The following is a 54509-nucleotide window of genomic DNA, read 5'->3' as shown; positions in this document are numbered from 1 at the left end:
TGGTTTCGATCCGGCTTTCGGCGATCAGCGCGCGCAGGCTGTCCAGCGCCGGGCGGGGATCGTCCTGGAACTCGGGCGCGAAACGGGCCTGCCGGTTGATCCGGGCGCGGCCGTCGCGGCAGTCCCAGACCAGGTCGGGCTTCATGCCGACAATGGAATAGCGGCCCCGCACCTCGCCCCCGGTCACCGATTCCAGCATGAAGCTTTGCGGTGCGGCCTCGGCCAGCTTCAGCATCAGGCTGACCGGCGTGTCCAGATCGGCGGCCAGCCGGATCGTGACCAGCTGGTTGCGCCCGGCGGCCCATTCCGCCTCGAAGGCGGCAAAGTCGGGGGTCAGCTGCATCACTGGACCTGGGCGTTGATGGCGTTGATCGCCTGCGTGTTCAGCTGCACCTGCGCCTCGCGCTGCGCGTGGCGGGCGTAATAGTCGAACAGGTCGGCCTGCAGCGACTGCACCAGCCGGGCGCGCACGCCCTCGAGGATCTGGGCGGCGTCCTCGCCGGTCAGGTCGGCCTCGTTGATCCGGTCCAGCCGGACGACGAAGACCCGGTTGCCGGCATCGACCACCTCGGCCTCGGCGGGCTCGGCCAGTTCGAAGGCCTGCGACAGTAGCTCGGGCGGCAAGCCGTCCATCCAGTCGTTGCGCGAGAGCCCCTCCTCGGAGGTCCAGTCCAAGGCCGTGGGCGCCGGGGCAGTGCCCGGGGTTGCGGCATCGGTGGTCCCGGCATCCGGGGTTGCGGTATCCGGGATCTCGGCCCCGGGGGCGGTTTCCGACACGGCGGTCAGGCGCTGGTCGGCGGCCAGGGCCAGCAGCTGACGCTGCAGCTCGGCGGCGCGCCAGTCGGCCAGCACCGCGTCGCGCACCTCGTCGAAGGGGCGCAGCGTCGGCGGCACCACCTCGTCCAGACGCAGGGCGAAGACGCCGCCATCGGCCAGTTCGACCAGCTGCGGGAAATCGGTGGTCGAGACCAGCGCCGCGCGCTCGACGAAGCCTTCATAGCCCGCGATGCTGCCCTCCTCGGGGACGGATTCGGCGGACCAGTCGATCTGGCCCAGTTCCAGTTCCGTCTGCTCGGCCAGATCCTCCAACGTGGCGCCGCCGGCCAGAAGATCCTCGTAATCGGGGGCGCGGTCGCGGATCAGGCGCGCCGCGGCGGACAGGGCCGCCTCGCCGCGCAGCCCCTCGCGCGCCTCGTCAAAGGGAATGTCGACGGGATCGAGGATCGCGTTGACGGAGAACAGCGCCGGGCCCAGATCGGTCGGCAACGGACCCACCACGCCCGGCTGCTCCAGCGCGAAGACGGCCTCGGCGGCGGCTCCCAGCTGCGCCTCGGTCATCTCGCCCAGATCGACATCCTCCAGGGTCAGGCCGCGCTGCAGCACATAGGCCTCGAAGGGCTGGGTTCCGGCGTCGATCGCCGCGCGGGCGGCCTGCGCCTCGGCCTCGTCGGGAAAGACGAGGCGGCTGACCATGCGCCGGGCGGGACGCTGGAACTGGTCGACGTTCTCGTCATAGACGGCGCGCAGCGCGTCCTCGTCCAGCGCCACCTCGGAGGACAGCATGTCGGGCGTCACCCAGGCATAGGTGATCGCGCGGGCCTCGGGTGCGGTGAAGCGGTCGCCATTGGCCTCGTGCCAGGCCTGCAGGGTGGCCTCGTCGGGCTCGGCCACGGGGCTGGGCAGGTCGGCCTCGGTCAGTTCGCGCCAGCTGAAGTCGCGGGTCTCCAGCAGCCATCCTGCGGTCTGGGCGACCATCGGCGCGGGCGGCACGACGCCCCCCGCCACGGCGCGCTGCAGGATCAGCCGGGCCGAATCCTCGCGCACGCTGGCCTCGAACTCGGCCTCGGTCAGGTTCTCGCGGCGCAGGATCTCGGCATAGGCGGTGCGGTCGAAGCTGCCGTTCGGGCCCTGGAAGGCGCCGGCCTGCAGGATGGTCTGCGCCACCTGCTCGTCGCCCACCGACACGCCGATGCGGCGGGCCTGCTCGCCCAGGGCGGCGCCGGCGATCAGCTGCGCCTGCACGGCCTGCGGCACGCCCATCTGCTGGGCCTGCTGCATGGTCATCGGCTGGCCGGTCTGCTGGGACAGGTCGCGCATCTGCGATTGCAGCGCGCGGGCGTAATCGTCGGCGGTGATCCGGGTTTCCCCGACCGAGCCCACCTCGGAGGTGCCGCCCGAAAAGCTGGTGACGCCGAAGCCCCCCAGCCCCAGCACCATCAGACCCATCAGGATCCAGACGACGGTCGATTTGCCCTTGGTTCGCAGCTGTGACATGGCGCGGCCTTCCTCGTGGTCGTGTCGTGGCCGTCTCTAGAACGCCCGGGGGCGCGCCACAAGTGGATCAGGGCGCCAGCGCCGTCAGCCGCCCGGCCAGTTCCGCGATGCCGGGCCTGTCCACATTGGCAAAGGCCAGCCGCAGGTGCCGCGCACCCACAGGGTCGCCCTGCGGCGTGAACATCGTGCCGGGCAGCGCCAGCACGCCGATCTGCCCGACCATGCGCCGCGCCAGATCGGCCGAGCTTTCCTCGAACGGATGCTCGACCCAGGCAAAATAGGCGCCCGTGCTTTTCAGCCGCCAGCCCGGCAGGGCGATCAGCGCGGCCCGCGTCGCGGCGCGGCGCGACAGGATCTCGGCCCGCTCGGCGGCCAGCCAGTCCTGCAGGTTCTCCATCCCCCAGAGCGCGCCGATCTGGCCCAGCTGCGAGGGAGAGATGGCGACCGTGTCGAGGAACTTCTCGACCTGCGCCATCCGGCCCGTGCCCGCGACCATCGCGCCGACCCGGTGCCCCGTCAGCCGGTAGGCCTTGGAAAAGCTGTAGAGCTGGATCAGCGTGCGGTCCCAGTCCGGGCGGGCCAGCAGGTCATGGGGCGCCCCCTCGCGGCTGTCGAAGTCGCGATAGGTCTCGTCCACGACCAGCGCCAGCCCCTGCCCCTGCGCCAGATCATAGAACCGCCCCACCAGGCCCGCCGGATATTCCGCCCCCGAGGGGTTGTTGGGCGTGACCAGCACGATGGCCTTGGTCGCGGGCGTGATCAGCGCGCGCGCCTGCTCGGGATCGGGCAGCAGGTCCGGCCCGCAGGGCAAGGGCACCGCCTGCACGCCCGCCATGTCCAGCCACATCTTGTGGTTGAAGTACCAGGGCGTCGGCAGGATCACCTGATCGCCCGGCCCGGCCAGCGTCGCCATCGCCGCGCAGAAGGCCTGGTTGCACCCCTGCGTGATCGCCACGCGCCCCGCATCGACCGCGCCGCCATAGGCGCCTGAGAACTGCGCCGCCACCACCGCCCGCAGATCGCCGTTGCCCAGCACGGGGCCATAGAGATGCGCCTCGGGCCGGTGCAGCGCGGCCTCCGCGATGGCGCGGCGCAGCCCCTCGGGCGGGGGATCGACGGGCGCGGCCTGGCTCACGTTGATCAGGGGGCGCTCGGGCGGGAAGGTCACGCCCTCCAGCCAGCGGCGGGCCTCCATGACCGGCGGGGCGAAGGTGGCGGTGAAGGCGGGGTTCAGGGGATGCATGTCAGTTCCGTTCCAGTCGGCGAAGGTCGGTCAGATCGGGCGGCAGCGACAGGTCCAGCGCCGGGGCCGGCAGGGCGGGCGCGGGCGGCAGCGCAGGCAGCGGCGCGCTGTCGGGCGCCACGGCCGGCAGGGTCGGCGCGGGTTCGGGTGTGGCCGCGTCGATGGCGATCCGGGGCAGCGCGTCCCGGCCCGGCCCCGGATCGGGACGCGGGGCGGCGCGGGTGCCGTCGACCCGGGCGGCGGGCGCGGCGCCGGGCAGGGTCAGCAGGGGTGCGGCATCGGCGTCGCGCGGCGGAGAGGGGGCGGGCATGCGGCCATCGCCCGCGATCTCGGGGCGGATATTGTCGCCGGTGACGGCCACCGGCGCGGGCTCGGTCCGGGGCGCGGGCACGGCCACCGGCTCGCTGGAGGCGCGGGGGCTGGCCGCCGTCGGCGCGGGCAGGCGCGGCGCGATGTCGCCACCGCGCCCGAATTCAGATCCCGCCGGCAGGCCCACCGACAGGGGATCGCGCGTCTCGACCGCCTCGGAGGCCACCCCCAGGGCGGGATTGGCGACCGGCAGCGGCGCCAGCAGCGACAGCCCGGCCAGCACCACGGCGCCCAGCATCCCGCCATGAACCAGCCCCGTCAGAAATCCCCGTGCCATCCGCCTGTCCCGTCATGCGCGCGAATGATCCGGCCCGGTCTTGACCCTTGGTCGCGCTTTGCCCCATCTATAGCGAACGCCGCGGCGGGGGGGAACCGCCCCCGTCCCCTGCCCCTCATCCCTGCCCCAAGGTGCGCGCCCATGATCCTTCTGATCGACAATTACGACAGCTTCACCTGGAACCTGGTCCATTACCTGGGCGAGGCCGGGGCCGAGGTGACCGTGCGCCGCAACGACCAGCTGACCGTGGACGAGGCGCTGGCCATGAACCCCGAGGGCATCGTCATCTCTCCGGGCCCCTGCGATCCGGCGCAGGCGGGGATCTGCCTCGACCTGATCCGGGCGGCGGCCGAACGGGCCGTGCCGCTTTTCGGCGTGTGCCTGGGCCATCAGGCCATCGGCCAGGCCTTCGGCGGCCAGGTCGTGCGCGCGACCCGCATCCTGCACGGCAAGGTCGATGCGATCCGCCATGACGGCACCGGGGTCTTCGCGGACCTGCCCTCACCCCTGAACGCCACGCGCTATCACTCGCTGACGGTCGCGCCGGAAAGCCTGCCCAATTGCCTGCGCGTCACCGCGACCTCGGATGACGGCACGATCATGGGGCTGATGCATGCCGACCTGCCGATCGAGGGCGTGCAGTTCCACCCCGAATCCATCGCGTCCGAACATGGGCACGAGATGATCCGGAATTTCCTGACCCGCTGCGCGCCGCGCAAGGATGCCGCATGACCGACATCCGCCCCCTGATCGGCATTGCCGCCACCCGCCCCCTGACCGGCCCCGAGGCCGAGGCGGCGTTCTCGGCCCTCTTCGACGGCGCCGCCACCCCGGCGCAGATCGGCGGCCTGCTGATGGCGCTGCGCGTGCGTGGCGAGACGGTGGCCGAGATCGCCGCCGCCGCCCGCGCCATGCGCGCGCGGATGACCCGCGTGACCGCGCCGCAGGGCGCGATGGACATCGTGGGCACCGGCGGCGACGGCAAGGGCACGCTGAACATCTCGACCGCGACGGCCTTCGTGGTGGCGGGCGCGGGCGTGGCGGTGGCCAAGCATGGCAACCGCAACCTGTCGTCGAAATCGGGCGCGGCGGATGCGCTGACGCAGATGGGCATCAACGTCATGGGCGGGCCAGCGGTCGCGCAAGCCGCGCTGGACGGCGCGGGCATCTGCTTCATGATGGCGCCGATGCACCACCCGGCGATGCGCCATGTGGGCCCGCCCCGTGCCGAACTGGGCACGCGCACCGTCTTCAACCTGCTGGGCCCGCTGACCAACCCGGCCTCGGTCCGCCGCCAGCTGACCGGCGCCTTCGACGCGCAATGGATCCGCCCCATGGCCGAGGTGCTGCGCGATCTGGGATCGGACGCCGCATGGCTGGTCCATGGCGGCGACGGCACGGACGAGCTGTCCATCGCCGCCCCCAGCCAGGTGGCCCAGCTGAAGGACGGCCGGATCACCGAATTCACCATCACCCCCGAGGATGCGGGCCTGCCCCGCCATCCGTTCGAGGCGATCATCGGCGGCGAGCCCGCGCAGAATGCCGCGGCCTTCCGCGCGCTTCTGGACGGCACGCCCGGCGCCTATCGCGACGCGGTCCTGCTGAACGCCGCCGCGGCACTGCTGATCGCGGGCCGCGCCGCCGATCTGCGCGAGGGTGCGGCGCTGGCCGCCACTGCCATCGACAGCGGCGCCGCCAAGGCAAGGCTGGAGGCCCTGGCCCGGATCACCGGCGCCCCCCCGGCATGATCCCGCCCGAGGCATGGGCCCATCTGCCCTTCTTCACCGAGGTCTGGCCCGCGCTGCGCGACCGGTTGCCGCCGGACTTCCTGCCCGGCCCCGACCGCCTCTTCGCCGCGCTTGAGGCCACAGCCCCGCAGGACACGCGCGTGGTGATCCTGGGCCAGGATCCCTATCCCACGCCCGGCCATGCCAACGGCCTGGCCTTCTCGGTCACGCACCAGACCCCGCTGCCCCGTTCACTGAAGAACATCTTCACCGAATTGCGCGACGACATCGGCGCCACCCCCGCCACCGGCGATCTGTCCACCTGGGCCCGCCAAGGCGTGCTGCTTCTGAACAGCGCGCTCAGCGTGCTGCCGGGCCGGGCGGGAGCCCATGCCCGTTGGGGCTGGGACCGCCTGGCCCGCGAGGCGGTGACCGAGGCGCAGCGCCACCAGCCGCTGGCCTTCCTCCTCTGGGGCGCCCATGCCCAGAAGACGCTGAGGGACCTGCCCCGCCCGCAGGACCTGGTGATCGCCACCGCCCATCCATCGCCACTCTCGGCCCGGCGCGGCTTCTTCGGCTCGCGCCCCTTCAGCCGCATCAACGACTGGCTGACCGCCCACGACGCCCGACCCGTCGACTGGACCGGCTAGCCTCTTCTTCACGGAAATATCCCGGGGGGAGTCCGCAGGACGGGGGGCAGCGCCCCCCTTCCCCCGCCGGTCCCCCTTCCCCCGCCGGGCCCGGGGCGCTACAATCCCGCCATGGACATCCTCGAGACAATCAAGACCTACAAGCTGGACGAGATCGCCGCCGCCAAGGCTGTCCGTCCCCTGTCCGCGCTGGAGGCCGAGGCCCGCGAGGCCCCCGCGCCGCGCGGCTTTGCCCGGGCGCTCGACCGCGCCGCGGCCACCGGCCCCGCGCTCATCGCCGAGATCAAGAAGGCCAGCCCGTCGAAGGGCCTCATCCGTCCCGATTTCGACCCGCCCGCGCTGGCCCGCGCCTATCAGCAGGGTGGCGCCGCCTGCCTGTCGGTGCTAACCGACGGCCCCAGCTTCCAGGGCGCGCCCGAATTCCTGAGGGCCGCCCGCGCGGCCTGCGACCTGCCGGCGCTGCGCAAGGACTTCCTCCACGACACCTATCAGGTGACCGAGGCGCGGGCCTGGGGCGCCGACTGCATCCTGATCATCATGGCCTCGGTCGACGATGCCTTGGCCCGCGACCTCGAGGATGCGGCGATCCACTGGGGCATGGACGTGCTGATCGAGGTGCATGACGCCCCCGAGCTGGACCGCGCCCTGCGCCTGAAATCCCCGCTGATCGGCATCAACAACCGCAACCTGCGGACGTTCGAGGTGACGCTGGACGTGACCCGCGATCTGGCCCCGCGCATCCCCGCCGACCGGCAGCTGGTCTGCGAAAGCGGCCTCTTCACCCCCGCCGACCTGGGCGCGATGATGCAGGTCGGCGCGCGGCGCTTCCTCATCGGCGAAAGCCTGATGCGGCAGGACGACGTGGCGGCGGCGACCCGCGCCATCCTGGACGTGACCCCATGACGCTGACCCATTTCGATGCCTCGGGGCAGGCGCATATGGTCGATGTCTCGGCCAAGACCGAAACCACGCGCGAGGCGGTGGCCACCGGCTGCGTGATCATGTCCGAGGCCACCCTGGCGCTGGCAGAGGGCGGTGCCGCCAAGGGCGACGTGCTGGGCGTCGCGCGGCTGGCGGGCATCATGGGCGCCAAGCGCACCGCCGATCTGATCCCGCTCTGCCACCCGCTGCCCATCGCCAAGGTCGCGCTCGACCTGGTCCCCGACCCCGACCTGCCCGGCATCCGCGTCACCGCCACCGTGCGCACCACCGGCCGCACCGGGGTCGAGATGGAGGCGCTGACCGCCGTCACCGTGGCCTGCCTGACCATCTATGACATGCTCAAGGCCGCCGAGAAATCCATGCGGATCGAGGGCGTCCACCTGCTGCGCAAGGAGGGCGGCAAGTCCGGCCTCTACGAGGCCCACCCGTGATCAGCGTCGACGAGGCCCTGGCCCGCGTCCTGGCGCTTGCCTCCGCCCCGCGCCTTGAGACCGTGGCCCTGGCCGAGGCGCAGGGCCGCGCGCTGCTGGAATCCGCTGTCTCGCGCCTGACGCAGCCGCCCTTCGACGCCTCGGCCATGGACGGCTATGCCCTGCGCGCCGCCGATCTGGGCGACACGCTGGAGGTGATCGGAGCCAGCGCCGCGGGCCACCCCTGGGACGGCACCCCCCGTCCCGGCACCGCCATCCGCATCTTCACCGGCGCCCCGGTGCCTGCGGGCTACGACCATGTCGAGCTGCAGGAGAACATCGCGCGCGACAGCGACCGCATCAGCGTCACCACCCGCTCGCGCGGCAGCAACATCCGCCCGCGCGGCAACGATTTCGCCGAAGGCGACCGGATGGAACCCGGCTGCCGCCTGACGGCGGCCCGGATCGGCCTGCTGGCGGCGATGAACGTCGCCCATGTCGGCGTCGCCAGGCGCCCCCGCGTGGCGATTCTGGCGGGTGGGGATGAACTCGTACCCCCCGGCACTGACCCGGCGCCGGGCCAGATCATCAGCTCGAACGATCTGGCGATCGCCGCCCTGGTCCGCGACGCGGGCGGCGAGGCGCTGATCCTGCCCCTGGCCCGAGACACCGAGGCCAGCCTGCGCGCCGGCTTCGCCGCCGCCGAAGGGGCCGATCTGCTGGTGACGATCGGCGGCGCCTCGGTCGGCGATCACGATCTGATTGGCCGGATCGCCGCGGATCACGGCGTCGAGCAGGCCTTCTACAAGGTCGCGCTGCGCCCGGGCAAGCCGCTGATGGCCGGGCGCATGAACAAGGCGGCCATGCTGGGCCTTCCGGGAAATCCCGTCTCGGCAATGACTTGCGCGATCCTCTTCATGCAACCTCTCATCCGCGCCATGTTGGGGCTGGAGGCTGTCCCGCCCCTGCAGCAGGCCCGCCTGACCTGCGACCTGCCGGCCGAGGGGCCGCGCCAGCACTACCTGCGCGCCCGCCTGACGCCCGGCGACGGCCTGCCCGGCATCGCACCCTTCGACGATCAGGATTCCGCGCGTCTGGCGCTGATGGCCGAGGCCGACGCGCTGCTGGTCCGCCCCCCTCCGACCCCCCGCGCCGCGCCGGTGATCTGATGACCTTCATTCCGCTTCCGCACTGAGAATTAACCGGATTTTTACGATCTGTCCGTCAGATGATTGACGGGATTCGGCGCATCGGTTAGAACATAGACGGAACACATGGAAGAGGCGAAGGTCATGCTGACAAAAAAGCAGATTCAACTGCTGGAGTTCATTCAGAAGCGCATGATGCGCGACGGCGTGCCGCCCTCGTTCGACGAGATGAAGGATGCGCTGGACCTGCGCTCGAAATCGGGCATCCACCGTCTGGTGACGGCCTTGGAGGAACGCGGCTTCATCCGCCGCCTTCCCCACCGCGCCCGCGCGCTGGAGGTGGTGCGCCTGCCCGATGCGCTGGCCCATCTGAGCGGTCTTGTCCAGCCGGAGGAGGCGCGCGCGCCCTTCACCCCCCGCCTCATCGCCAATACCCGCCCGGCGCGTCCGCGCGGGGCCATGTCGGTGGCCGACAGCCCCGCCGTGCAACTGCCCCTGATGGGCCGGATCGCCGCCGGTGTGCCGATCGAGGCGATCTCGCAGGTCGCGCATCACATCTCGGTGCCCGGCACGATGCTGACGGGCCGCGAGCATCACTACGCGCTGGAGGTCACCGGCGATTCGATGATCGAGGCCGGGATCAACGACGGCGACGTGGTGGTGATTCGCGAACAGGACACGGCCGAGACGGGCGACATCATCGTGGCGCTGGTCGACAATCAGGAGGCCACCTTGAAGCGCTATCGCCGCAAGGGCACGATGATCGCGCTGGAGGCGGCCAACCCCTCCTACGAGACCCGCGTGCTGCCGGGCGACCGCGTCCGCATTCAGGGCCGTCTGGTCGGGTTGATCCGCACCTACTGATGGCGAAGGGCATGGCGGAGGACGCCGTGCCTTGCGATCACCGGATCCGCATCAGATCTGCATGAAGCCCTGCCCGGCGCGGCCCAGCAGCTCCTGCGCCAGATCGTCGCCCATGGCGGCGCCGTCGGTGGCCAGCCCCTCGCGCCGGCCCGCCACGATCTCGCTGCCATCGGGGCGCAGGATCTCGCCGCGCAGGATCATCCGGTCGCCGGACAGTTCCGCCAGACCAGCGATGGGCGTCTGGCAGGACCCATCCAGCCGGGCGAGGAAGGCCCGCTCGGCCTCAATGCGCAAGCCGGTCTCGGCGTGATGAATGGGCGTCAGCAATTGAGCCGCCATGTCGTCATCCCGGCGCCGTTCGACACCGATTGCCCCCTGCGCCACGGCGGGCAGCATCTCGTCGGGGTCGATAGGCCCTCTGGCGACATGGCCCATGTCCATGCGGTTGAGGCCGGCTTGGGCCAAGAAGGTCGCGATCGCCACGCCGTCCTCCAGCTTCTTCAGCCGCGTCTGTACGTTGCCGCGGAACTCGACCAGCTGCAGGTCGGGGCGGCGATGCGCCAGCTGCGCCCGTCGCCGCAGGCTGGAGGATCCGACCACCGCCCCTTGGGGCAAGTCCGCGATGGAGGCGACCGCAAGGCTGACGAAGGCGTCACGCACATCCTCGCGCGGCAGATAGCAGTCGATGACCAGCCCGTCGGGCTGCAGCGTGGGCATGTCCTTCATGGAATGAACAGCCAGATCGATGGCGCCCTCGGTCAGCGCCTCCTCGATCTCGCGGGTGAACAGGCCCTTGCCGCCGATCTCCTTCAGGGGTCGGTCGGTGATGCGGTCGCCCGTGGTGCGGATCACGACGATCTCGAAGGCGTCGGCGGGCAGGTCATGCGCGGCCATCAGCCGGTCGCGCGTCTCATGCGCCTGCGCCAGGGCCAGGATCGAGCCGCGCGTGCCGATCCGGAGGAGGCGGGAGGGGGTGGGCATCTGTGTCATGGGCCCGGGCATAGCCGGGGGGGCCGCGCTTGACAACGCCTGTCGCCTCGCCTTCAAGGGGCGGCAGGAGGCCTCATGACCAAACTTCTGCTGCGCGCCCTCGGCGGCGAGACTCTGCCCACCCCGCCGATCTGGATGATGCGCCAGGCCGGGCGCTATCTGCCGGAGTACCGGGCGACGCGCGCGCAGGCGGGCGATTTCCTGTCGCTGTGCTACAATCCCGAACTGGCGGCCGAGGTCACGCTGCAGCCGCTGCGGCGCTTCGGCTTCGACGCGGCGATCCTGTTCGCCGACATCCTGTTGATCCCGCAGGCCCTGGGCGCGGATCTGTGGTTCGTGACCGGCGAAGGGCCGCGCCTGTCCACCGTCACCTCGGCCGCCGATCTGGCGCAGCTGCGTCCGGCTGACCAGATCGACGCGACCCTGTCCCCGATCTACGAGACGGTGCGGATCCTGTCGGGCGAATTGCCGCGCGAGACCACGCTGATCGGCTTTGCCGGTGCGCCCTGGACGGTCGCGACCTACATGGTCGCGGGCCGGGGGACCAAGGATCAGGGCCCGGCACATCTGCTGAAGGACCAGGACCGGGCGACCTTCGCGGCGCTGATCGACCTGATCACCGAGGCGACCATCCATTACCTGTCGCGCCAGATCGAGGCCGGGGCCGAGGTCGTCAAGCTGTTTGACAGCTGGGCCGGCAGCCTGAAGGGCCGCGATTTCGACGACTTCTCGCTGGCGCCGATCGCGCGCATCATCGCGGCGTTGAAGGCCCGCCATCCCGGCTTGCCGGTCATCGCCTTCCCGCGCGAGGCGGGGCCGCGCTATGTGGGCTTTGCCAAGGCCACCGGGGCGGATTGCCTGGCGCTGGACAATTCGGTCTCGGCCGAATGGGCGGCGGCGGAACTTCAGGTTGACGGTTGCGTGCAGGGCAACCTGGACCCGCGGCACATGGTCACGGGCGGGCCCGAACTTGTTGCCGAGGCGCAGCGGATCACCCGCAGCCTGCGCGGCGGGCCGCATGTTTTCAACTTGGGCCATGGCATCACCCCGGATGCCGATCCCGACAATGTCGCCCGGATGATCGACGCGGTGCGCAGCGCCTAGCGCGCCACGGCACCGGGATAGCCGTTGCGCCGCAGGTCGTTCAACGCGACGATCAGCGCGCGACGGTCCGCGAAGGGCCCGGCCATGATCAGGCGCAGGGGCGAGGCGTCACCCTTGACGCGGCCCTGCCCCACCGAATAGCCGCGGGCAGCCAGAGCCTGACGGGCCGTCGCCGCGCCTGCCTCGTCCGAAAAGGCTCCGATCAGGACATAGCGCGCCGAGGCGGGGATCATCTCCGGTCCGTCTGATGGCGGGTCCGCCGCAGTTGCGGCTGCGGCCTTGACGGGTGGCGCTGCGGGCGTGGGGCGCGGCTGGACTGCCGGGCGGGCGACCCTTGCGGGCGCGGCCGCCGGCGGGCGGCGATTCGCCCGCGACCTGCACCGTTCCGATCGTCAGCGGGGCCACGCGCATGCCGGGGCAGAGGCCCAGGGACAGGCCCTGCCGCGTCCCCTCGGGGTCAGGGCGATAGCCGAGCCGTGCGCAGAGGTCGGCCGAGCCCGCCAGCCCCGACGCCTCGCGCAGTGCGGGCGCCAGGGTCATCGCATCCTCGACGGCGGTCTGCATCGGGTCGGGGCGGCGCGACGGCGCAGGGTCCGACCGGACCTCGGCGGGGCGGGGATCGGCGGTCCATTCGCCGGGGCGCAGGTCGCGCGACAGCTGCTCCATCAGCAGGGTCTCGACATCGGGCGGGGCTTCTTCGGTCAGCGGCAGCACACGGTCGGCGCCCGGATCGGTGCGGCGCGCGCCAAGGCTGGGGGGAAAGCCGCAGACCGCCCGCCCCTGCCCGTCGATCCGCGCCGTCCAACCGCCATCCTCGCGGGTGAAGACGCAGCCCGAAGCGTCGATATACTGCCCGCCCGCGAAGCCGTCGGGCGGCGGCGGGCTGGGGGCCGCCTGCGCCGCCCCGCCCATCATCACAGCCACCACCCAAGCGTGAGCGTTCATCCGCACCCCCTGTCCTGCCCCAACGGTTAGCGCAGAACCCTGAAGGGCCGGTTAACGCGGCCCTATTTCGTGCCGAACATCCGGTCGCCCGCGTCGCCCAGGCCCGGCACGATATAGCCGTGATCGTCCAGCCGTTCGTCCAGCGCGGCGGTGAAGATCGGCACGTCGGGATGGGCCTGCCGCATGCGCTCGACCCCTTCGGGGGCGGCCAGAAGGCACAGAAAGCGGATGTTCTTGGCGCCGCGGTCCTTCAGCATGTCGATGGCCGCGACCGAGGAATTGCCGGTGGCCAGCATCGGATCGACGACGATGGTCATGCGCGCATCCAGTTCGCGCGGCACCTTGCAGTAGTATTCGACGGGCTTCAGCGTCTCGGGGTCGCGATAGAGGCCCACGAAGCCCACCCGCGCACCGGGGATCAGCTCGAGGATGCCGTCCAGCAACCCGTTCCCGGCCCGCAGGATCGAGATCAGGGCCAGCTTCTTGCCCTCCAGCGTGGGGGCGTCCATCTCGCACATCGGGGTCTCGATGCGGATGGTGGTCAGCTCCAGCTCGCGCGTGACCTCGTAGGCCAAGAGCAGGCTGATCTCGCGCAGGAGGCGGCGAAAGCCGGCGGTGGACACGTCCTTCTGGCGCATGATCGACAGCTTGTGGCTGACAAGGGGGTGATCGACGACGGTCAGATGGGGCATCAGGAGAATTCCTTTTTCAGGCGGTCACGGGTGGCGGTGTCGCAGAAGGCGGCCTCGGCGGCCCACAGATTGATCTGCCGGAACTCGGTATCGCCCCAGTCAAAGGTCGAGGCAAGCCGGTCGTATTCGGCCCGCAGCGTGGTGTGGAAGAAGGGCGGATCGTCGGTCGACACCGTGACCCGCACCCCCGCATCGGCCAGCCGCGCGATGGGATGGGCGTCCCACGAGGGATAGACGCCAAGCGCGATGTTCGAGCCGGGGCAGACCTCCAGCGTGATGTTCCGCTCGACCAGATCGCGGACCAGGGCCCGATCCTCGATGGCGCGGACGCCGTGGCCGATGCGGGTGCAGCCCAGATCCAGCGCCTGCCGGACGCTGTCGGGGCCCAGCCATTCGCCCGCGTGGCAGGTCAGCCCCAGCCCGGCCTCGGCCGCGCAGTCGAAGCTCCAGGCGAAATCGGTGGCCTTGTGGACCTGCTCGGCGCCGCCCATGCCGAAGCCGGTGATCCAGCCGCCGGCGGTCTCGGCCGCGCAGATCGCGCTGCGCCGGGCGCGGTCGGGGTCGAAATGGCGGATCGCGGTGACGATGCCGCGGCTGTCGATGCCGTCGGCGCGGGCGGCGTCCGCCACCTCGGTCATCGCGGCCAGATGGTCGCGCCAGGCAGGCAGGTCCGCGCCGCCGCAGAACTCGGGCGAGACGAACAGCTCGACGTAGATCACGCCTTCCTCGGCGCAGCGTTCCAGGACCTCGGCCAGCAGGCGGGCATAGTCGCGGGGGCCTTGCAGCACGCGGGTGGCGCCTTCGTAGCAGCGCAGGAAGCCCGCAAAATCGTCATAGGCATAGGCGCCGCGATCGTCGAAGACGCCGTCCAGCGTCAGGCGCTTCTCGCCCGCCAGGCTGCGGATGAAATCGGGGGGCGCCGCGCCCTCCAGATGCAGGTGCAGTTCGATTTTCTTCACAGGAAGCTGGCTCCGTGTCGGGGGGCGGGAAGGCCCAGATGGGACAGGACCGATGCCCCTATATCGCTGAAGCTCACAAGGCCCACGCCGCGGCAGCCCGCGCCGTGCCCCAGCACCGGCACCCGTTCGCGGGTGTGGTCGGTGCCGTGCCAGCCGGGATCGTTGCCGTGATCGGCGGTGAAGATCGCCAGATCGCCGGGGGCCAGCGTCGCTAGAAAGCGCCCCGCCACCGCGTCGAACCATTCCAGCTGCCGGGCATAGCCCGCGATGTCGCGCCGGTGGCCATAGAGCGCGTCGAATTCGACGAAATTGGCGAAGGTCAGGCTGCCGGGCTCGGCCGTCCCGCCAAGGCGGATCAGATGATCGGCCAGATCGGCGTCCGATCCCCCCTTGTGCAGATGGGTGATGCCGCGAAGGCTGAAGATGTCGCCGATCTTGCCGATCCCGTGGGTCACGCGCCCGGCTCCCTGCGCGATGTCCAAGATCGTGTCGCCCGGCGGGGCGATGGCGAAATCGCGGCGATGCGCGGTGCGGTGAAAGTTTCCCGGCGCCCCGGTGAAGGGTCGCGCGATGACCCGGCCCACGCGCATCTGGTGCAGCATCGGCGCCAGATCGCGGCAGAGGGCGAGCAGCCGGTCGCGGCCGAAGGCGTCCTCGTGCGCGGCGATCTGCAGCACGCTGTCGGCCGAGGTGTAGCAGATGGGCCAGCCGGTCCGCAAATGCTCGGCCCCGAAGGCCTCGATCACCTCGGTGCCCGAGGCGTGGCAGTCGCCGAGGATCCCCTCGGTCCCCGCCAGCGCGCGGATCCGCGCGGTCACGGCGGCCGGAAAGGCGGGCCGCGTGTCGGGAAAATAGGTCCAGTCCCACGGCACGGGCACGCCCGCCATCTCCCAATGGCCCGAAGGGGTGTCCTTGCCGCGAGAGATCTCGGTCGCCGCGCCCCACAGGCCCTGAGGCGCGGCCACGAGGCCCGGTGCCTCGGCCCCCGAGGCAAGGCGCAGCGCCGCCCCCAGGCCCAGGCCGTCCAGCACCGGCAGGTGCAGCGGATGGGCCGCCGCGATATGGGCCAGCGTGTTGGCGCCGGTATCGGGGCGGCCCTCGTTGAAATACGCGCCCGCGTCGGGCGCCCCGCCGATCCCCAGGCTGTCCATCACGATCAGGAAGGCGCGGCTCATCGGGTGATCCGGTCGCGGATCAGCGGGCCGGGGGCGCCCTCGCCCAGGGTATAGGCGGCCTGCACGGCGGCGATGGCGACCTCGGCCCCCAGATCGTCGGCGGCATGGACCATCGCCAGCGGCCGGTCGGGGCCGACCGGCTCGCCCAGCTTGACCAGACCGTCCAGCCCGACGCCGTGGTCGATCGCCTCGCCCGCGCGCACCCGCCCGCCGCCAAGCGCCAGCACGGCATGGCCAAGCGCCGTCACGTCGATGCGCCCGACCCGGCCCTCGGGGGTGGGCACAGGGCGGATGACGGGGGCACGGGGCAGATGCGCCTCGGGACGTTCCATCAGGTCGCGCGGCCCGCCCATCGCGGCGACCATGCGGCCGAAGACCTCGGCGGCGGCCCCGCCATCCAGCACCGCCTCCAGCCCGTCCGTGGGCTGGCCCGCCAGGGACAGGCATTCGGCGGCCAGCGCCAGGGTCAGCTCGCGCAGCGCCCCGGGGGCGCCCTGCAGGGTGCGGATCGCCTCCATCACCTCCAGCGCGTTGCCGGCGCTGCGGGCCAATGGCTGGTCCATGTCGGTGATCAGCGCGGTCGTGGGGCAGCCCGCACCATTCGCCGTCTCGACCAGCGCCTGCGCCAGCCGCCCGGCGCTGTCGGGCTTCTTCAGGATCGCGCCCGAGCCCGCCTTGACGTCCAGCACCAGCGCATCCAGCCCCGCCGCCAGCTTCTTGGACAGGATCGAGGCCGTGATCAGGTCGATCGATTCGACCGTGCCCGTTTCGTCGCGGATCGCGTAGAGGCGCCGGTCCGCAGGCGCCACGTCGCCGGTGGCCGAGACGATGGCGCAGCCGACCTGCCGCACGATGCGGCGGAAGGCGTCCTCGGGCTGGTCGCACAGATAGCCGGGGATCGCCTCCAGCTTGTCCAGCGTGCCGCCGGTATGGCCCAGACCCCGGCCCGAGATCATCGGCACGAAGACCCCCCGCGCGGCCAGCAGCGGCGCCAGCACCAGGCTGACGGTGTCCCCGATGCCCCCGGTCGAATGCTTGTCCACCACCGGGCCCGACAGATCCCATTGCAGCACATGGCCCGAATCGCGCATGGCCCGGGTCAGGGCCACGCGGCCCGCCGGTCCCACGCCCTTGGTCAGCACGGCCATGGCGAAGGCGCCCGCCTGCGCGTCGCTGACCGACCCGTCGGCCAGCCCCTGCGCGATCAGCGCCGCCCCCGGCCCGTCAAGCCCGCGCCCGTCGCGGATGGCCGAGATCACGGGGCGCGGATCGGTCATGTGCGCGCCATGTGGCCCGCATCGAAGCGCCCCGGCAGCAGATCGCCCACCGTGGTGTGCATCTGGGCCCCGTCGGTCGTGGCCAGCAGCACCGGCACGTCGGCATCCGCGAACTCGGCCAGTTTCTGCCGGCAGCCGCCGCAGGGGGGCACCGGGCTGGGGCTGTCGGCGATGACCGCCACCTCGGTCAGGCGCGTCTCGCCGGCGGCCACCATGGCGGCGATGGCGCCGGCCTCGGCGCAGGTGCCCTCGGGATAGGCGACGTTTTCCACGTTGCAGCCGCGATAGATGGTGCCCGAGGCGCCGCGGATCGCCGCGCCGACCTTGAAGCGGGAATAGGGCACATAGGCCCGTTCGCGCACCTCGCGCGCCGCCTGCAGAAGTGACATGATCCGTCCCCTTGTCCCGTGATCCCGGCGGCCAATCTGCGCCCGCGCCGCGCAAGGCGCAAGGCCGCGCATGGCCGGGCACAAGCGCGCTGTTCGTCCAGCGGAATTTGGTTTAACGGTAAACCAATTCTGAAACCGGAGGCGCAGAGATGGAAGACCGCAGGCAGGACAGCGCGCGACAGGCGGCCCTGGATTATCACGAGTTCCCGCGACCGGGAAAGCTGGAGATCCGGGCCACCAAGCCCATGGCCAACGGCCGCGATCTGGCGCGCGCCTATTCGCCGGGCGTCGCCGAAGCCTGCCTCGAGATCAAGGCCGACCCGCAGACCGCCGCGCGCTATACCACCAAGGGCAACCTGGTGGGCGTGGTCACCAACGGCACCGCCGTGCTGGGCCTAGGCAATATCGGCGCGCTGGCCTCCAAGCCGGTGATGGAGGGCAAGGCGGTGCTCTTCAAGAAATTCGCCAACATCGACTGCTTCGACATCGAGCTGGACGAGCCCGATCCGCACAAGTTGGCCGAGATCGTCTGCGCACTGGAACCGACCTTCGGCGCCATCAACCTGGAAGACATCAAGGCCCCCGACTGCTTCATCGTGGAACGCATCTGCCGCGAGCGGATGAACATCCCGGTCTTTCACGACGACCAGCACGGCACCGCCATCGTCGTGGGCGCCGCGGCGACCAATGCGCTGCGCATCGCGGGCAAGGCGTTCGAGGACATCCGCATCGTCTCGACCGGCGGAGGGGCGGCGGGGATCGCCTGCCTCGACATGCTGCTGAAGCTGGGCGTGAAGCGCGAGAATGTCTGGCTGTGTGACATCCACGGGCTGGTCCACGAGGGCCGCGAGGTCGACATGAACCCGCAGAAGGCCGCCTATGCCCAGGCCTCGGACAAGCGGGCGCTGGCCGAGGTGATCGACGGCGCCGACCTGTTCCTGGGCCTGTCCGGCCCCGGCGTGCTGACGCCCGAGATGGTGGGCCGCATGGCCCCGCGCCCGATCATCTTCGCCCTGGCCAACCCCAATCCCGAGATCGACCCCGAGGCCGCGCGCGCCGTGGCCCCCGATGCGATCATCGCCACCGGGCGCAGCGACTTTCCCAACCAGGTCAACAACGTCCTGTGCTTTCCCTTCATCTTCCGCGGCGCGCTGGACGTGGGCGCCACGACCATCAACGACGAGATGAAGATCGCCTGCATCGAGGGCATCGCAGCCCTGGCCCGCGCCACCACCGCCGCCGAGGCCGCCACCGCCTATCGCGGCGAGACGCTGACCTTCGGCGCCGACTACCTGATCCCCAAGCCCTTCGATCCGCGCCTGATGGGCGTGGTCAGCAGCGCCGTGGCCCGCGCCGCGATGGAGACGGGCGTGGCCACGCGCCCCCTGCCCGACCTGACCGCCTACAAGCAGAAGCTGGACGATTCGGTCTTCCGCTCGGGGCTGATCATGCGCCCGGTCTTCGAGGCCGCCGCGACCGTCACCCGCCGCATCGTCTTTGCCGAGGGCGAGGACGAGCGCGTGCTGCGTGCCGCCAATGCCATGCTGGAGGAAACCACCGACGTGCCGATCCTGATCGGCCGCCCGGAGGTCATCGCCATGCGCGCCGAACGCGCGGGCCTGCCGATCCGGCCCGAGCGCGACTTCCAGATCGTGAACCCCGAGAACGACCCCCGCTATCGCGACTACTGGGAGACGTATCACGGGCTGATGGCGCGGCGCGGCGTGACGCCCGACATCGCGCGGGCGATCATGCGCACCAACACCACCGCCATCGGCGCCGTGATGGTCCATCGCGGCGAAGCCGACAGCCTGATCTGCGGCACCTTCGGGCAGTACAGCTGGCATCTGCAATATGTCCGCCAGATCCTGGCCCGCGACGGGCTGGAGCCGGTGGCCGCCCTGTCGATGATCATCCTGGAGGACGGTCCGCTGTTCATCGCGGACACCCAGTGCCACAACGACCCCACCCCCCAGCAGGTGATGGAGACGGTGATGGGGGCCGCGCGCCATGTCCGCCGCTTCGGCCTGCCGCCAAAGATCGCGCTCTGCAGCCATTCGCAGTTCGGCAATACCGACAGCTATTCGGGCCGCAAGATGCGCGACGCGCTGGCCATGCTGGACGCCCGCAGCCCCGACTTCACCTATGACGGCGAGATGCATGTCGATGCCGCGTTGGACCCCGAGCTGCGCGAGCGGATCTTCCCCGGATCGCGGCTGGAGGGCGTGGCCAACGTGCTGGTCTTCGCGGGCACCGACGCCGCCTCGGGCGTGCGGAACGCGCTCAAGATGCGGGCGGGCGGGCTGGAGGTCGGGCCGATCCTGATGGGCATGGGCAACCGCGCCCATATCGTCACGCCGTCCATCACCACGCGCGGCCTGCTGAATATGAGCGTGCTGGCCGGCACCCCGGTCACGCATTACGGCTGATTCGCCTCAGGCCCGCCCCGGGGTTTGCAGAATCCGGGGCGGCGCAAGCCGGGGTTTGCAGCATCATCCGCTTTGCAAACCCTGCCGCCCGCCTGCCGGGCAATCCGCCGCGCACGACCCTCTGCTGCCGCTAACACTGTTGCGCGACAGCCCCCTTCCTGCGACAGCATCTGTCAATCTCAGGGAGGGGAAACCATGTCTTATCAGGACCTTTACGCGCGCTGGAAGGCCGATCCGGAGGCGTTCTGGATGCAGGCGGCCGATGCGGTCGACTGGACCGCGCCCCCGAGCCGCGCCTTCTTCGATCAGGGCCCGGCCGGGGAGTGGTTCGCGGACGGCATGGTCAACACCTGCTGGAACGCCGTCGACCGCCATGTCGCGGCGGGCCATGGCGACCGGCTGGCGGTAATCCACGACAGCCCGATGACGCACAGCGTCTCGCGCCTGACCTATGCCCAGCTGCAGGACCAGGTGGCGCGGCTGGCGGGCGTGCTGGCCGCGCGCGGCATCGGCAAGGGCGACCGCGTCATCATCTACATGCCGATGATCCCCGAGGCGCTGCAGGCGATGCTGGCCTGCGCCCGGATCGGCGCGATCCATTCGGTCGTCTTCGGCGGCTTTGCCGCCCACGAGCTGGCCGTGCGCATCGACGATGCCCGCCCCCGCGCGATCATTGCCGCCAGCTGCGGGCTGGAGCCGGGCCGCGTCGTTCCCTACAAGCCCCTGATGGACCGCGCCATCGCCGAGGCCGCCCACAAGCCCGATTTCACCATCGTCTTCCAGCGCCCCGATTGCGTGGCCGAGATGGTGGCGGGCCGCGATCTGGACTGGACCGAGGCCGTGGCGGCCGCCGATCCGGTGGACTGCGTCCCGGTCGAGGGCAACCACCCGGCCTATATCCTCTATACCTCGGGCACGACCGGCCAGCCCAAGGGCGTGGTGCGCCACACCGCCGGCCACTTGGTCGCCCTGGCCTGGAGCGTGCCGCATATCTACGACATCGGCCCGGGCGAGGTCTTCTGGGTGGCCTCGGACGTGGGCTGGGTCGTGGGGCACAGCTATATCGTCTATGGCCCGCTGATCGCCGGGGCGACGACCGTGGTCTTCGAGGGCAAGCCCGTGGGCACCCCCGATGCCGGGACCTTCTGGCGGGTGGTCGCGGACCACAAGGTGAAGAGCTTCTTCACCGCCCCCACCGCCATCCGCGCCGTCAAGCGCGACGACCCCGAGGGCAAGCTGGTGGGCCAGTACGACCTGTCCAGCCTCAAGGCGATGTTCCTGGCGGGAGAGCGCGCCGATCCCGACACCGTCACCTGGGCCGAGGAGCGGCTGAAGGTGCCGGTGATCGACCACTGGTGGCAGACCGAGACGGGCTGGGCCATCGCCGCCAACCCCCTTGGCGTGGGCCTGATGCCCATCCGCAAGGGCAGCCCGACCCTGCCCATGCCCGGCTATGACGTGCAGGTGCTGGACGAGGGCGGCCATCCGGTGGCCCCCGGCACGCTTGGCGCCATCGCCATCAGGCTGCCCCTGCCGCCGGGCACGCTGCCGACGCTGTGGAATGCCGAAGACCGGTTCCGCCGCGCCTATCTGGACCATTTCCCCGGCTTCTACGAGACCGGCGATGCGGGCTATGTCGACGAGGACGGCTATGTCTGGATCATGGCGCGCACCGACGACGTGATCAACGTCGCGGGCCACCGCCTGTCCACCGGCGGCATGGAGGAGGTGCTGGCCGCCCATCCCGCCGTCGCGGAATGCGCGGTGATCGGGGTGGCGGATGCGCTGAAGGGCCAGGCGCCGCTTGGCCTTCTGTGCCTCAAGAAGGGGGTCGAGACCGACCCGGCCCAGATCACCGCCGAGGTCGTGCGCATGGTCCGCGACCGCATCGGCCCGGTCGCGGCCTTCAAGACCGCCTGCGTCGTGGACCGCCTGCCCAAGACCCGCTCGGGCAAGATCCTGCGCGCCACGATGGCCAAGATCGCGGATGGCTGCGAGGTCGTGGCCCCCGCGACGATCGACGATCCGGCGATCCTGGACGAGATCCGCGCGGCCTTGGCGGGCGTGGGCTATCCGGTGCGGGCCTAGCAAGAGAGGGGGGGGCGCTGCCCCCCGTCCTGCGGACTCCCCCCGGGATATTTTCGTGAAGAAGAAAGGGCTAGGAGACGTCGGCGCCGAGGCGGGTCATCAGGGGCACGAAGTCGGGAAAGGACGTGGTGATCGGCCCGGCATCGTCGATGGTGACGGGGCGTTCGGTCGCCAGCCCCAGGATCAGGAAGGACATGGCGATGCGGTGGTCCAGATGGGTGACCGCGTGGCCCCCGCCCGGGACGCCGGCCTGGCCGTGGACGGTCATGCTGTCAGGGGTGTCCTCGACGCGCACGCCATTGGCGCGCAGGCCCACGGCCATCGCGTCGATGCGGTCGCTTTCCTTCACGCGCAGCTCGGCCACGCCGTTCATCACCGTGGGACCGGTCGCGAAGGCCGCGATCACCGACAGGATCGGGAATTCGTCGATCATGCTGGCGGCGCGGGCGGCGGGGACGGTCACGCCCGTCAGCGGGCCGTGGCGGACGACCAGGTCGGCCACCGGCTCTCCGCCCTCGTCGCGGGGGTTCTCATAGGTGATGTCGGCGCCCATCTCGCGCAGCGTGGCATAGAGCCCGTCGCGCGTCGGGTTGCGGCTGACGCCGGGGACCCGGATGTTCGATCCCGGCACGATCAGCGCCGCCGCCACCGGAAAGGCCGCGCTGGAGGGATCGCGGGGAACCGCCACCGGCTGCGGGCGCAGCTCGGGGCGGCCGGTCAGGGTGACCTTGTGCCCCTCGGGCACCGCTTCGGTGCGGATCTGCGCGCCGAAGCCCGCCAGCATGCGCTCGGAATGGTCGCGCGTGGGCTCGGGCTCGATCACCACCGTGTCGCCGGGGACGTTGAGGCCCGCCAGCAGGATCGCGGACTTGATCTGCGCGCTGGCGACGGGGGTGTGGTAGGTCACCGGGACCGGATCGGTCGCGCCTTGAACCGTGATCGGCAGGCGGCCGCCCTCGCGCGCTGTGATCCGGGCGCCGAACTGCGCCAGCGGATCGGTCACCCGCGCCATCGGGCGGCGCGACAGGCTGGCATCACCCGTGAAGGTCGCGGTGACGGGGGTCGTGGCCATCGCCCCCATGATCAGCCGCACGCCGGTGCCGGAATTGCCGCAATCGATGACGCCCTCGGGGCTGCGGAACCCGCCCACGCCCACGCCATGCACCGACCAGTCGCCGGGGCCGTGCTGGACCACCTGCGCGCCGAAGGCCTGCATGGCGCGCGCCGTGTCCAGCACGTCCTGGCCCTCCAGCAGGCCGGTGATCCGCGTCTCTCCGACGGCCATGGCGCCCAGGATCAGGGCGCGGTGGCTGATGGACTTGTCGCCCGGCACCAGCGCCTCGCCCGACAGCGGGGCGGCGCGACGCGCGGTCATCGGACGGGGATCTGCGGAATGCGACATGGGTGGACCTTCCAGGTTGTGCGGGGTCTTCTAGCCCGGCGGCCCCGGTCCTGCCACCATGATCTTGAGCATGGGCCCGCCCCGCCCTAGAAGGGGCGATCATCAAAGGAGATCCCGATGCAGGACCTGGACCGGCTGCGCGCCCTGGGCGACCCCGACCGTGCCGCCCGCGCCAGCGCCCGCCACAAGCGCGGCCGCGAGACCCTGGGCGTGCCCCCCGCGCAGATCGAGGCGCTGGCCGCAGAATGGCGCGCGGCCTTGGACATCGAGGCGCGCGTGTCGCTGGCCCGCACGTTCTGGGACAGCGACATCCACGAGGCGCGCCTGACCGCCGCCCGGCTGCTGGTGCAGGCGCGGATGCGCCCCGATGACGGGGCCTGGGACGCGATCCTGGACTGGGCGCCCCAGATCGACGGGCAGGAGATCGGCGACGGGCTGATGTCGGCGGCCGCGCGCCGCCTGGTCGCGGACCCTTCGCGGCTGGACCGGATCGCGCCCTGGGCCGGCAGCCGCAACCCCTGGCTGCGGCGCGGGCTGCTGGTGGCGACCGGCCCCTGGGCCAAGATGAACAACCCCAAGCCGCAGGACCTCGAGATCCGCGAGACGGTGCTGGCCTGGGCACTGACGCTGTCGACCGACCGCAACGGCGCGGTGCGTCAGGCAGCCCAGGCCTGGATCCGCGATCTGGCCAAGCACGATCCCGACCGCGCCGCCCTGTGGCAGCAGGCACACGAGGACCGTGTCGCCGCCCAGGCCGAGGCCCGCGCGGCGGCGGAGGATGAGGCCGAGATGGAGCCCGAGGATCTTGACGATGCCGACGCGACCCCGGCATCGGAGGGTCATCCGGACACCGGGTCCGAGGCGACCGCCTCGCCCGATCCGGACACCGCCCCCGACACCGACCCCGAGGCCCCGGACCTCACCCCCGATCAGGAGCGGTAGACCTCCAGCGTCGGCAGGTCGGTCAGCGACACGCCCAAAAGCTGCAGCGCGGGCAGCGAGACCTGGCTGCCGCTGCCGCCGCCGGTCAGGGGGATCAGCTCGACCTGGGCCGATTTCCCGGTCGCGGGGTTCACGATGCGGCCCTGCGCGCGTTCCTGCACCAGGGGCGTCTTGATCCAGAACCCGCCCTCGGACGGATTGCCAAGCGATCCGACCGTGGTGCCAAGCCGCGTCTCGGCGCTGGCCGGGGCCTGGGCCGCGGCGGCGCGCTGTTCGGGCGTGGTCGTATCCAGCTGCGCGGGCGTGGCGCGCGCGACGGGCCGGGGGCTGGGCGCGCGGGTGACGGCGGTGGCGGCCGAGACCTGCGCCTCGGTCGCCTGCGGGGCCGAGGGACGGTCGGTCAGCGCAGCCATCTGGGTGCAGCCCGCCAGGGTCAGGGCAAGCCCCAGGGCGGCGGCAAGGGGGGTCGGACGCATCGAAATCTCCTTCGTTCCGGTCTTGGCGCAGCTTAGACACGGGGTCCGTCCAAGGTCCACCGCCCGCCGCGCCGAATGCCCCGCTTGTGAGCAGCCCGCCGCCACCCTAGATTGGGGGGATGGACATGCACCCCCCCCTGCCCGCGCTGATCGACCCCTTCGCCCGACCCATCACCTATCTGCGGGTCTCGGTCACGGACCGCTGCGATTTCCGCTGCGTCTACTGCATGGCCGAACACATGCAGTTCCTGCCCAAGGCCGACCTGCTGACGCTGGAGGAGCTGGACCGCCTCTGCACCGCCTTCATCGGGCTGGGCGTGCGCAAGCTGCGCATCACCGGGGGCGAGCCGCTGGTCCGTCGCGGCATCATGGGGTTCTTCCGGCAGGTCGCGCGCCATCTGGGCACGGGCCTGGACGAGCTGACGCTGACCACCAATGGCAGCCAGCTGGCCCGCCACGCGGCGGAGCTGGCCGAGATCGGGGTCCGGCGCGTGAACGTGTCTCTGGACACGCTGGACCCGGACAAGTTCGCGGCGATCACCCGGTGGGGCCGCCTGCCGCAGGTGCTGGAGGGGATCCGTGCCGCCACCGCCGCGGGCCTGCGCGTCAAGATCAACGCCGTCGCGCTGAAGGGCGTCAACGACAGCGAGCTGTTCGACCTGGTCCGCTGGTGCGGTGACGAGGGCCATGACCTGACCTTCATCGAGGTCATGCCGATGGGCGAGATGGGCGAGGAGAACCGCCTCGATCAGTACTGGCCCCTGTCCGACCTGCGCGCGCAACTGGCCGAACGCTTCACCCTGATCGACCTGGCCGAGCGCACGGGCGGCCCCGCCCGCTATGTCAGGCTGGCCGAGACGGGCCAGAAGATCGGCTTCATCACGCCGCTGACCCACAACTTCTGCGAAAGCTGCAACCGCGTCCGCGTCACCTGCACCGGAGAGCTGTTCATGTGCCTGGGCCAAGAGGACAATGCCGACCTGCGCGCGCCCCTGCGCGCCAGCCCCGACGACGCGGCCTTGGAGCAGACCATCCGCGCCGCCATCGCCCGCAAGCCCAAGGGCCATGACTTCGACTATTCGCGCCAGAGGATCGACGGCCAGATGACCCGCCACATGAGCCATACCGGCGGCTAGGACGCTCTCTCGCTCCCGGCGACGGGCCTCCAGATATCCTCGGGGGGGGCCGGCCGGAGCGCCACCGGTCCGAGCACCGGCCGGAGCGCCACCGGTCCGAGCACCGGCCGGAGCGCCACCGGTCCGAGCACCGGCCGGCGACAGGGCGAAGCGCCCCCGGCTAGCGACGGGATGAAGCGCCCTCGGCCGGCCGCAAGAGGAAGCGCCCCCGATCCTCGCGCGGCGCTACTCGGCGGCCGCCTCCGCTGCCCGCGCCTCGGCCTCCAGGACCTCGGCGCGCTTCTCGACCAGCTCGACGATGTGATCGACCATCTGGTCGTTGGACAGCTTGTGGCTCTGCTTGCCGGCCATGTAGACCATGCCCGAGCCCGCGCCGCCGCCGGTGAAGCCCAGATCGGTCATCAGCGCCTCGCCGGGGCCGTTCACCACGCAGCCGATGATCGACAGGCTCATCGGCGTCTTGATGTGCTCCAGCCGCTGCTCCAGCGCCTCGACCGTTCGGATCACGTCGAAGCCCTGGCGCGCGCAGGACGGGCAGCTGATGATCTGCACGCCGCGCGTCCGCAGGCCAAGCGATTTCAGGATCTCGAAACCGACCTTGACCTCCTGCACGGGATCGGCGGACAGGCTGACGCGGATCGTGTCGCCGATCCCCGCCCAGAGCAGGTTGCCCAGGCCCACGGCGGATTTCACCGTGCCGCCGACGAAGCCGCCGGCCTCGGTGATGCCCAGATGGATCGGCGCATCGGTGATCTCGGCCAACTGCGCATAGGCGGCCGCCGACAGGAACACGTCGCTGGCCTTCACGCTGATCTTGAACTCGTGGAAATCGTTGTCCTGCAGGATCTTGATGTGATCCATGCCGGATTCGACCATCGCATCCGGGCAGGGCTCGCCGTATTTCTCCAGCAGATGGCGCTCCAGCGACCCCGCATTGACGCCGATGCGGATCGAGCAGCCGTTGTCCTTGGCGGCCCGGATCACCTCGCGCACGCGGGCCACGTCGCCGATATTGCCCGGGTTGATGCGCAGGCAGGCGGCGCCCGCCTCGGCCGCCTCGATGGCGCGCTTGTAGTGGAAATGAATGTCCGCCACGATCGGCACCGGGCTTTCGCGGCAGATCTCGCGCAGCGCCGCGGTGGTCTCCTGGTCCGGTGCGCTGATGCGCACGATGTCGGCCCCCGCCTCGGCGCAGGCGATGACCTGATCCAGCGTGGCGCGCACGTCATGGCCGTTGGTGTTGGTCATGGTCTGCACGCTGATGGGCGCATCGCCGCCCACCGGCACATTGCCCACCATGATCTGGCGCGAGATGCGGCGCGGGATGTTGCGCCAGGGACGGATCGGGTTCAGCGACATGGGCAGCCTCCGGGGGTTCGCCCCTCAGATAAGGCATCGCAGGCCCGCCGACAACCGCCCGCCTCAGCGCCCGCTCGCCTCAGACACCGATCGCCTCCAGCACCGCCTCCAGGCAGTCGCGCGGCAGCATCAGCAGCACCTGCCCCTCGATCTGCAGGGCGACCGGACCCAAGGCGCGGTTCGAGGTCCCGACCCGCCCGCCCGGCGCAAGGTCGATCCCGTCGATGGGCCATTCCAGCCCCCGGCTGCGCCCCCGCGCCGGTCCCATGGGAAAGAGCGACACCCGCGTCCCCGCGCGCAACGGCAGCTTCAGCCGCGGGGGACAGGCCAGAACCACGTCATCGGGCGCCAGCATCACCACCAAGGGCGCGCCCGGCTGCACCAAGGCCGTCAGCGCCGCCAGCGTGTGATCCAGACGCAAGCCCGCAAAGCCCACCGCGACGATCAGCGGTGCGGCGATCCGATCCAGGCATTTGGTGAAATCCGTGCTGTCCTGCTCGGCCACCTCCAGCAGCCGCCCCGCAGGCACCAGGTCCCGCGCAGCATCCGACAGGCTGTCCAGATCCCCGATCACCCAGTCCGGCCGCCGCCCCAGGGACAGGGCACGATCCGCCCCCCCATCCGCCGCGACCAGCAGCGGCGCCACGGCCAGCGCCTGATCCAGATCGACCGCAGCGACCGCCCCGCCACCGATCACCGTCACCCCGCGCGGATCACGGACAGGACGGACGCCCGGTCCCGTCACCCCTTGCCGACGCCCAGGAAGACCCGCTTGAAGGGCAGCGCCCACAGTACCCCCAAGCCGACATAGATCATGAGCTCGATCCAGATCGGCTGGCGCCCGAAGCGCCCGTCCAGCCAGTTCATCAGCGTGACCGCCGCCATCACGTAAAGCGGCAACGCCACGACCAGGATGAAGATCGACCACCTCTTGCGGGCCTTCAGCTGCATGACGGGACGTCCTTTCATCTTGGCAGAAATATCCCCAGGGGGTCCGGGGGACAGGATGTCCCCCGGCGGCCGCGGGACGCAAGGGGACGCAGGGTCGCAAGCCGGCGTCAGTCGGCGAAGGGATCCGTGACCAGGATCGTGTCGTCGCGCTCGGGGCTGGTCGACAGCATGGCCACGGGGCAGCGGATCAGCTCCTCCACGCGGCGGACATACTTGATCGCGGCGGCAGGCAGCTCGGCCCAGCTGCGCGCGCCGGCGGTCGAGTCCTGCCAGCCCTCCATCTCCTCATAGATCGGGGTCACCTTGGCCTGCAGCGCGGCGGCGGTGGGCAGATAGTCGTACTGCACGCCGTCGATCTCGTAGCCGGTGCAGATCTTCAGCGTCTCGAACCCGTCCAGCACATCCAGCTTGGTCAGGGCGATGCCGTTCACGCCCGAAATCGCGCAGGTCTGGCGCACCAGCACCGCGTCGAACCAGCCGCAGCGGCGCTTGCGGCCCGTGACGGTGCCGAACTCGTGGCCGCGCTCGCCAAGCCGCTGGCCGTCCGCATCGGCCAGCTCGGTCGGGAACGGGCCCTCGCCCACGCGGGTGGTATAGGCCTTGACGATGCCCAGCACGAAGCCGATGGCACCCGGCCCCACGCCCGTCCCCGAGGCGGCGGCCCCCGAGGTCGTGGTCGACGAGGTCACATAGGGATAGGTGCCGAAATCGATGTCCAGCAGCGACCCCTGGGCGCCCTCGAACAGGATGCGCTTTCCGGCCTTGCGCGCGTCGCCCATGATCTTCCAGACGGGCTGGGCATAGGGCAGCAGCTTGGGCGCGATCTCCATCAGCCGGGCCTTGAGGTCGGCGCGGTCGATGGGCGTGGCGCCCAGGCCCATGCGCAGCGCGTCGTGATGGGCCAGCAGGCGGTCGAGGCGCGACTCCAGCGTCTCCTCGTCGCCCAGATCGGCGACGCGGATGGTGCGGCGGCCGACCTTGTCCTCGTAGGCGGGGCCGATGCCGCGCCCGGTGGTGCCGATCTTGGCCTTGCCGGCGGCGTCCTCGCGCAGCTTGTCCAGATCCTGGTGCAGCGGCAGGATCAGCGGCGTGTTCTCCGCGATCATCAGGTTCTCGGTCGAGATGGCGACCCCCTGCCCGGCCAGCCGGTCGATTTCCGAGAACAGCGCCCAAGGGTCCAGCACGACACCATTGCCGATCACCGCCAGCTTGCCCGGCCGCACGATGCCCGAGGGCAGCAGCGACAGCTTGAACACCGTCTCGCCGATGACCAGCGTATGGCCGGCATTGTGACCACCCTGGAACCGCGCGATCACATCCGCCCGTTCCGAGAGCCAGTCGACGATCTTGCCCTTGCCCTCGTCGCCCCACTGGGCCCCGACAACCACCACATTGGCCATGACCGATCCTTTTCGCTGTCCGAAAACTTTTTCGTCCCGCGTCTAGCGCATCGCCCGGCGCGGGGAAAGGCGCGATTTCCCAAGGAGGGCGGGACCTTGCCAGGGGGCGAGAGGCCGGGGGCGCTTCGCCCCCCGGACCCCCCGAGGATATTTATGCCAAGATGAAAGGTGGGAGTGCGACGCCCCGTCTCAGTAATGCGGGGGGCGCTGGTCGGCGAGCGCGACCTGGCCGGGGGCGTCGGCCTGGCGGTCGGCCTCGGCCTGCAGCAGCAGGTCCAGGCGGCGGGACAGCCGGGCCAGGTCGCGGTCCTGACGGACGATGACCTCGGACAGGTCCTCGGTCAGGCGGGCCAGATGGGCCAGCGCCTCTTCCAGCTGCAGAAGCCGGTCCTGCGCGCCGGGCGCTGCGGGCTGCTTGTCCATGTCGTCACCTTCCGTTAGAGCGGCGCCTGAATATGGGCCCGAAAAGGCGACCGATACCATGGCAAAAGACAAGAAGCAGCCCCGCCCCAAGGCCGAGACGCCCAAGGGGTTCCGCGATTACTTCGGCAGCGACGTGACCGAGCGCAAGCGCATGCTGGACCGCATCGCCGAGGTCTATCACCGCCACGGCTTCGATCCGCTGGAGACCAGCGCCGTCGAGACGGTCGAGGCTCTGGGCAAGTTCCTGCCCGACGTGGACCGCCCCAATGCCGGCGTCTTCGCCTGGCAGGAGGAGGCCGTACCGGGCGGCGGCACGGCGGGCGACTGGCTGGCCCTGCGCTACGACCTGACCGCGCCCCTGGCCCGGGTCGCCGCGCAGTACCGCAACGACCTGCCCAGCCCCTATCGCCGCTATGCGATGGGGCCGGTCTGGCGCAACGAGAAGCCCGGTCCGGGGCGGTTCCGGCAGTTCTATCAATGCGATGCGGATACGGTCGGCTCGGGGTCGGTCGCGGCGGATGCCGAGATCTGCGCGATGCTGGCCGATGCGCTGGAGGCCGTGGGCATCGCGCGCGGCGACTATCTGGTGCGGATCAACAACCGCAAGGTCCTGAACGGGGTGCTGGAGGCCGCGCTGGTCGACTTTGATCAGCTGAACGCCGAGCCCGGGACAATGCTTGATGCAATGAGGCAGGGTTTGCAGGTCAATAACCAAGGTAAGGCATTGGCTATCTCTGACGCAGTCCTGCGCACGATCGACAAGTTCGACAAGGTGGGCCGCGACGGCGTGCTGGCCCTGCTGACCACGGGGCGGCGCGACGAGAGCGGCGCGCAGATCGAGGGGGTTGGCCTTTCCGAGGCGCAGGCCGCGCCGGTGCTGGCCTTCCTGACCTCGAAGGGCGCGGACAATGCCGCGACGCTGGACAAGCTGCGCGCCGCCGTGGGCGCCTCGCAGACGGGCGCCGAGGGGGTGGACGAACTGGCGCAGATGGCGGGCCTTCTGTCCGCGATGGGCGTGGCCGAGGACCGGGCCGTGATCGACCCGTCGGTCGTGCGGGGCCTGGGATACTATACCGGGCCGGTCTTCGAGGCCGAGCTGACCTTTGTGATCCTGGACGAGAAGGGCCGCAGGCGGCAGTTCGGCTCGGTCGCGGGCGGCGGGCGCTATGACGGGCTGGTCGAGCGCTTCACCGGCCAGAAGGTCCCGGCCACCGGCGTCAGCATCGGGGTGGACCGCCTGCTGGCCGCCCTGCGCGCCAAGGGGCTGGCCGGGGACGAGGCGGCGGGTCCGGTCGTCGTGACGGTCATGGACCGCGACCGCATGGCCGACTATCAGGCGATGGCGGCGGATCTGCGTGCCGCCGGGATCCGGGCCGAGGTCTATCTGGGCAACCCCAAGAACTTCGGCAACCAGCTGAAATATGCCGACAGGCGCGGCGCCCCGGTGGCGATCATCCAAGGGCAGGACGAGGCCGCGCGCGGCGTCGTGCAGGTCAAGGACCTGATCCTGGGCGCGAGGATCGCGGCAGACGCCACACTGGACGAATGGAAATCCCAGCCCGCCCAGACCGAGGTGACGCGCACCGATCTGGTGGCCGAAGTGCGGCGGATTCTGGGATGATCACCAAGCGCGACAAGCGGGATGTCGGCCAGCGCCTGCTGGCCCGCTTTCGGGCGGCCGGCGCCGAGGAGGTCGCCCCCGACATCCTGCTGCCCGCCGAGAGCCTGCTGGACCTCTATGGCGAGGACCTGCGCGCGCGCGCCTATGTCACCGCCGACCCGATCCGGGGCGAGATGATGCTGCGCCCGGATTTCACCGTGCCGGTGGTGCAGGCGCATATGCAGACGGGCGCCGAGCCCGCGCGCTACTGCTATCTGGGCGAGGTCTTCCGCAAGCAGGACATGGGCGACACCCGCCCCGAGACGCCGCGCGACCACGAATACCTGCAATGCGGGTTCGAGCTGTTCAGCCGCGATCCCGCCGCCGATGCCGAGGTCTTCGCGCTGTTCCACGAGGCGCTGGCGCCCCTGGACCTGCGGGCCGAGACGGGCGACATGGGGCTGCTGTTGGATGCCGTGGCGGGGCTGCCGCTGACGCAGGCGCGGGCCGCGGCGCTGTCCCATCACATCTGGCGCCCGGGCCGTTTCGCGCGGCTGCTGGGGCGGTTCTCCAGACCAGCCGTGGCGCGGGCGTTTCCGGACAGCACCGCGTCCTGGGCCGGGATGCGGTCCGAGGACGAGATGATCCGCCGCATCGCGCGCCTGCAGGCCGATGCCGCCGTGCCGCCGTTGTCCCCGGTCTGGACCGAGCGGCTGGAGCGGCTGTTCGCGCTGCGTGCGCCCGCCCCGGACGCGCTGCCGGTGCTGGCGGACCTGGCCCGCGACATGCCCGCCATCACCCCCGCGGTGGACCGCATCCGCGCGCGGATGGACGCGATCGCGGCGCGGGGGATCGATCTGGGCGCGGTGATCTTTGATGCCAGCCACGGCCGCACCACGCTGGAATATTACGACGGCTTCACCTTCACCTTCCATGCCGACCGTTCCCTGCCCGGGCGCGCGACATGGCCGCCCGTCGCCTCGGGCGGGCGCTATGACGCGCTGACCCGGGTGCTGGGTCGGGGACGCGAGATCCCCGCCGTGGGCGGCATCATCCGCCCCGGACTGGTCGCCGAACTGGAGGCTTCCGCATGATCCGCCTTGGGGTGCCGTCCAAGGGGCGGCTGATGGAGCAGACGTTTGACTGGTTCGCCGCGCGCGGCGTGCGCCTGTCGCGCGCCGGCTCCGACCGCGAATATGCGGGCCGGGTCGAGGGCGCGGAGGGCGTGCAGCTGGTCCTGCTGTCGGCCGGAGAGATCCCGCGCGAGCTGGCGGCGGGCCGGATCGAGCTGGGCGTCACCGGCACCGATCTGGTGCGCGAGAAGCTGGCCGGCTGGTCCTCGGACCTGGTCGAGCTGGCGCCGATGGGCTTCGGGCATGCCGACCTGATCCTGGCGGTGCCCGACTGCTGGCGCGACTGCCGCGACCTGGACGATTTCGCCGCCGTCGCCCGCGATTTCCGCGCCCAGCACGGGTTCCGCCTGCGCATCGCCACCAAGTACCATCGGCTGGTGCGCGCGCATCTGGCCGCGCACGAGGTCGCCGACTACCAGCTGGTCGACAGCCAGGGCGCGACCGAGGGCACGGTCGCCAACCAGACCGCCGAGGCGATCGCCGACATCACCTCGTCGGGCGAGACGCTGCGGGCCAACAACCTGCGCATCCTGGACGAACCGCCGATCCTGCGCTCGCAGGCGACGCTGTTCGCGGCCCGCACGGCCCTGGGTTCGGATCTGGACGCCTTCGCCGCGATCCTGGGCCTTCAGTCGGGGGGCGTGTCGGGCCGGGGGTGATCGTCCCACCGGTCCGACAGCACCCGTTCGCCGTCGCCCTTGGGATCCTCGAACTGGCGGTTCCTCAGCGCCCAGAGAAAGGCGCCCAGGCCCGCCGCCCCCAGGGCCAGCGAAACGGGAATCAGGATGACCAGGATCTCCATCAGCGGGCCTTTCCGTTCAGGCGGAGCGCGTTCAGCGTCACGGTGATCGAGCTGACCGACATGGCCAGCGCCGCCAGCAGGGGCGTCGCCATCCCCAGCAGCGCGATGGGCACCGCGATCACGTTGTAGCCGATCGAGATGGCGAAATTCTCGCGGATGCGTCGCGTGGCCAGGCGCGCGATGACCAGCGCCTCGGCCACCGGGGCCAGGGTGCGGCCGGTCAGCACCATGTCGCTGGCCACCCGCGCCGCATCCAGCGCGCTGGCCGGAGAGATCGAGGCATGCGCCCGCGCCAGCGCCGCCGTGTCGTTCAGCCCGTCGCCCACCATCAGCACGCGGGCGCCCGCATCGGACAGCCGGGCGATGGCGTCGGCCTTGCCGGTGGGGTCGATCCCCGACCGCCAGTCGTCGATGCCCAACTCTGCCGCCAGCGCCGCCACCGGCGCCGCGCGGTCGCCCGACAGCAGGATGACCCGCAGCCCGTCGGCCCGTAGCCGCGCGATGCACGCCTCGGCACCGGGGCGCAGGCGGTCGGAAAAGTCCAGCCGCAGCGGCGGCTGATCCCCCACCGCCAGCCAGCTGGACAGGGTCGCGCTGTCCGCCTGCGGATCCAGCCCCAGCCAGTCGGCGCGGCCGAGGCGCAACGCCTGCCCCTGCCAGATGGCGCTGACGCCCTGCCCCGGATGCTCGCGCAGATCCGTGACGGTGGCGGGCAGCGTGCCCTCCAGCCCCTCGGCCAGCGCCCGGGACAGGGGGTGGGACGATCCCTGCGCCAGCGCCAGGGCAGGGGCGCGCAGATCCTCGGGGATCCGGGTCAGCAGCAGCGGCTGGCCCAGGGTCAGCGTGCCGGTCTTGTCGAAGACCACGGTGTCGACCTCGGCCAGGCGCTCCAGCGCGGTGCCGTCCTTGATCAGCAGCCCGCGCCGGAACAGCCGCCCCGAGGCCGAGGTCACCACCGCCGGCACCGCCAGCCCAAGCGCGCAGGGGCAGGTGATGATCAGCACCGCCGCCGCCACGTTCACGGCCAGCCGCAGGTCGCCCGTGCCCCAGAACCAGCCCAGGAAGCTGCCGAAGGCCAGCAGATGGACCACCGGCGAATAGGCCCCGGCAGCGCGTTCGGCCAGCGAGGTATAGCGGCCCCGCGCGGTCTCGGCCGCCTCCACCAGCGCGGTCAGCCGCGCCAGAGAACTGTCCTGCCCCGCCGCCGTGACCCGCAGGTCCAGCGGGCCGGTCAGGTTCACCTCGCCCGCCTGCAGGGCCATGCCGGGGCCCGCCGGGACGGGCAGCGTCTCGCCCGTCAGCAGGGCGCGGTCGATCTCGCTGCGCCCCTGGGCGATGATCCCGTCGGCGGGGATGCGCCCGCCGGGCCGCACGCGGATCAGATCGCCCGGGCGCAGGTCGGCCACCGCCACCGGCTTTTCCACCATCCCCGAGATCAGGATCGCGCGCGGCACCTCCAGCGCGGTCAGCTCGGCCGCGGCGGACCGGGCGATGGCGCGGGTGCGGTGGTCCAGATAGCGCCCGATCAGCAGGAAGAAGCACAGCATCACCGCCGCGTCGAAATAGGCGTGATGGCCCGATTGCGTCGTCTCGAACACGCTGATCGCGCTGGCCAGGATCAGCGCCAGAGAGATCGGCACGTCCATGCCCAAGCGCCGCGCCTTGATCGAGGTCCAGGCGCTGGCGAAGAAGGGCTGGCCCGCGAAGGCCACGGTCGGCAGGGCGATGGCGCCGCTGATCCAGTGGAACAGGTCGCGGGTCGCGGCCTCGGCCCCCGACCAGACCGCGACCGACAGGATCATCACGTTCATCATCGCGAAACCCGCGATGCCGATCCGCATCAGCAGGTCGCGCCCCGCCCGGTCGGCGGTGGCCCCGGCCAGCGCGTCGGGGTCCAGCTCGTGCGCCTGATGGCCCGCGCGGGCCAGCACCGGGATCAGGTCCGGTGCGGTCAGGCCGGGCGCCTCGACGGTCACGCGGCGCAGCGTCAGGTTCACCCGGGCGGCCCGCACGCCCGGATGGGCCATCAGCGCGCCCTCGACCGAGGTGATGCACAGCGCGCAATGCGCATCGGGCAGCGACAGGACCAGCCGGGCGGGATGCGCGGCCTCGGCCCGGTCGGCCAGGCGCTGCGCCAGCGGGGCGGCATCGCAGGCGGGGCAGGCCCCGAGCCGGGGCTGGTGGCCGGCGGCGGACAGATCGGCCATGACCTCAGTTCCCCACGTAGAGGGGCAGGCGCAGGCGCACCTGGGTGCCGTCCGCGGCTTGGGCGGTCAGGTCGGCGTTCCAGTTGCCCGGCGCCAGCCGCGCCTCGGCCTGCCAGCGGCCCGCGGCCTCGGCCTGCAGGCGGGGATGCTGGTCGGCCTGCTGGTGGGTCGGTCGGCGCAGCACCAGGCCCAGGGCCTTGGGCCGGACCCCCTGCCCCTGCGCATCCTGCAGGGTCAGCAGCAGCCGGCCGTCGTCGATCGACAGGGCGGCGGTCCAGCCCAAGGCCATCTGGGCCGCGCGCTCGGCCTCGAACTGCTGGGACGAGATATATGCGCTGCGCGTCTCCAGCCCCGGGAAGCTGCGCACGGCATTGACCGCCATGACCAGGTTGACGCCGATGATCAGGGCAAAGGCCCCGACGGTGACGGCCAGCACATGGCGGCCGGTGAGTTCGCGGGTCATTGGGCGTCCCTTCCGTGAAAGACGGTGGCGATCCGTGCCCGGGCCGCGCTGCCGGGATCCCGGGCGGTCAGGGTGACGGGGCTGGCGCCGGTGCCCGCCAGCGGGCTGCCCGGTGCGGCGGTCAGATAGACCCGGCGCGTCAGCGTCTGGTCGGGGGGAACGGTGACGGCGCCGTCCGTCTCGCCCTCGACGCCCAGGGCGATGGTGCCGGGCGCCTCGACGCCGATCTGATAGCGGACCGGCTCGTGCTGCTTGTTGCGCAGGCGCAGCTCATAGGCGTTGCGGACGGACCCGTCCGACAGGGTGACGAATTGCGGGTTGCGCACCGGCGTCACGCTGAGGTCAATCTGCGACCGCAGGATCAGCGCCGCCGCCAGCAGCACGCCGATCCCCGACCACAGCGTCGCATAGACCAGGGTGCGCGGGCGCAGCACATGGCGCCAGGTGCTGCGGGGCGCGGTGCCCGCGCGCTCGGCCGTCTCGTCGGAGAGGGCCAGATAGCCGATCAGCCCGCGCGGGCGCCCGGTGCGGTCCATCATCTGGTCGCAGGCGTCGATGCACAGCGCGCAGGTGATGCATTCCAGCTGCTGGCCGTCGCGGATGTCGATGCCCGTGGGGCAGACCGACACGCAGGCCAGGCAGTCGATGCAGTCGCCAGCCCCCTCGCCCTTGCCGCGCGGCTCGCCGCGCCAGTCGCGATAGGCGACGGTCAGCGTGTCCTCGTCCATCATCGCGGCCTGGATGCGCGGCCAGGGGCAGGCATAGATGCAGATCTGCTCGCGGGCGAAGCCGCCGAAGACGAAGGTCGTCGCGGTCAGGATGGCGATGGTCAGCCACGCGACGGGCGGCGCCGACAGGGTCGCCAGATCGCGCGCCAGCGTCGGGGCGTCGGTGAAGTAGAAGACCCAGGCCCCGCCGGTCAGCGCCGCGATCACCAGCCAGGTCGTCCACTTGACGGCCCGCAGCCCGGCCTTGTGCAGGGACCAGCCCTGACGGTGCAGGCGGATGCGGGCATTGCGGTCGCCCTCGATCCAGCGCTCGACCAGCAGGAACAGGTCGGTCCAGACGGTCTGCGGGCAGGTATAGCCGCACCAGACCCGCCCGAGCGCCGAGGTGAACAGGAACAGCCCCAGCCCTGCCATGACCAGAAGGCCGGCGACGATGTAGAATTCGTGCGGCCAGATCTCGATGCCGAAGAAGAAGAAGCGCCGATGCGCCAGATCGACCAGCACGGCCTGATCGGGCATGGCCGCGCCCCGGTCCCATCGCAGCCAGGGGGTGATGTAGTAGATGGCCAGCGTGACCGCCATCACCGCCCATTTCAGGCTGCGGTACCGGCCGCTGACGCGCTTGGGAAAGATCGGTTCTCGGGCGGCGTAGAGGCTGGGAGGGTCCAGCGGGGGGGCGGTCATCGGGGGACTCCTGTTGCGCGTCCCGATGTCTAGCCCTGCGCCCGCCGCCCGTCCTTGACCTGCATCAATCCCCGCCTAGAGCAGCACCGCCACCGAGACCGCCGCGATCAGCGCCCCGGCGCCCAGCTGCATCGCCCCGGGCAGCCAGCGCGCGGTCTGCGCCCAGGGGCCCGTCTGCGGCAGCAGCGCGAAGCTGCCCCGCCGCGCCCAGACCGCCAGCCCCGCGACGGCCAGCGTGACCGTGGCGGTGCCCAGGCCCATGGCGAAGGTCCCCAGGATGCCGGTGCCGAAGATTCCCATCCGCCAGGTCAGGATCAGCAGGAACAGGGCCCCGGTGCAGGGACGCGCGGCGATGGAGGCCACGACCAGCAGCCCGTCGCGCAGGGACCGCGTCTCGGCCAGCTGCCGGGGCGTCGGGCCATGCGCATGGCCGCAGCCGCAGGCCGGGCCGTGGTCGTGGTGATGGTCGTGGCCATGCCCGTGGTCGTGGTCGTGGCCCCGCGCCGGTTCCCGTGCGGCCTCATGCCGCAGCATCCTCCAGCCGCGCAGGGCCAGCCACGCCCCGACCAGCGCGACCAGCACGGTGCTGATCCGCGCCATATGCGCCTCGGACAGGTCGGTCAGCGCTTCGCGCCCCAGATCCAGGATCGTGATGCCGCCCCAGACCAGCGCCACCGCCACGCCCGCCTGCGCCAGCGAGGATGCCAGCGACAGCCCCGCCAGCCGGGCCAGCGGCACCTGCGTGCCAAAGCCGTAGCTGCCGATGACCAGCTTGCCATGCCCCGGCCCCACCGCGTGAAAGACCCCGTAGCCGAAGCAGACCCAGACCAGCGAGGCCGTCGCGCCCGGATCGCCCGCCCGCAGCGCCCGCAGCGCGCCCGCCATCAGGTCCTGCGCCGCGCGCTGCTGCAGGGCGGCCCACCGCTCCAGCCCGGTCAGCCCGCCCGACAGCCACAGGGCCATGACGACCAGCCCGGTCCCCAGACCGACCAGTGCCAGCGCGCGCCACGGGCCTCGGATCATGGCGCGGTCCCGCAGCTAAGGCGGACCTCGTCCGCGCCCGCCGCGCCGATGTCGACGATCAGCATCTCGGCGGTCATCGCCCCGTCGGTGTCCTCCAGCCCCTCGGCCACCGCGCGGGCATAGGCGTCGGCGGCGGCGAAGGGATCGCCCACGCGCTGATCGACCGCGCAGTCGGCGCCCCGGATCACGGGCGGCGCGGGAATGGCGAACTGCACGTAATATTCCGGATCGTAGACACGCAGCCGCAGGGGCTGCGCGCCATCCAAGGGCTGGGCCAGCGGCCGCACATGGGCCGAGATCAGCCGCCCCTCCTCGTAGCGTGTCGGCAGATGGCGCGGCGCCTGCAGCGCGACGGGGGCTCCGTCGACGTCCAGAAACAGACGCCCGTCGAACCCCTCCTCCCAATCGGCATCGAAGCCCTGCAGGGCGGCCTGTTCGTCGGGGGTCAGGATACCGTCGCCATCGGGGTCGAGGCCCAGATCCTCGATGATCAGCAGCGAATAGAAATCGTCATAGGCCCATTCGACGGTCACCTGCGTCAGCGCCCCGGCCGGGTCGTAGTCTAGCGCCAGCCCGGCGTCGATGAAGACATGCGGATGGGCCAGCGCCGCGCCGGGCAGCGCCGACAGCAGGGCGGCGGTCAAAATCTTGGCAGGCAGGATCTTGGTGGGCAGGGTCATCGCGGACATGGGCGGCACCTTGGCAATCTTGGCCCGTCCAGTTACCCCCGTCGCCGCGGGCTTGCAAATCACCGCCGCGCCAGAGGTCGCAGGGGCGGAACCCCCGCGCCGGGGCAGCGGTTGCGCCCCGCGCGGCACGGACGGGATGAGACGATGGGCATGGGACGACGGATCGGGCTGGCCTTGGGGATCGCCGTGGCGGGGCTGGCGATGGCCGGTTGCGGCCGTGCCGTCGACGCGAGGGCCAGCGCGCGCGAGGCCGGGTTCGAGGCGCAGTTCCCCCCCACCGGCCAGCTGCTGGACGTGGGAGGCACCACCGTCCACGCCCATGTCGCGGGCGCGGGGCCCGACTTGGTCCTGCTGCACGGGGCCAGCGGCAATACCCGCGATTTCACCTTTGATCTGGTGGACCGGCTGTCGGACCGCTACCGCGTCATCGCCTTCGACCGGCCCGGCCTCGGCTGGACCGATCCCATCGGCGCGCAGACCGCCAATCCCATCGCGCAGGCCGAGTTGCTGCGCGCCGCTGCAGACCAGCTGGGCGTGCGCGACCCGATCGTGCTGGGCCACAGCTATGGCGGCGCCGTGGCGCTGGCCTGGGCGCAGCGGGCGCCCTCGGACACGGCGGCGCTGGTGATCGTCTCGGGGGCGACGATGCCGTGGCCGGGCGATCTGACGGGCTGGTACGCCTTCATCGGCACGCCCTTGGGCGACCGGGTGGGTCCGCCCCTGCTGACCGCGCTGGCGCCCCTGGCGCTTGGCGATGCGATCATGGAGGGGATCTTCGCCCCCCAGCCCGTGCCGCCGGGCTATGCCGAGTATATCGGCGTGGGGCTGGCCGTGCGGCGCGGCAACTATCGCGCGAATGCGGCGCAGATCAGCGGGCTGCGCCCCTATCTGCGCGTCATGGCGCCCGAATATCCGCGCCTGACCCTGCCGGTCGAGATCCTGCATGGCGACCGCGACGAGATCGTGCCCGCCTTCGTCCATGCCGAGCCGCTGGCCCGCGCCCTGCCCGATGCGGCGCTGACCATCCTGCCCGGCCAGGGCCACATGCCCCAGCACGGCGACCCGCAGGCCATCGTCGACGCCATCGACCGCGCCGCCGCACGCGCGGGCCTGCGCCCGGGGGTCCCGCGCTGACGACCCAAGCTGAGGGGTTGCGCATCGCGCCCCCGCGCCGCAGGCTGCACAAAACGAGGAAATCCCCATGCTGATCCTTCACGGCGTCACCCGTTCCCGCGCCTCGCGCGTCATCTGGCTGTGTCACGAGCTGGACCTGCCCTTCCGGCAGGTGCCGGTGATCCAGGCCTATCGGCTGGCCGATGCCGAGGCCGAGGACGCGCCCCTGAACACCCGCAGCCTCGATTTCCTGGCGCTGTCGCCCGCGGGCGCGATCCCGGTGATCGAGGACGAGGGGCTGGTCCTGACGGAATCGCTGGCCTGCACGCTGCATCTGGCGCGCAAGCATGGCGGCCCCACCGGCCCCCAGGACTATGCCGAGGATGCGCTGATGGGCCAGTGGTCGTTCTATGGCGCCACCGCGATCGAGCCCGACGCCCTGACCGTGCTCTACCTGCACGACCGCACGCTGTCGGAACCCGAGGATGCGGGGCTGGTGGCCGAGGCCGCCGAACGGCTGGTCCGCCCCCTGAAGGTGCTGGAGGATCATCTGGCCACCCATGCCTATCTGATCGGCGGGCGCTTCACCGTGGCCGACCTGAACATGGCCGAGATCGTGCGCTATGCCCAGAACTACGGCCCGCTGATGGAACCCTTCCCCGCGATCCGAGCCTGGCTGTCGGCCTGTCAGGATCGCCCGGCCTTCCAGGCGATGTGGGCCGCGCGCCTAGCCGAGCCCGAATAGCAGGCGCGACCCATGGGGGCTGGGCGCCCGGGGGCCACAACCCCTTGCCGCCCGCCCCCGCCGCATGAGATAAGCGCCGCGATCCTTATCAGCGAGCGACCCCCGATGGCCGACGACCTTCTTTCCGGCAACGCCGCCAGCGACGCCTATTCCGCATCCTCGATCGAGGTGCTGGAGGGGCTGGAGCCCGTCCGCAAGCGCCCCGGCATGTATATCGGCGGCACCGACGAACGCGCGCTGCACCATCTGGTGGCCGAGATCCTGGACAACTCGATGGACGAGGCGGTGGCGGGCCATGCCAGCCGCATCGAGGTCGAGCTGCTGGCCGATTACAGCGTCGTGGTGCGCGACAACGGCCGCGGCATCCCCGTCGACCCGCATCCCAAGTTCCCCGGCAAATCCGCGCTGGAGGTGATCCTGTGCACGCTGCATGCGGGGGGCAAGTTCTCGGGCGACACCTACCAGACCTCGGGCGGGTTGCACGGGGTCGGCGCCTCGGTCGTCAACGCGCTGTCGGATCTGATGGTCGTGCAGGTCGCGCGCAACAAGGAACTCTACGAGCAGCGCTTCTCGCGCGGCATCCCGCAGGGGCCGGTGGCGAAGATCGGCGCGGCGCCTAACCGGCGCGGCACCACGGTGACCTTCCATGCCGACGAGGAGATCTTCGGCCATCACCGCTTCAAGCCCGCGCGGCTGATCAAGATGGTCAAGTCCAAGGCCTATCTGTTCTCGGGCGTCGAGATCCGCTGGAAGTCCGAGATCGACGATGGCGAGACCCCGCGCGAGGCCACGTTCCGCTTTCCCGGCGGTCTGGCCGATTATCTGGCCGAGGTCCTGGCGGGTGCCAGCACCTATTCCGACCGCCCCTTCGCGGGCGGCGTCGATTTCCGCGAGAAGTTCGGCGTGCCGGGCAAGGTCGATTGGGCGATCACCTGGACCCCCGCCCGCGACGGCTTCATCCAGTCCTATTGCAATACCGTCCCCACCCCCGAGGGCGGCACGCACGAGCTGGGCTTCTGGACCGCCATCCTCAAGGGCGTGCGCGCCTATGGCGAGCGGGTGAACAACAAGAAGGCCGCGCAGATCACCCGCGAGGATCTGGGCGTGGGCGGCTGCGCGCTGGTCAGCTGCTTCATCCGCGAGCCCGAATTCGTGGGCCAGACCAAGGACCGGCTGGCCACGACCGAGGCCGCGCGGCTGGTCGAGGGCGCGGTGCGCGACCATTTCGACAACTGGCTGGCCGCCGACACGAAATCGGCGGGCGCGATCCTGGATTTCCTGATCCTGCGCGCCGAGGAACGCCTCAAGCGTCGTCAGGAAAAGGAGACCGCCCGCAAGACCGCCACCAAGAAGCTGCGCCTTCCCGGCAAGCTGGTCGATTGCAGCGCCACCAACCGCGAGGGGACCGAGCTGTTCATCGTCGAGGGCGACTCGGCCGGCGGCAGCGCCAAGATGGCCCGCGACCGCACCAACCAGGCGCTGCTGCCGCTGCGCGGCAAGATCCTGAACGTGCTGGGCGCGGCGTCCTCCAAGATGGGCGCCAACCAGGAGATCAACGATCTCTGCCAGGCGCTTGGCGTCAGCATGGGCACGCGCTTCAACGTGGACGACCTGCGTTATGACAAGATCATCATCATGACGGACGCCGATGTCGACGGCGCGCATATCGCGTCGCTGCTGATGACCTTCTTCTTCACCCAGATGCGCCCGATGATCGACAAGGGGCATCTGTACCTGGCCTGCCCGCCGCTCTACCGCCTGACGCAGGGCGCGCACCGCATCTACGTCTCGGACGATGCCGAGAAGGAAAGGATGATGCTGAAGGGCCTGGGCGGGCGCGGCAAGATCGACGTGCAGCGCTTCAAGGGTCTGGGCGAGATGGACGCCAAGGACCTCAAGGACACGACGATGAACCCCAGGACGCGCAAGCTGATCCGGGTCAGCATCGACGACGACGAGGGCGGCGAGACCGGCGACCTGGTCGAGCGCCTGATGGGCAAGAAGCCCGAGCTGCGCTATGAATACATCCAGGAAAACGCGCGCTTCGTGGAAGAGCTGGACGTCTGATCCGGATGCCCGCCACGCTTGGCCTGTACCTGCTGGCGGCCTTGGCCGAGATCGCGGGCTGCTTTGCCTTCTGGGCCTGGCTGCGGCTTGGCCGCTCGGTGCTGTGGCTGGTGCCGGGGATCGCGGCGCTGGCGTTGTTCGCCTGGCTGCTGACGCGGGTCGAGGCGGATTTCGCGGGCCGCGCCTATGCGGCCTATGGCGGGATCTATGTCGCGGCCTCGGTGGGCTGGCTGTGGATGACCGAGGGGCAGATGCCCACGCGCCTCGATCTGCTGGGCGCGGGGCTGTGCATCGCGGGGACGCTGGTGATCGTGGCGGGCGCGCGGGCCTGAGGCGCGGCGCCCGGACCGCCGGCGCCTAGATCCATTTCGCCAAGGGCGGCAGGCTCATCAGCACGGCATCGGCATTGTGGCCAGTTTCCAGGCCGAACTTGGTGCCCCGGTCGTAGACGAGGTTGTATTCGGCATAGAGGCCGCGGTGGATCAGCTGGGTGTCGCGGTCGGCCTCGGTGAAGGCTTGGGTCATGCGCGCCTCGGCCAAGGGCAGGAAGGCGGGCAGGAAGGCCTCGCCCACGGCGCGGGTGAAGGCGAAGTCGGCCTGCCAGTCGCCGGTGTTCAGGTCGTCATAGAAGATCCCGCCCACGCCCCGCGCGCGGCCGCGATGGGGGATGAAGAAATACTCGTCCGCCCAGGCCTTGAAGCGGTCGTAGTAATCGGCGCCGTGGGGCGCGCAGGCGTCCTGCAGGGTGTCGTGGAAATGCGCGGTGTCCTTTGGGTATTCCAGGCAGGGGTTCAGGTCGGTGCCGCCGCCGAACCACCAGGCGCCGGGCGTCCAGAACATGCGCGTGTTCATGTGGACCGCCGGGGCATGGGGGTTCTGCATATGCGCCACCAAGCTGACGCCCGAGGCCCAGAAGCGCGGATCCTCGGCCATGCCCGCCACGCCGCGCGCGGCCATGGCGGCCTGGGCGCGGGGCGCGAGGGTGCCGTGGACCTGCGACCAGTTCACGCCGACCTTCTCGAAGACCCGGCCGCCGCGCATGACCGACATCAGCCCGCCGCCGCCGTCATTCTCGCGGGTGGTGGGGGTGACCTCGAACCGGCCCGGGGCGGCGGGGCCTGCGGCGCGGTCCTCCAGCGCCTCGAAGGCCGCCACGATGCGGTCGCGCAGGGTGTGGAACCAGGTCGCGGCGTCGTGGCGTTGGTCGTCCATGGCATCGGTCATCGGTGATCCGCCTCATTCGTGATTTGCAAACCCGCTTGCGTCGGCGCTAGCATCGCCCGACCCCTTAAAGAGAGCCGTCATGCGCCGCAACACCGCCCTTGCCATCTGCCTGGCCCTGCCCTTGGCGCTGGCCGCCTGCGGCACCCCCCAGGAACGCTGCATCGACCGCAATACCAGCGAGTACCGGACGATCAGCGCGCTTCTGGCCGAGGTCGAGGGGAACCTGGCCCGCGGCTATTCGTGGCAGGAGCGGCAGGTGGTCCGCACCCGGTTCGAGCAGTGCCGCCGCGTCTATCGCGACCGGAACGGCCAGCAGCACGTGTCGACCTATGGCTGCTGGCGCGACTATGTGGACAGCGAACGGTACCGGGTGCCGATCGATCCGGCCGCGGAGACGCGCAAGCGCGACGGGCTGGAGGCGCGGCAGGCGGCCCTGACGCGCGGGGCGCGGGCGGCGGTCTCGGCCTGCCGGGAGGCGTTTCCCGAGGAGGCGTAGCTTGGTCCGGGGGCGTCGCAGGGGGCGGTGCCCCCCATCGCGTGCCGCGATGTCCCCCGGGATATTTTTGCCAAGATGAAGGGTGGGGTCAGAGGATCTGGGCGGTGACCGGGTCGGCCAGGCTGCGGCCGCCGTCGACGGTGACGATCTGGCCGGTCACGAAGCGGGCGCCGTCGCTGCAGAGGTAATGTACCGTCTCGGCCAGCTCGTCGGCGGCCGCGATGCGGCCCAGGGGCGTGCCCGCGATGATCAGGGCGCGGGTGTCGGGATTGTCCTTCAGCGCGCATTGCAACTCGTGCGACATGACGCTGCTGAAGCTGACGCCGTTCACGCGGATGCGGTGCGGGGCCAGCGCCAGGGCCAGGCCGCGCGTCGCCTGTTCCTGCGCGGCGCAGGCGATGGAATAGCCCAGCATCGAGGGGACCGGGCGCCGCGCCGCCAAGGTCGAGATGTTGACGATCGCGCCGGTCTGGCTGGCAGTGCCCTCGCCCTCGGCCTGACGGATCATGCGCTTGGCCACCATCTGCGACAGACGCAGCCCGGCCAGCATGTTCTGGCGCAGCATCTCCTCGAGCGCATCCATGTCGGTGTCCAGGGGATCGCTGCCCCGGACGAAGCGATGCGCGTTGACCAGGATGTCGACCCGGTCGAAGGCGTCCAGCGTCGCCGAGAGCAGATTCGCCATGGCCAGCTTTTCGGCCATGTTGCCCACGAAGCGGCGCACCTGCGTCTGGCCGTCCTCGTAATCCGAGACGACCGAGTTCAGCGCCGCCTCGTCGCCATCGGCGAACATGACCGAGGCGCCGCGGTCTGCCAGGTGCCGGGCGATGGCCAGCCCCACGCCGCGCGCGGCGCCGGTCACGATGGCGGTCTTGCCTTGGATCGAGAGGGTCATCGCCGCCCCGCCTTGCGGGTCGTGGCACTGCCCTTGCCGGCGGCGCTGGCCTCGATCACCTTGAAGCGGGTGTCACCGGCGATCTCGTGGACCTGGCCGAAATGCTGGGCCAGCACCTGCTCGTAGGGCAGGTGGCGGTTGGCGACCATCCACAGCTTGCCCGCCCCGGTCAGCAGCCGCGCGGCGGTGGCGATGAAGGCGGCGCCGAGGCGCGGGTCTGCCTCGCGCCCCGCGTGGAAGGGCGGGTTCATGATGACGCCGTTCACCGGCTCCTTCAGCGTGAAGTCGCGGGCGTCGGCCCAGTGGAAGCGCGCGCGCGGGTCCGTGACATTCCGCCGCGCCGAGGTCAGGGCGGCGTGGTCGGCCTCGACCAGATGCAGCTCGGTGACGCCCGCGCGCGCCAGGGCCTGCGCCGACAGCCAGCCCCAGCCCGCGCCCAGATCGACGATCCGCGTGGGCAGCTTGGGCGGCAGGTGATCGGCCAGCATCCGCGAGCCGGGATCCACATGGTCGGCCGAGAAGACCCCGGGCAGCGTCACGAAGCCGGGCGCGACCTCGCGGGCGCGGGCCTGCCACGCCTCGGGCAGGCCCTCGGGCGGCAGCGTCAGGCGGAAGATCTTGCCATGCGCCTTGCTGATGACATCGGTCACCGGGGCCAGGGCGCGCAGCTCCTTGAGGATCGCGTCGGCGCCGTCGGTCTTCTGCCCGTCGACCCAGAGGGGGGCGCCGGGGGCCAGATGGGCGGCGGCCAGCGCCAAGCGGGCCCGGGCGGCCTCCTTGGCACGCGGCAGGCGCACGATGGCGGCGTCGAAGGTGCCGTCGGCCGAGGGCGCCACGCGGAAGCCGCGCGCGGCCAGGCCGTCATGGTCGGCGACATGGCCCTGCACGATGGTCAGGTGCTGCAGGAGAAGCGGGGACAGATCCTCGGCGGCGGTCGCGCCGATGAACAGGACCTCGCCCCCGGGATGGCCATCCGGAAAGGCCAGATCCAGTCGTGATTGGGTCACAGGGTTACTCTTTTTCCATGGTGCATTGCAGGGGATGCTGCTGGCGGCGGGCCAGTTCCATCACCTGGGCGACCTTCGTCTCGGCCACCTCGTGAGAGAAGACGCCCACCACCGCCACGCCTCGGCGATGCACGGTCAGCATGATCTCGATGGCCTGGGCGTGGGTCATGTTGAACAGGCGTTCCAGCACATGGACGACGAACTCCATCGGCGTGAAGTCGTCGTTCAGCAGCAGGACCTTGTACATGGGCGGGCGTTGGGACTTGGAGCGCGGCTTGACCGCCAGGTCGGACTGGTCGTCGGGCTTGTCGGGTGCGGTCATCCAGTGCGTCATCGGCGGGGGTATTCCTGAATGCTGCGGGCCTGAAGATGGCCGGTACCGGCCCTCGGGGTGAAATATAGCGCAAACCGCCCCGGATGAAAGCCCCCCGCGCGGAAGGCCGCAGTTCCCGCGGAAGATGAATTTAGATGGAATGCACGGTTCCAAGGAAAAAACTCCCGTGCTATTCTGAGTTCATTAACGACGGGTGTGCGACAAACGACGCGCCCGCTTGAGGCAGAGAGACAGTGACAGTGAACAGATTTCCCCAAGTCTTCCGGCTGCTGCGTCAGGCCGTGCTGGCTACCCTGCTGCTGTCGCTTCCGGCAGCCGCAGCGCCCTTCGCGGCCTATGTGATGGATGCCCGGACGGGCCAGCCCATCTATCGCCAGAACGCCGACACCCGGCTGCATCCCGCGTCGCTCACCAAGATGATGACGCTCTACATGGCCTTCTCGGCGATCGAGCGGGGGCAGGTGCGGCTGGACTCGCGCTTCACCATCTCCAGCAAGGCCGCCAACGAGCCGCCTTCGAAGCTGGGCCTGCGCGCGGGCCAGCAGATCGAATTGCGCTATCTGATCCGCGCCGCGGCGATCAAGTCGGGCAACGATGCCGCCACCGCCCTGGGCGAGGGGCTGGCGGGATCCGAGCAGGCCTTCACCCAGCAGATGACGCAGATGGCGCGCGCCCTCGGCATGAACAACACCCAGTTCCGCAACGCCCACGGGCTGACGCAGGAGGGGCATTTCTCGACCGCCCATGACATGAGCATCCTGGGCCGCCACCTGTTCTACGATTTTCCCCAGTATTACAACCTGTTCTCGCGCCGGACGGCGGATGCGGGCATCGCGCAGGTGACCGCGACGAACCGTCGCTTCCTGGACGACTATCCCGGCGCGGACGGGATCAAGACCGGCTATACCCGGGCGGCGGGCTTCAACCTGACCGCCTCGGCGCAGCGCGGCAACAAGCGGCTGATCGCCACGGTCTTCGGCGGCACCTCGACCGCGCAGCGCAACCAGGTGATGGCGGAACTGCTGGACAACAGCTTCCCCCGTGTTCCCGACCGCGTGCGCGAGGTCAAGCCGCAGCGCCCGCGCATGCTGGTCCAGGCGACGACCCGTCGCGCCCAGGTTGCACCCAGCCCCGCCGCGACCCAGCCCGAGCCGCAGCGCATGGTGCTGCAGGCCTCGCCGCCGCCCTCGGTCCGTCCGGCCGCCGCGGCGGCGCTGGTCGCGGCCGCGCCCGCAGCCCCCGTGCCGTCGGCGGTGGACCTGACCGAGGCGCTGCGCCGTGCAGGCGCCACGGCCCCTGCCCCCACCGCCCCGGGCATTGCGCTGGCCGCCAGTTCGCGTCCCCGCGCCCGGCCCGGCAGCGCGCCGGCCAGCCCCGCCGCCATCGAGGAGGCGATCGCGACCGCCGTGGCCTCCGATGCGGCCCCGGCGGCCTCGGCCAGCCTTGCGGCCCCGGTGTTGGCCGCATCGAACCGCCCCGCACCCTCGCCCCGCCGCAGTGCCAGCACGGCCGCCGTGGCCGAGCCCCAGCAGGTCGCCGCAGCGCCCGAGCCTGCCGCCCCGCAGCCGCAGGCAGCCCCGGGCAGCCTGTCGCTGGACAGCTCCAACGCCCCCCGCCCCCGGTCCGAGACGGTGATTCTGGCGGCGATGGGCGAAGGCGATCTGGGCGGTCCCGAGGCGCTGGAGGTCGTGCGACGCCCGACCGACAGCGGCCGCCACTGGGGCGTCTCGCTTGGCCTGACCACCTCGCAGGTCGAGGCCGACCGGATGCTGCTGGGCCTGGCCCTGCAGGACGGCAACCTCTTCGGGTCCGCCAGTCGCCATGTGGCGAACACGAACCGGGGCTTCGAGCCGCGATTCGGCAACCTGTCCAAGGGCCATGCGGAACTGGCCTGCGAACGGATGCGCAGCCGCTCGCGCCCCTGCACGGTCGTCGGGAACTGATCCACAGGTCTCTCGCCTTGCGCCTCGCCCTTGGAAAAGGGCGGGGCGTTTTCATGTCCGGGGATCAGGGGCACCCGATGGCGCATTGATGCGACGGCGACATGAAAAAGCGTGGCGACCGGCCGGGCGCCACGCTTGAGTCGTCGGGTCGGAAGGCGAGTCTTGCGGGCGGCTGACGAAATCGCCTAACCCGACTGCCCGAAGGACCGCAGCCGCCGGTCAGCCGCTGAACAGGAAGTGCAGCACGTCGCCGTCCTTGACCTCGTAGGTCTTGCCCTCGACGCGCAGCTTGCCGGCCTCGCGGGCGCCGGCCTCGCCCTTGCCCGCGACGTAATCGTCATAGGCGATGGTTTCCGACCGGATGAAGCCCTTCTCGAAATCGCCATGGATCACGCCTGCCGCCTGCGGGGCCAGCGTGCCCTTGGTGATGGTCCAGGCGCGGGCCTCTTTCGGCCCCACGGTGAAATAGGTCTGCAGGCCCAACAGCTGGTATCCCGCGCGGATCAGGCGATCCAGGCCGGGCTCCTCCAGCCCCATCTCGCCCAGGAACATCTGCGCCTCCTCGGCGTCCAGCTGGCTGATCTCTTCCTCGATCCGGGCCGAGATCACCACATGGCCCGCGCCCTGCGCCTCGGCCATCTCGCGGACCTTCTCGGACATGGCGTTGCCGTGCGCGGCCTCGTCCTCGGCCACGTTGCACACGAAGAGGACCGGTTTCGCGGTCAGCAGCTGCAGCATCTCCCATGCGCGGCGGTCGTCCTCGGCCACCGCGATGGTGCGGGCGGGGCGGCCCTCGTTCAGCGCGGCCAGCGCCTGCTGCAGCAGCCGCTGCTGGTCGGCGGCATCCTTGTCGCCGCCCTTCAGCTTGCGCGCGAGATTGGCCAGCCGCCGCTCGATCGATTCCATGTCCGAGATCATCAGCTCGGTCTCGATCACCTCCGCGTCGGCCAGGGCATCGACGCGGCCCTCGACATGGGTGATGTCGCCATCCTCGAAGCAGCGCAGCACATGGGCGATGGCATCGACCTCGCGGATCGTGGCCAGGAACTGGTTGCCCAAGCCCTCGCCCTTGCTGGCGCCCTTCACCAGACCGGCGATGTCGACGAAGGTGATCCGCGTCGGAATGATCTGCTTACTGCCCGCGATCTGCGCCAGCGTGTCCAGCCGCGCATCGGGGACGGCGACCTCGCCCACATTCGGCTCGATCGTGCAGAAGGGGAAGTTCGCGGCCTGCGCGGCGGCGGTCCGTGTCAGTGCGTTGAACAGCGTGGACTTGCCGACATTCGGCAGCCCGACGATCCCCATGCGAAAGCCCATGACAGCACCCTTTCCCAAACGATTTCCGTGCCGCTGTTACGCGTCCTGCGCGGCCAAGTCCAGCCGTGGCCCGATTGCACCCAACGCCCATGCGGGCTAGTGCTGGGACCGAAGAAGACGGGGACGGACATGACCAGAATCGACGACAGGTTTGCAGAGCTGAAGGCGCAGGGGCGCAAGGCCTTCGTGGCCTACATGATGGCGTCGGACCCCGATGACGCCACGGCGCTGCAGATCATGCGCGGCCTGCCCGAGGCGGGCGTCGACATCATCGAGCTGGGCATGCCCTTCACCGACCCGATGGCGGACGGATCGACCATCCAGGCGGCGGGCCAGCGGGCGCTGGCGCAGGGCGGCAGCGTCAGCCGCACGCTGGAGATGCTGCGCGCGTTCCGGCGCGAGGACACGACCACCCCCGTCGTGCTGATGGGGTATTACAACCCGATCTATGCGCGCCCGGGCGGGGTCACCCAGTTCCTGACCGACGCGGTCGAGGCGGGCGTCGACGGGCTGATCGTCGTCGACCTGCCCCCCGAGGAAGATGCCGAGCTGTGCGTGCCCGCCACCGCCGCCGGGCTGAACTTCATCCGGCTGGCGACGCCCACCACCGATGACCGCCGCCTGCCCGCCGTGGTGAAGAACACCACCGGCTTCGTCTATTACGTCAGCGTCACCGGCATCACCGGCGCCGCCGCCGCGAATGCCGCCGATGTCGCCCCAGAGGTGACGCGCATCCGCGCCGCCGCCGGACTGCCGGTCGTGGTGGGCTTCGGCATCTCGACCCCCGAGGCCGCGCAGGCCATCGCCTCGGTCGCGGATGGCTGCGTGGTGGGCAGCGCCATCGTCAAGCTGATCGGCGAGGGCCGCCCTGTCCCCGAGATCCTGAGCTTCGTCCGCGACCTGGCCGCGGGGGCCCATCGCGGGTGAGCCTGAGCTTCGATCATGTGGCCATCGCCGCCCGCAGCCTGTCCGAGGGCGCGGACTGGCTGCGGGCGCGCCTTGGGCTGGACCTGCAGCCCGGCGGGCGGCATCCGGGCCTCGGCACCCACAACATGCTGCTGTCGCTTGGTCCCGGCGAATATCTGGAACTGATCGCGCCGGACCCGGACAGCCCCGACCGCCCGCGCTGGTTCGGCCTGGACGGGTTCGACGGCCCGCCCTGCGTGGCGGGCTGGGTGGCGCGGGCCGATCCGCTGACCGCCCCGCCGGGGACCGACATCGCCACCGCCACGCGGGGCGATCTGTCCTGGCGCATCACCCTGCCCCGCGCGGGCCAGATGCCGCGCGACGGGGCGCAGCCCATGCTGATCGATTGGGGCACGGGGCCCCACCCGTCCGACCGCCTGCCCGATCACGGGATGCGGCTGGCCCGCCTGACCCTGCCGCTGGACTGCCTGGACCTCTCCGACCGCCGCCTGATGCTGACCGGCGCGGGCACGCCCCTGACGCTGACCCTGACGCGCGACGGGACGCAGGTCACGCTGTGATCCTGCGCGACGCCGCCCCGTCCGACGTGCCGCAGATCGCCGCGATCTGGAACCCCATCGTGCGCGACACCGCCATCACCTTCTGGCCGACCGAGCGGACCGAGGCGGACATCGCCGCCCTGATCGCCCAAAGGCAGGCCGGCGGTCACGCTTTTCTGGTGGCCGAGACGGACGGGGTCGTGGGCTTTGGCACCTACACGCAGTTCCGCGGCGGGGCGGGCTATGCGCGTAGCCAGGAACACACGATCTATCTGGCGCCCGGCCAGCGCGGCCTGGGCCTGGGCCGCACCCTGCTGTGCGGGTTGGAGGATCACGCCCGCGCGCGCGGCCATCGCGTGCTGATCGGCGGGATCACCGGGTCCAACCTGGGCTCGATCGCCTTCCATGCGGCGATGGGATATGCCCAATGGGGCCGCATTCCGGCGGCGGGCTGGAAATTCGGGCAGTTCCACGATCTTGTGCTGATGGGCCGCGACCTGACCGCGATGCGCGACACCCCGCCCCTATCGCCGGACGCTGTCAGCGGCTAGACTGACCTCATGGATTGTTGCGCGACACCCCTGGCCTGCACGGGCCCCTGCCCGGCCCTTCCGCCGCCCCGCAGCTTCTGGCAGCGGATGTCCGACCGCATCGTGGCCTTCCTGTGGACGAACCGCCCCGCGACGCCGCCCGAACGCTCGGTCGCCTTCACCATCGCGGTGATCGCGCTTGGCGCCAAGCTGGCCAAGGTCGACGGCACCGTCGCACGGTCCGAGGTGGCGGCCTTTCGCCGCGTCTTCATCATCCCCCGGTCCGAGGAGAAGAACGCCGCCCGCGTCTTCGATCTGGCACGCCAGGATGTGGCGGGCTTCGATGCCTGGGCGCGCAAGATGGCCTCGATGTTCACGCCGGGCGATCCGGTGCTGCTGGACGTGATCGAGGGGCTGTTCGTCATCGCCGTGGCCGACGGGCCGCTGCACGAGGCCGAGATCGCCTTCCTGGACGAGGTCGGGCGCATCTTCGGCCTGGCCCCCGCCCAGATCGACGCCATCCGCCGCCGCCATGACAGCGGCGCGGGCTGCCCCCCCTGCGAGGTGCTGGGCGTGGAACCCGACACGCCGCTGCCCGAGGTCAAGCGCCGCTGGCGCCAGCTGCTGCGCGAGAATCACCCCGACCATGCCATTGGACGCGGCCTGCCGCCCGAGGCGATCCGTCTGGCCGAGGCCAGGACCCGCCGCCTGAACGAGGCCTGGGACAGCTATCGCACGCGCTATCGCCCCGGTCCGCAGATGGGCGCCGCCTGAGACTTGCAGCGGCGCCCGATCCCGCCCATCTTCGGGACATGAGACATGCATTCGCCCCCCTCGCCCTGACCCTTGCGCTGGCCTTCGGCCCCGCGCAGGCCCAGGACGACCCGACCCCCGCCCCCGAGGAACCGGGCCTGTTCGAACGCGGCCTGGACGGCGTGTTCGGGGACCTGTTCGGCGGCGAGACGCCCGAGGCCGAGGGGCTGGCCAACGACCTGACCGGCGCGCTGCGCCGGATGGGGCCGGTGCTGCAGGATCTGGCCGCACAGGTCGACGACATCCGCAACTATCAGGCGCCCGAGCGGCTGCCCAACGGCGACATCCTGATCCGCCGCCGCGACGATGCCCCGCCGCCGCCGCCCCTGGGCGAGACGCCGCGCCCCGATCCCGACAGCGCCGACCCGGTCGATCCCGACCAGCCGCAGATCGCGCTCTAGGCGGGCAGGTTCGCGTCCTCGACCAGGCCGCGATGGCGCCGGGCCTCGGCCCAGGCTTCCTCGAAGCGGGTGATGCCCTTGGCCTCCAGCGCCGGGATCAGCTTGAGGAAGGCCTCCGCCGTGGCGATGGTGTCGCCCATGGCGGTGTGGCGCGCCTCGGGCGGGATCTCGATGCCGAGCCGCGCGGTCAGCGCGTCCAGCGTATGGACCGCCGACTGCCCCCAGACCATCGCGGACAGGGCCACCGTGTCCAGCACCCGGTTGTCGAAATGCGCGCCCGTCTGCGCGCGTGCCCGGCGCAGGAAGCCCATGTCGAAGGGCGCGTTATGGGCGATCAGCACGCTGTCGTCGCAGAAATGCCGGAAGGCCGTCAGTGCCGCCGTCAGGTCGGGGGCGCCCTGCACCATCGCGTCGGTGATGCCGTGGATCGCGGTCGAGCCGGGCGGGATCGGGCGGCCCGGATCGACCAGCGTGTCGAACCGCTCACCCGTCAGCCGGCCCCGCGCCAGCCGCAGTCCGGCGATCTGCACGATGGCGTCGTGGTCGTTCAGGCCCGTCGTCTCGGTGTCGAAGACCACGCAGGTCAAGTCCGCCAGGCGCGACGAGGCCACGCCTCGCGCCGCCAGCGCGAAATCATAGGTCACGCCGGACCCGTCCACCGCGCCTTGGGCCAGGGGCAGCGGCATGACCAGCGCGCTGCCGGGGCCCGTCGTCTCGGGCCAGATGCCGGTGCCGTGGCGGGCAAGGATCTCGGTGCCCGTCAGGTCGGGCTGGCCGGGATCGGGGGC

Annotated in this window: 56 protein-coding genes and 1 pseudogene (2 of these 57 running past the window's edge); 26 read left to right on the top strand and 31 right to left on the bottom strand. The window is 71.1% G+C overall.

Annotated elements, in window-relative coordinates:
• The 4 genes from trpE to E4191_RS06940 all read right to left on the bottom strand — a co-directional run.
• On the bottom strand, positions 1–343 hold the start of the coding sequence (trpE, locus tag E4191_RS06955; protein ID WP_135312767.1) for an anthranilate synthase component I. 1163 nt of this gene lie to the left of the window's left edge; the window shows 343 of its 1506 coding nt (coding positions 1–343); its start codon is at positions 341–343; the stop codon falls past the left edge of the window.
• Positions 343–2274: a peptidylprolyl isomerase gene (locus tag E4191_RS06950; protein WP_228461625.1), complete on the bottom strand. Its 1932-nt coding sequence runs from the start codon at positions 2272–2274 to the stop codon at positions 343–345. The genes trpE and E4191_RS06950 overlap by 1 nt, the downstream gene beginning before the upstream one ends.
• Positions 2275–2341: 67 nt before the next feature.
• Complete coding sequence (locus tag E4191_RS06945) at positions 2342–3517, bottom strand: aminotransferase (protein WP_135312766.1); 1176 nt, start codon at positions 3515–3517, stop codon at positions 2342–2344.
• 1 nt (position 3518) lies between these two features.
• Positions 3519–4163, bottom strand: coding sequence for a hypothetical protein (locus E4191_RS06940; RefSeq protein WP_135312765.1), 645 nt, complete (start codon positions 4161–4163; stop codon positions 3519–3521).
• Between the two features lie 141 nt (positions 4164–4304).
• Between E4191_RS06940 and E4191_RS06935 the strand changes: the two genes are divergently transcribed.
• The 7 genes and pseudogenes from E4191_RS06935 (at position 4305) to lexA (ending at position 9904) form a co-directional block, all read left to right on the top strand.
• Positions 4305–4895: an anthranilate synthase component II gene (locus E4191_RS06935; RefSeq protein WP_135312764.1), complete on the top strand. Its 591-nt coding sequence runs from the start codon at positions 4305–4307 to the stop codon at positions 4893–4895.
• Positions 4892–5911, top strand: a complete 1020-nt coding sequence (gene trpD, locus E4191_RS06930) for an anthranilate phosphoribosyltransferase (protein WP_135312763.1) — start codon at positions 4892–4894, stop codon at positions 5909–5911. The genes E4191_RS06935 and trpD overlap by 4 nt, the downstream gene beginning before the upstream one ends.
• A complete protein-coding gene (locus E4191_RS06925; RefSeq protein ID WP_135312762.1) occupies positions 5908–6540 on the top strand; it encodes a uracil-DNA glycosylase in 633 nt (210 codons plus the stop codon). The genes trpD and E4191_RS06925 overlap by 4 nt, the downstream gene beginning before the upstream one ends.
• A 111-nt stretch (positions 6541–6651) precedes the next feature.
• Positions 6652–7443, top strand: coding sequence for an indole-3-glycerol phosphate synthase TrpC (gene trpC / locus E4191_RS06920; RefSeq protein WP_135312761.1), 792 nt, complete (start codon positions 6652–6654; stop codon positions 7441–7443).
• Positions 7440–7913, top strand: coding sequence for a cyclic pyranopterin monophosphate synthase MoaC (gene moaC, locus E4191_RS06915; protein ID WP_135312760.1), 474 nt, complete (start codon positions 7440–7442; stop codon positions 7911–7913). Before trpC ends, moaC begins: the two co-directional genes overlap by 4 nt.
• Positions 7910–9087 (top strand): annotated as a pseudogene (locus tag E4191_RS06910) (molybdopterin molybdotransferase MoeA). Before moaC ends, E4191_RS06910 begins: the two are co-directional and overlap by 4 nt.
• A 97-nt stretch (positions 9088–9184) precedes the next feature.
• A complete protein-coding gene (gene lexA / locus E4191_RS06905) occupies positions 9185–9904 on the top strand; it encodes a transcriptional repressor LexA (protein WP_135312758.1) in 720 nt (239 codons plus the stop codon).
• A gap of 51 nt (positions 9905–9955) precedes the next feature.
• Here lexA and hemC read toward each other — a convergent pair whose 3' ends face one another.
• Positions 9956–10894 (bottom strand): hydroxymethylbilane synthase, encoded by a 939-nt coding sequence (gene hemC, locus E4191_RS06900; RefSeq protein WP_135312757.1) that lies wholly within the window; start codon positions 10892–10894, stop codon positions 9956–9958.
• A gap of 75 nt (positions 10895–10969) precedes the next feature.
• On the opposite strand from hemC, the gene hemE reads away from it, so the two are divergent.
• Entirely contained in the window at positions 10970–11998 is a 1029-nt protein-coding gene (gene hemE, locus E4191_RS06895) for a uroporphyrinogen decarboxylase (protein ID WP_135312756.1), read from the top strand.
• Here hemE and E4191_RS06890 read toward each other — a convergent pair.
• From E4191_RS06890 to E4191_RS06865, 7 genes are all read right to left on the bottom strand, one after another.
• Positions 11995–12153 carry a hypothetical protein gene (locus E4191_RS06890; RefSeq protein ID WP_231714318.1) on the bottom strand — a complete coding sequence of 53 codons (159 nt, stop codon included), beginning with the start codon at positions 12151–12153 and terminating at the stop codon, positions 11995–11997. The genes hemE and E4191_RS06890 overlap by 4 nt on opposite strands.
• Entirely contained in the window at positions 12107–12943 is an 837-nt protein-coding gene (locus tag E4191_RS24130) for a hypothetical protein (RefSeq protein ID WP_228461623.1), read from the bottom strand. The genes E4191_RS06890 and E4191_RS24130 overlap by 47 nt, the downstream gene beginning before the upstream one ends.
• A gap of 62 nt (positions 12944–13005) precedes the next feature.
• Positions 13006–13635 carry a uracil phosphoribosyltransferase gene (gene upp / locus E4191_RS06885; protein ID WP_176562650.1) on the bottom strand — a complete coding sequence of 210 codons (630 nt, stop codon included), beginning with the start codon at positions 13633–13635 and terminating at the stop codon, positions 13006–13008.
• Positions 13635–14594 (bottom strand): adenosine deaminase, encoded by a 960-nt coding sequence (locus E4191_RS06880; protein ID WP_228461621.1) that lies wholly within the window; start codon positions 14592–14594, stop codon positions 13635–13637. The genes upp and E4191_RS06880 overlap by 1 nt, the downstream gene beginning before the upstream one ends.
• A complete protein-coding gene (locus E4191_RS06875) occupies positions 14591–15769 on the bottom strand; it encodes a phosphopentomutase (protein ID WP_135312753.1) in 1179 nt (392 codons plus the stop codon). Before E4191_RS06875 ends, E4191_RS06880 begins: the two co-directional genes overlap by 4 nt.
• The gene (locus E4191_RS06870; RefSeq protein WP_135312752.1) at positions 15766–17046 is read right to left on the bottom strand and encodes a thymidine phosphorylase; all 1281 of its coding nucleotides are present in this window, start codon (positions 17044–17046) and stop codon (positions 15766–15768) included. The genes E4191_RS06875 and E4191_RS06870 overlap by 4 nt, the downstream gene beginning before the upstream one ends.
• Positions 17043–17435: a cytidine deaminase gene (locus E4191_RS06865; RefSeq protein WP_135312751.1), complete on the bottom strand. Its 393-nt coding sequence runs from the start codon at positions 17433–17435 to the stop codon at positions 17043–17045. Before E4191_RS06865 ends, E4191_RS06870 begins: the two co-directional genes overlap by 4 nt.
• A gap of 149 nt (positions 17436–17584) precedes the next feature.
• On the opposite strand from E4191_RS06865, the gene E4191_RS06860 reads away from it, so the two are divergent.
• Positions 17585–19864: an NADP-dependent malic enzyme gene (locus E4191_RS06860; protein WP_135312750.1), complete on the top strand. Its 2280-nt coding sequence runs from the start codon at positions 17585–17587 to the stop codon at positions 19862–19864.
• A 195-nt stretch (positions 19865–20059) separates the two neighbouring features.
• Positions 20060–21952 (top strand): propionyl-CoA synthetase, encoded by a 1893-nt coding sequence (locus E4191_RS06855; RefSeq protein WP_135312749.1) that lies wholly within the window; start codon positions 20060–20062, stop codon positions 21950–21952.
• Between the two features lie 70 nt (positions 21953–22022).
• Here the strand turns inward: E4191_RS06855 and aroA are convergent, their stop codons facing one another.
• Positions 22023–23354 carry a 3-phosphoshikimate 1-carboxyvinyltransferase gene (aroA, locus tag E4191_RS06850; RefSeq protein WP_135312748.1) on the bottom strand — a complete coding sequence of 444 codons (1332 nt, stop codon included), beginning with the start codon at positions 23352–23354 and terminating at the stop codon, positions 22023–22025.
• Positions 23355–23471: 117 nt separating this feature from the next.
• Between aroA and E4191_RS06845 the strand changes: the two genes are divergently transcribed.
• Positions 23472–24296, top strand: a complete 825-nt coding sequence (locus tag E4191_RS06845; RefSeq protein WP_135312747.1) for a DNA alkylation repair protein — start codon at positions 23472–23474, stop codon at positions 24294–24296.
• On the opposite strand, the gene E4191_RS06840 is transcribed toward E4191_RS06845, so the two are convergent.
• The gene (locus tag E4191_RS06840; RefSeq protein WP_135312746.1) at positions 24284–24772 is read right to left on the bottom strand and encodes a hypothetical protein; all 489 of its coding nucleotides are present in this window, start codon (positions 24770–24772) and stop codon (positions 24284–24286) included. The two genes, E4191_RS06845 and E4191_RS06840, sit on opposite strands and share 13 nt — an antisense overlap.
• Before the next feature lie 119 nt (positions 24773–24891).
• Here E4191_RS06840 and moaA point away from each other — a divergent pair, with 119 nt between their 5' ends.
• On the top strand, positions 24892–25908 hold the full coding sequence (gene moaA / locus E4191_RS06835) for a GTP 3',8-cyclase MoaA (protein WP_135312745.1): 1017 nt from the start codon (positions 24892–24894) through the stop codon (positions 25906–25908).
• 225 nt (positions 25909–26133) lie between these two features.
• Here the strand turns inward: moaA and ispG are convergent, their stop codons facing one another.
• The 5 genes from ispG to E4191_RS06805 all read right to left on the bottom strand — a co-directional run bounded on the left by ispG (position 26134) and on the right by E4191_RS06805 (position 30041).
• Positions 26134–27267, bottom strand: coding sequence for a flavodoxin-dependent (E)-4-hydroxy-3-methylbut-2-enyl-diphosphate synthase (gene ispG, locus E4191_RS06825; protein ID WP_135312744.1), 1134 nt, complete (start codon positions 27265–27267; stop codon positions 26134–26136).
• 79 nt (positions 27268–27346) lie between these two features.
• The gene (locus E4191_RS06820; protein WP_135312743.1) at positions 27347–28012 is read right to left on the bottom strand and encodes a thiamine diphosphokinase; all 666 of its coding nucleotides are present in this window, start codon (positions 28010–28012) and stop codon (positions 27347–27349) included.
• Entirely contained in the window at positions 28009–28218 is a 210-nt protein-coding gene (locus E4191_RS06815; protein WP_135312742.1) for a DUF2842 domain-containing protein, read from the bottom strand. Before E4191_RS06815 ends, E4191_RS06820 begins: the two co-directional genes overlap by 4 nt.
• Before the next feature lie 107 nt (positions 28219–28325).
• Positions 28326–29618 carry an adenylosuccinate synthase gene (locus E4191_RS06810; protein WP_135312741.1) on the bottom strand — a complete coding sequence of 431 codons (1293 nt, stop codon included), beginning with the start codon at positions 29616–29618 and terminating at the stop codon, positions 28326–28328.
• 189 nt (positions 29619–29807) lie between these two features.
• Entirely contained in the window at positions 29808–30041 is a 234-nt protein-coding gene (locus E4191_RS06805) for a SlyX family protein (RefSeq protein ID WP_135312740.1), read from the bottom strand.
• Between the two features lie 58 nt (positions 30042–30099).
• Between E4191_RS06805 and hisS the strand changes: the two genes are divergently transcribed.
• The 3 genes from hisS to hisG are packed head-to-tail and all read left to right on the top strand — an operon-like array spanning position 30100 to position 33433.
• Positions 30100–31662 (top strand): histidine--tRNA ligase, encoded by a 1563-nt coding sequence (gene hisS, locus E4191_RS06800; protein WP_135312739.1) that lies wholly within the window; start codon positions 30100–30102, stop codon positions 31660–31662.
• Positions 31662–32735: an ATP phosphoribosyltransferase regulatory subunit gene (locus tag E4191_RS06795; RefSeq protein WP_135314362.1), complete on the top strand. Its 1074-nt coding sequence runs from the start codon at positions 31662–31664 to the stop codon at positions 32733–32735. The genes hisS and E4191_RS06795 overlap by 1 nt, the downstream gene beginning before the upstream one ends.
• Entirely contained in the window at positions 32732–33433 is a 702-nt protein-coding gene (gene hisG, locus E4191_RS06790) for an ATP phosphoribosyltransferase (RefSeq protein WP_135312738.1), read from the top strand. The genes E4191_RS06795 and hisG overlap by 4 nt, the downstream gene beginning before the upstream one ends.
• On the opposite strand, the gene ccoS is transcribed toward hisG, so the two are convergent.
• The 6 genes from ccoS to E4191_RS06760 form a co-directional block, all read right to left on the bottom strand.
• Positions 33403–33576 (bottom strand): cbb3-type cytochrome oxidase assembly protein CcoS, encoded by a 174-nt coding sequence (gene ccoS / locus E4191_RS06785; RefSeq protein ID WP_135312737.1) that lies wholly within the window; start codon positions 33574–33576, stop codon positions 33403–33405. The two genes, hisG and ccoS, sit on opposite strands and share 31 nt — an antisense overlap.
• Complete coding sequence (locus E4191_RS06780; RefSeq protein ID WP_135312736.1) at positions 33576–35783, bottom strand: heavy metal translocating P-type ATPase; 2208 nt, start codon at positions 35781–35783, stop codon at positions 33576–33578. Before E4191_RS06780 ends, ccoS begins: the two co-directional genes overlap by 1 nt.
• Before the next feature lie 4 nt (positions 35784–35787).
• Entirely contained in the window at positions 35788–36246 is a 459-nt protein-coding gene (locus E4191_RS06775; RefSeq protein ID WP_135312735.1) for a FixH family protein, read from the bottom strand.
• Positions 36243–37658, bottom strand: a complete 1416-nt coding sequence (gene ccoG, locus E4191_RS06770) for a cytochrome c oxidase accessory protein CcoG (RefSeq protein ID WP_135312734.1) — start codon at positions 37656–37658, stop codon at positions 36243–36245. The genes E4191_RS06775 and ccoG overlap by 4 nt, the downstream gene beginning before the upstream one ends.
• Before the next feature lie 75 nt (positions 37659–37733).
• Entirely contained in the window at positions 37734–38681 is a 948-nt protein-coding gene (locus tag E4191_RS06765) for a nickel/cobalt transporter (protein WP_135312733.1), read from the bottom strand.
• A complete protein-coding gene (locus E4191_RS06760; protein ID WP_135312732.1) occupies positions 38678–39370 on the bottom strand; it encodes a DUF1007 family protein in 693 nt (230 codons plus the stop codon). Before E4191_RS06760 ends, E4191_RS06765 begins: the two co-directional genes overlap by 4 nt.
• 144 nt (positions 39371–39514) lie before the next feature.
• Between E4191_RS06760 and E4191_RS06755 the strand changes: the two genes are divergently transcribed.
• The 4 genes from E4191_RS06755 to E4191_RS06740 all read left to right on the top strand — a co-directional run bounded on the left by E4191_RS06755 (position 39515) and on the right by E4191_RS06740 (position 43627).
• A complete protein-coding gene (locus tag E4191_RS06755) occupies positions 39515–40504 on the top strand; it encodes an alpha/beta fold hydrolase (protein ID WP_135312731.1) in 990 nt (329 codons plus the stop codon).
• 67 nt (positions 40505–40571) lie between these two features.
• Complete coding sequence (locus E4191_RS06750) at positions 40572–41228, top strand: glutathione S-transferase family protein (RefSeq protein WP_135312730.1); 657 nt, start codon at positions 40572–40574, stop codon at positions 41226–41228.
• Positions 41229–41333: 105 nt separating this feature from the next.
• The gene (gene parE, locus E4191_RS06745; protein ID WP_135312729.1) at positions 41334–43295 is read left to right on the top strand and encodes a DNA topoisomerase IV subunit B; all 1962 of its coding nucleotides are present in this window, start codon (positions 41334–41336) and stop codon (positions 43293–43295) included.
• A 5-nt stretch (positions 43296–43300) separates the two neighbouring features.
• Positions 43301–43627, top strand: coding sequence for a YnfA family protein (locus E4191_RS06740; protein WP_176562648.1), 327 nt, complete (start codon positions 43301–43303; stop codon positions 43625–43627).
• Positions 43628–43652: 25 nt separating this feature from the next.
• On the opposite strand, the gene hemF is transcribed toward E4191_RS06740, so the two are convergent.
• Entirely contained in the window at positions 43653–44519 is an 867-nt protein-coding gene (hemF, locus tag E4191_RS06735; protein ID WP_135312727.1) for an oxygen-dependent coproporphyrinogen oxidase, read from the bottom strand.
• A gap of 79 nt (positions 44520–44598) precedes the next feature.
• Here hemF and E4191_RS06730 point away from each other — a divergent pair, with 79 nt between their 5' ends.
• Positions 44599–45015, top strand: a complete 417-nt coding sequence (locus tag E4191_RS06730; protein ID WP_135312726.1) for a hypothetical protein — start codon at positions 44599–44601, stop codon at positions 45013–45015.
• 88 nt (positions 45016–45103) lie between these two features.
• Here E4191_RS06730 and E4191_RS06725 read toward each other — a convergent pair whose 3' ends face one another.
• Genes E4191_RS06725 through clpS form a run of 3 tightly spaced genes read right to left on the bottom strand, consistent with a single transcriptional unit; the run spans position 45104 to position 47239 of the window.
• Positions 45104–45910, bottom strand: a complete 807-nt coding sequence (locus tag E4191_RS06725; protein WP_135312725.1) for an SDR family NAD(P)-dependent oxidoreductase — start codon at positions 45908–45910, stop codon at positions 45104–45106.
• A complete protein-coding gene (locus E4191_RS06720) occupies positions 45907–46917 on the bottom strand; it encodes a class I SAM-dependent methyltransferase (RefSeq protein ID WP_135312724.1) in 1011 nt (336 codons plus the stop codon). The genes E4191_RS06725 and E4191_RS06720 overlap by 4 nt, the downstream gene beginning before the upstream one ends.
• 4 nt (positions 46918–46921) lie before the next feature.
• Positions 46922–47239: an ATP-dependent Clp protease adapter ClpS gene (clpS, locus tag E4191_RS06715; protein WP_135312723.1), complete on the bottom strand. Its 318-nt coding sequence runs from the start codon at positions 47237–47239 to the stop codon at positions 46922–46924.
• A gap of 251 nt (positions 47240–47490) precedes the next feature.
• Between clpS and E4191_RS06710 the strand changes: the two genes are divergently transcribed.
• Entirely contained in the window at positions 47491–49194 is a 1704-nt protein-coding gene (locus E4191_RS06710; protein WP_228461617.1) for a D-alanyl-D-alanine carboxypeptidase family protein, read from the top strand.
• A 219-nt stretch (positions 49195–49413) separates the two neighbouring features.
• Here E4191_RS06710 and ychF read toward each other — a convergent pair whose 3' ends face one another.
• On the bottom strand, positions 49414–50511 hold the full coding sequence (ychF, locus tag E4191_RS06705) for a redox-regulated ATPase YchF (protein WP_135312722.1): 1098 nt from the start codon (positions 50509–50511) through the stop codon (positions 49414–49416).
• A gap of 129 nt (positions 50512–50640) precedes the next feature.
• Here ychF and trpA point away from each other — a divergent pair, with 129 nt between their 5' ends.
• The 5 genes from trpA to E4191_RS06680 all read left to right on the top strand — a co-directional run bounded on the left by trpA (position 50641) and on the right by E4191_RS06680 (position 53721).
• Positions 50641–51438 carry a tryptophan synthase subunit alpha gene (gene trpA / locus E4191_RS06700; RefSeq protein WP_135312721.1) on the top strand — a complete coding sequence of 266 codons (798 nt, stop codon included), beginning with the start codon at positions 50641–50643 and terminating at the stop codon, positions 51436–51438.
• Positions 51435–51998, top strand: a complete 564-nt coding sequence (locus tag E4191_RS06695) for a VOC family protein (RefSeq protein WP_176562647.1) — start codon at positions 51435–51437, stop codon at positions 51996–51998. Before trpA ends, E4191_RS06695 begins: the two co-directional genes overlap by 4 nt.
• Positions 51995–52528, top strand: a complete 534-nt coding sequence (locus E4191_RS06690) for a GNAT family N-acetyltransferase (protein ID WP_228461615.1) — start codon at positions 51995–51997, stop codon at positions 52526–52528. The genes E4191_RS06695 and E4191_RS06690 overlap by 4 nt, the downstream gene beginning before the upstream one ends.
• 87 nt (positions 52529–52615) lie before the next feature.
• A complete protein-coding gene (locus E4191_RS06685; RefSeq protein ID WP_228461613.1) occupies positions 52616–53281 on the top strand; it encodes a molecular chaperone DjiA in 666 nt (221 codons plus the stop codon).
• Between the two features lie 38 nt (positions 53282–53319).
• Positions 53320–53721 carry a hypothetical protein gene (locus E4191_RS06680; protein WP_135312718.1) on the top strand — a complete coding sequence of 134 codons (402 nt, stop codon included), beginning with the start codon at positions 53320–53322 and terminating at the stop codon, positions 53719–53721.
• Here the strand turns inward: E4191_RS06680 and E4191_RS06675 are convergent.
• Positions 53718–54509, bottom strand: the 3' portion of a protein-coding gene (locus E4191_RS06675) for a 3'-5' exonuclease (protein ID WP_135312717.1). It continues 1170 nt past the right edge of the window; only the last 792 of its 1962 coding nucleotides appear in the window; its start codon lies beyond the right edge, outside the window; it ends in the stop codon at positions 53718–53720. The genes E4191_RS06680 and E4191_RS06675 overlap by 4 nt on opposite strands.

The sequence above is a fragment of the Paracoccus liaowanqingii genome (assembly GCF_004683865.2).
Taxonomy (GTDB): domain Bacteria; phylum Pseudomonadota; class Alphaproteobacteria; order Rhodobacterales; family Rhodobacteraceae; genus Paracoccus; species Paracoccus liaowanqingii.
Note: the sequence above shows the minus strand (reverse complement) of the source record. Positions and strands in the feature narration are given on the sequence as shown.

What these genes read in the sequence shown, in the direction of transcription:
- E4191_RS24130 (WP_228461623.1), bottom strand. Translation starts at nt 12,943, where the DNA reads ATGAACGCTCACGCTTGGGTGGTGGCTGTGATGATGGGCGGGGCGGCG.
- E4191_RS06925 (WP_135312762.1), top strand. Translation starts at nt 5,908, where the DNA reads ATGATCCCGCCCGAGGCATGGGCCCATCTGCCCTTCTTCACCGAGGTC.
- ispG (WP_135312744.1), bottom strand. Translation starts at nt 27,267, where the DNA reads ATGTCGCTGAACCCGATCCGTCCCTGGCGCAACATCCCGCGCCGCATC.
- E4191_RS06865 (WP_135312751.1), bottom strand. Translation starts at nt 17,435, where the DNA reads ATGTCACTTCTGCAGGCGGCGCGCGAGGTGCGCGAACGGGCCTATGTG.
- E4191_RS06750 (WP_135312730.1), top strand. Translation starts at nt 40,572, where the DNA reads ATGCTGATCCTTCACGGCGTCACCCGTTCCCGCGCCTCGCGCGTCATC.
- trpA (WP_135312721.1), top strand. Translation starts at nt 50,641, where the DNA reads ATGACCAGAATCGACGACAGGTTTGCAGAGCTGAAGGCGCAGGGGCGC.
- moaA (WP_135312745.1), top strand. Translation starts at nt 24,892, where the DNA reads ATGGACATGCACCCCCCCCTGCCCGCGCTGATCGACCCCTTCGCCCGA.
- ccoS (WP_135312737.1), bottom strand. Translation starts at nt 33,576, where the DNA reads ATGGAGATCCTGGTCATCCTGATTCCCGTTTCGCTGGCCCTGGGGGCG.
- E4191_RS06845 (WP_135312747.1), top strand. Translation starts at nt 23,472, where the DNA reads ATGCAGGACCTGGACCGGCTGCGCGCCCTGGGCGACCCCGACCGTGCC.
- clpS (WP_135312723.1), bottom strand. Translation starts at nt 47,239, where the DNA reads ATGACCGCACCCGACAAGCCCGACGACCAGTCCGACCTGGCGGTCAAG.
- E4191_RS06945 (WP_135312766.1), bottom strand. Translation starts at nt 3,517, where the DNA reads ATGCATCCCCTGAACCCCGCCTTCACCGCCACCTTCGCCCCGCCGGTC.
- E4191_RS06685 (WP_228461613.1), top strand. Translation starts at nt 52,616, where the DNA reads ATGTCCGACCGCATCGTGGCCTTCCTGTGGACGAACCGCCCCGCGACG.
- ychF (WP_135312722.1), bottom strand. Translation starts at nt 50,511, where the DNA reads ATGGGCTTTCGCATGGGGATCGTCGGGCTGCCGAATGTCGGCAAGTCC.
- upp (WP_176562650.1), bottom strand. Translation starts at nt 13,635, where the DNA reads ATGCCCCATCTGACCGTCGTCGATCACCCCCTTGTCAGCCACAAGCTG.
- E4191_RS06775 (WP_135312735.1), bottom strand. Translation starts at nt 36,246, where the DNA reads ATGACCCGCGAACTCACCGGCCGCCATGTGCTGGCCGTCACCGTCGGG.
- E4191_RS06855 (WP_135312749.1), top strand. Translation starts at nt 20,060, where the DNA reads ATGTCTTATCAGGACCTTTACGCGCGCTGGAAGGCCGATCCGGAGGCG.
- trpC (WP_135312761.1), top strand. Translation starts at nt 6,652, where the DNA reads ATGGACATCCTCGAGACAATCAAGACCTACAAGCTGGACGAGATCGCC.
- E4191_RS06740 (WP_176562648.1), top strand. Translation starts at nt 43,301, where the DNA reads ATGCCCGCCACGCTTGGCCTGTACCTGCTGGCGGCCTTGGCCGAGATC.
- lexA (WP_135312758.1), top strand. Translation starts at nt 9,185, where the DNA reads ATGCTGACAAAAAAGCAGATTCAACTGCTGGAGTTCATTCAGAAGCGC.
- E4191_RS06730 (WP_135312726.1), top strand. Translation starts at nt 44,599, where the DNA reads ATGCGCCGCAACACCGCCCTTGCCATCTGCCTGGCCCTGCCCTTGGCG.
- E4191_RS06760 (WP_135312732.1), bottom strand. Translation starts at nt 39,370, where the DNA reads ATGTCCGCGATGACCCTGCCCACCAAGATCCTGCCTGCCAAGATTTTG.
- hemF (WP_135312727.1), bottom strand. Translation starts at nt 44,519, where the DNA reads ATGACCGATGCCATGGACGACCAACGCCACGACGCCGCGACCTGGTTC.
- trpD (WP_135312763.1), top strand. Translation starts at nt 4,892, where the DNA reads ATGACCGACATCCGCCCCCTGATCGGCATTGCCGCCACCCGCCCCCTG.
- E4191_RS06940 (WP_135312765.1), bottom strand. Translation starts at nt 4,163, where the DNA reads ATGGCACGGGGATTTCTGACGGGGCTGGTTCATGGCGGGATGCTGGGC.
- hemE (WP_135312756.1), top strand. Translation starts at nt 10,970, where the DNA reads ATGACCAAACTTCTGCTGCGCGCCCTCGGCGGCGAGACTCTGCCCACC.
- E4191_RS06755 (WP_135312731.1), top strand. Translation starts at nt 39,515, where the DNA reads ATGGGCATGGGACGACGGATCGGGCTGGCCTTGGGGATCGCCGTGGCG.
- E4191_RS06875 (WP_135312753.1), bottom strand. Translation starts at nt 15,769, where the DNA reads ATGAGCCGCGCCTTCCTGATCGTGATGGACAGCCTGGGGATCGGCGGG.
- E4191_RS06860 (WP_135312750.1), top strand. Translation starts at nt 17,585, where the DNA reads ATGGAAGACCGCAGGCAGGACAGCGCGCGACAGGCGGCCCTGGATTAT.
- E4191_RS06765 (WP_135312733.1), bottom strand. Translation starts at nt 38,681, where the DNA reads ATGATCCGAGGCCCGTGGCGCGCGCTGGCACTGGTCGGTCTGGGGACC.
- E4191_RS06805 (WP_135312740.1), bottom strand. Translation starts at nt 30,041, where the DNA reads ATGGACAAGCAGCCCGCAGCGCCCGGCGCGCAGGACCGGCTTCTGCAG.
- E4191_RS06680 (WP_135312718.1), top strand. Translation starts at nt 53,320, where the DNA reads ATGAGACATGCATTCGCCCCCCTCGCCCTGACCCTTGCGCTGGCCTTC.
- E4191_RS06725 (WP_135312725.1), bottom strand. Translation starts at nt 45,910, where the DNA reads ATGACCCTCTCGATCCAAGGCAAGACCGCCATCGTGACCGGCGCCGCG.
- hisG (WP_135312738.1), top strand. Translation starts at nt 32,732, where the DNA reads ATGATCCGCCTTGGGGTGCCGTCCAAGGGGCGGCTGATGGAGCAGACG.
- moaC (WP_135312760.1), top strand. Translation starts at nt 7,440, where the DNA reads ATGACGCTGACCCATTTCGATGCCTCGGGGCAGGCGCATATGGTCGAT.
- E4191_RS06950 (WP_228461625.1), bottom strand. Translation starts at nt 2,274, where the DNA reads ATGTCACAGCTGCGAACCAAGGGCAAATCGACCGTCGTCTGGATCCTG.
- aroA (WP_135312748.1), bottom strand. Translation starts at nt 23,354, where the DNA reads ATGTCGCATTCCGCAGATCCCCGTCCGATGACCGCGCGTCGCGCCGCC.
- hemC (WP_135312757.1), bottom strand. Translation starts at nt 10,894, where the DNA reads ATGACACAGATGCCCACCCCCTCCCGCCTCCTCCGGATCGGCACGCGC.
- hisS (WP_135312739.1), top strand. Translation starts at nt 30,100, where the DNA reads ATGGCAAAAGACAAGAAGCAGCCCCGCCCCAAGGCCGAGACGCCCAAG.
- ccoG (WP_135312734.1), bottom strand. Translation starts at nt 37,658, where the DNA reads ATGACCGCCCCCCCGCTGGACCCTCCCAGCCTCTACGCCGCCCGAGAA.
- E4191_RS06780 (WP_135312736.1), bottom strand. Translation starts at nt 35,783, where the DNA reads ATGGCCGATCTGTCCGCCGCCGGCCACCAGCCCCGGCTCGGGGCCTGC.
- parE (WP_135312729.1), top strand. Translation starts at nt 41,334, where the DNA reads ATGGCCGACGACCTTCTTTCCGGCAACGCCGCCAGCGACGCCTATTCC.
- E4191_RS06870 (WP_135312752.1), bottom strand. Translation starts at nt 17,046, where the DNA reads ATGACCGATCCGCGCCCCGTGATCTCGGCCATCCGCGACGGGCGCGGG.
- E4191_RS06840 (WP_135312746.1), bottom strand. Translation starts at nt 24,772, where the DNA reads ATGCGTCCGACCCCCCTTGCCGCCGCCCTGGGGCTTGCCCTGACCCTG.
- E4191_RS06810 (WP_135312741.1), bottom strand. Translation starts at nt 29,618, where the DNA reads ATGGCCAATGTGGTGGTTGTCGGGGCCCAGTGGGGCGACGAGGGCAAG.
- E4191_RS06815 (WP_135312742.1), bottom strand. Translation starts at nt 28,218, where the DNA reads ATGCAGCTGAAGGCCCGCAAGAGGTGGTCGATCTTCATCCTGGTCGTG.
- E4191_RS06935 (WP_135312764.1), top strand. Translation starts at nt 4,305, where the DNA reads ATGATCCTTCTGATCGACAATTACGACAGCTTCACCTGGAACCTGGTC.